Consider the following 57,671-nt stretch of genomic DNA (forward strand, 5'->3'; position numbering starts at 1 on the left):
GCACAGGCTTCTCGATGTGGGCCCGCACGGCCACGCGGCGGGTAGCGGGGTCCAGCACGCCGCTGACATGCACGATGCGGCCATCCATGGGGGTCAGAGCATGGGCGTCGTCTTCGATGCGCACGGCCTGCCCCACACGCAGGACGTTGGCCTCTGCCTGAGGCACGTCAGCCAGCACGTCGATCCGGGCGGGATCACTGATCACGAAGGCCGGCTCGGGCGCATCGGGTCGCAGCTCCTGTCCGGGGTTGAGCTGACGGGACGTCACCATGCCGGCGAGCGGCGCCCGAAGCGCAAAACGCCCGTCGGCCCCCACCGGGCCGAGGCTGTGCACCCGAGCGGAGGCACGCTCCAGCTCGGCCTGTGCGACCCGGGCCTCGGCGCGGGCGGTTTCCAGCTCCCGCGTGGCAATGACCCCGGCTTCGCTGAGCCCCTGGGCACGGCGCCAGGCAGCGTCCCGGCTGTCGCGATCGGCCTCCGCCTTGCGGACGTCGGCCACCGCTGCCGCCGCATCCGGCGCGACCAGCCATGCCAGCACCTCGCCTGCCTTCACGGCCTGCCCGGGGCGCGCCACCACTTCCACCACCCGACCGGGCAAAGGACTGAAGACCCGCACCGTGTGATCTTCGTCGGGCACCAGGCGAGCAGGCAGAGGTTCCACCAGCGGTGGAACCGACGCGGTCACGGCTTGGATGGAGAGATAGGCCAGCTGCTGTGATCCGGGCGGGTAGCGAAGCTGGTCCGCAGCCACGCGGATGGTGGTAGGTGCCGCCACTGCTTCCACATCGGCCGGGGCGAAGCGCGAGCTCACGACAGCCAGGGCCACCACGGCGGCCGCCGCACCGGCGTACATCAGAAAAGTCCTGTTCATGGGATCACGGCTTCCAGGAATCGGGTTCGGCACCGGGCAGCGGGGCCGTCAACGTGAGGGTCAGCAGCGAGCGCGCAATGGCGTGGTCGGCCTGCGCTGCGGCGTACTCGAGCTCCACGGCATGCAGGGTGCGTCGCGCATCCAGCAGGTCCTGCAGGCCCAGGGCGCCATGGGCCCGGGCGTACTCGCTGGCTTTCAAGGCATCACGGGCCTGAGGCAGCAACTGGCCCTCGATGCGGGACAGGCGGGAGCGGGCGGTATCCCACGACTCCAGCAGCGCCCGGGTTTCCGCGAACGCGGCCGCAGTCACCCGCTCGAGTTCGGCCCGGGCGTCATCCAGTTGCACCTGGGCCCGGGTCAGCGCACCGGCCTGCCTGTCCGCCACGCCGAGCGGAACCGAGAACCCCACACCCCACAACCGCTGACCGACCGGCGGATCGTGCTCGAACTGCACCCCCACCGTCACATCGGCCTTGCGCTGGGCCTGTGCCAGCGACAGGGCGGCTTCGGCCTGCGAAACGCGCTCTGCGGCAGCCCGCACATCGGGACGCTGCGCCACGGCATCCTGCGCCGCCTCGGCCTTCACGGGAGGCTGCGTCTGCACCTCGGGCCACGGGTCACCGGCCACCAACGCGGCCGTGCTGTCATCGCGCTCCAGCGCCAGCAACTGGCGCAACTTCCATCGGGCCTGGCGCCACTGCAGGTCGCTGTGGGCCAGCTCGTTGGCTGCCCGTTCGGCCTCCACCGACAAGCGGGTGGCTTCCAGTCTGGAGAGGTCGCCACGTGCCAGCCGCTGCAGCGCGATGTCGCGCCCTTCCGCCGCCAGCACAGCATTGTCCCGCGCCACCCCTGCCTGCACCTGGGCGAGCTTGAGCTGCCAGTACGCCTCGGCCACGGCCGCAGCCTGCTGCCGTCCCGTGGCCCGCAGCTCCAGCTCGGCCGCCGCCACGCCGGCGTCGGCCACACGGGTGCGCCAGACGCGCTTGTCGCCCCGCTCCAGCGTCTGCTCCAGCCGCACGGTGGTGTCGAACGGCCGCGACCAGGGGCCGCCATGCCCCATCTGGCTCGGGTTGATGGACTGGGTGTTGACGCTGAGCTGCGGCGGCGGCGTGACTTCTGCCGACACACGGTCAGCACGGGCGCCTTGCACCGCTCGGCGTGCCATGGCCACCTCTCGCCCGCCGTCCAGGGCACGTGCCAGGGCGGCCGTCAGGCTCCAGGACGCGTCACCCCCATCGGCCCCACGGGCCGGCAGCTCGGCGGCAGCGGCCCATCCACCCACGCACATCAGAAAGAGAACAAACAGCCTGCGACATCTCATGATTCGGGCCGGCGTGCCGTCGGTGGCACACTGGCTGGCGCGCAGTGTCCTGTCGCATCCTTTCACCAACCTTTCTTCGTGCCCTGCATGCGGCTGCTGCTCGTTGAAGACGATGCGCCCCTGGCGTCGGGCCTGGCCGCCACCCTGCGGCTGGGAGGCTACGCCGTGGACACCGTGACCACCCTGGCCGACGCCCGTGCGGCCGTCGCCGCGCATCGCTTCGATGCGGCCATCCTGGACCTCAACCTGCCGGATGGCGACGGACTCGCGCTGCTGCGCGCCTGGCGCAACCAGCGCGTGCGGCTGCCCGTGCTCATCCTGTCGGCCCGGGATGCCATCGAAGACCGGGTGGGCGGCCTGGATCTGGGTGCCGACGACTATCTGACCAAGCCCTTCGATCTGCCCGAACTGGAAGCCCGGCTGCGTGTGCTCATCCGTCGCAACCAGGGAGGATGGGACCGGAGCCTCGTCGAGGTCGGACCGCTGTCCGTGGACACCGCGGCCAGGCGGGCCACACTGAATGGCATCGACATGGGCCTGACGGCGCGCGAGTTCGCCCTGCTGCGCATGCTGGCCATGCGCGCGGGTCAGATCCAGCCCAAGGAGGCCCTCATGGCGCGGCTCAGTGACTTCGAGCAAGACATGAGCCCCAATGCGCTGGACATCCTGGTGCACCGGCTGCGCAAGAAGCTGGCCGACAGCGGCCTGGCCATCCGCACGCTGCGCGGGCTGGGCTACCTGCTGGAAGAGGAAGCCCGGTCATGAAGGGCCAGACCTTGCAGCGCCGGCTGGCCACCCGGCTGGGTCTGGTGCTGCTGCTCTTCGCACTGGGTGCCGCCGTGACGGTGTTCCAACTTGCCAGTGGCTTCAGTGACGATGCATACGACGAGTGGCTGCTCGATACCGCGCGCTCCATCGGGCTGCTGGTGCGCCCGCGCGACGGTCTGGTGTTGGGCGACCTCGCGCCCACGGCTCTCGATGCCGTGGTCTTCGACGCACACGACCGTGTGCTCTTTCGCGTCGACAGTCCGTCCCAGGGGCTGGTCGCGGGGCACACTCACCTGCCTGCCGCGCAGGCCCATCCCGGCCAGGATGTGATCTACCGGGACGTCGTCATCGACGGCCAGCCGATGCGGCTGGTGCAGCTCACGCGCCACGATCTGCTGCCCGACCATCCCGTGACGATCAGCGTGGCCGAAACCCTGCACAAACGCGACCGCCTTACCTCGCGGCTGCTGGGCACCGTGATGGCGCTGATCGGCCTGCTGGCCTTGATCGCCCTGTGGATTGCCGGCGACGTGATTCGGACGGGCCTGCGGCCGCTCGTGGCCCTGGCCAATGCCCTGCGCGCCCGTCAGCGGGGCGACCTCGACCCCATTCCTGATGCAGGGCTGACCGACGAGCTACGCGTCTTCACCACGGCCCTGAACGACCTGCTCACCCAACTGGACGAGGCCGTGAAGCTGCAGCGTCGCTTCGTGACCGATGCAGCCCACCAACTGCGGACCCCGCTGGCCACCCTGAAGGTGGAACTGGCCCATGCAGAGCGCGAGACGGACCCGGTCCGACGCCAGGCGGCCCTGCAGGATCTCGGCCACGCCATTGACCGCCTGGCACGACTGGTTCACCAGCTGCTCGGACTGGCGCGCGCCGAGCCGGGTGCGCTCACGCACAACGCCTTTCAGCCCGTTCCCCTCGCCCCCCTGCTGCGCGAAGTCACCACACGGTTCATCCCCAAGGCCCTCCGGGCTGACATCGACCTCGGCTTTGAAGAGCGCGCCACAGCCACCGTTCGCGGCGACACCCTGCTGCTCGAAGAGGCCGTGTCCAACCTCATCGACAACGCCCTCTGCTATGCGGGCCCGGGTGCTCAGGTCACCGTGCGGCTGCGGCACGAGCGCAAAGAGGAAGTCTGCATCGAGGTCGAAGACAACGGGCCCGGCGTTCCGGCGTCCGAGCTGCCGCATCTGGCTTCGCGCTTCCACCGCTGCCCCGGCAGCCCGGCTGGCGGCTCGGGTCTGGGCCTGTCCATCGTCGACGAAACAGCACGCCTGCACGGCGGGCAACTGTGCATCATCCCCACCGAGCCACACGGCCTGCGCGCGTGCATGACCCTGCCCGTGCACTGAACAGGCGATGTCAAAGAGGCTTCATCTGTGCGCCCTACACTGCGCGCCATGAAAGCGATCACCGCGCTGAGCTTGGCCATGGCGTGCCCTGCTCTGGCCCACGCCGCACGCCCTCTGGTGACGGACGATGCCCGCCTCACCACGCCTGGCAGCTGCCAGCTGGAGGCCTGGACGCGCCAGACGCCGCACAGCACCGAGTGGTGGGCCATGCCCGCGTGCAACCCGTGGGGATCGGTTGAAATCACGGCCGGCGGGGGCATCGCGCGCCCGGACGGACTGCCCCGTACCCACGACACCATCCTGCAACTCAAGACGCTGTGGCGAGAGGTCGAACCCAACGGCTGGGGGGTCGGGCTGGCCATCGGCACGGTCCAGCACCCGTCGATCCACCCGGGCCCGAACCAGCTTGGCAACGATTACGCCTACATCCCCATCTCCGTGTCCTTCGATGACGACCAGCTGGTCATGCATGCCAATGTGGGACACCTGCGGGATCGGGCCAGCAAGCAGCGCAGCACCACCTGGGGACTGGGCGGGGAGGCCCGGCTTCACGATCGCGTTCACGGCGTCGCCGAGGTGTTCGGCGACCACCGCACCCGACCTTACATTCAGGCTGGCGTGCGATGGAGCCTGCTGCCGGACCGCATCCAGATCGACGCCACAACAGGCCGGCAGCTCAACGGCCCGCACGACAGCCGCTGGTTCTCTCTGGGCATCCGCGTGACACCCCGCGAACTGTTCTGATTGCCGCAGCAGGCCATCTGCCGCTCAGAACGAGTCGAACAGCCTGCCTGAACCAATGTCTTGCCCCTCGCCCGCCTGCAGCCCGTCGATGGCTGGCAGCAGGGCCCGGTGGGCCGCGGTGATCGGCTCGACCCGGGAACTGTAGTCTGTCTGCCCCAACAGCTTGTTCAGGCCGCGTACCGGAGACGCCACTGCGGTGTTGACCCGCTCCATCACTCCGGCGTCGTACTGCGGATCCAGTGTCATGGTGAAGTGGTTTCTCAGCCCCAGCGACATCGGGAAGATCACCCCCATCCTGAACAAGCCCGCGACACGGTCCACGCAGTCTTCCAGCGAAGCGTCCTTGCCAAAGGCGCTGGCGCTCAACGTCAACATGTTTCCCTCGATGGGAAACTCGATGCCGAATGCCTGCTGCGCAAAAGACAAGGGATTTATCCGCTCGACGAGGGATTTCTGCCGGAACCACCGCACCCGGATTTTCATCTCGCCGCGATAGGCTCCCGCCCCGGAACGAACCATGTCGTCATAGGGCTTGAGAAACCGCATCGCCATCTTTTCATAGTCCTTGTTTCCGACGCATCCTTCTTCGCAGGGCAGCAGCACCAGCCTGGGAAACGTCCAGAGGACGGCCTTGCCCAAGGTCAGCTGACGCTGAAGATCGGCCGCTTTCTCATTGGTCAGTGCGTTGTTGACGATGTCCGCGTCGATGATCTCCGGCATGTTGAGGTTCGGCCGGAAATGGGCGATGCGCCACGGCGTGCCCACATGGTATCGGTGCACCCCCGGGTGAGTGGTGCTGACCAGGGGCTGCGCCGCAATGGGGGCGCCGGGAGGCACCGCGTGCTCGAAGGCACTCTGGGTCGCCTTCGTGGGGAGATCCTGAGGCTGCCTGGCCGTCGTCGCACAACCCGCCAGGATGAATGAACCCAGCAAATACCCACCAACTCGCAGCATGGCCATTTCCTTCGTACAGCAAAGAGGAATCACTTCGACGGTCGCTTTCGCCATCTCCGTAAAGCCATTCTCTGGCGGTCGCCGTAACAAAATGAAACAGCGAGGAAAATCAATTCACGTGGTCAGATATTTCACGAGGGGTAAGCGCCCTGCCTCCTGGACTGTGGGGTGTCGCTCACAACAGCGCGCCGACCCGCCGCTGCACGAATGTCTCGGGGGATAAGGAATGAAGACCGACGTCCAAAACAAAAATCCCCCTACGAGGATTCATCTCATAGGGGGACCGTGTGTTCTGGCGGAGAGGGCGGGACGATCTTCGCATGGCTTCAAAAGTCGCTTTAAATCAATGACTTAGCTTTAAATCCCGCCAAAAATGGTACGCAAAACAGTACATCTTTTGGTACACATCCTAGCGTACTTGGCCCGCTTGCTGGGGGAGTACGCCTCATGTCAACGCTCCGGGCTACTATTGCGTTGCATGGGACACAATGCAACGAGAGAAGCTATCAACAACTGTGAGGGAAAAAATGAGCTTTGAATTCAAGGACAAAAAGCAGGTTGAAAAAGATATTGCAAATAGAGATCAGCAACGAACGGACAAGGCTTGGTTTTTGTTTCACGCAATCAAATTTTGTATTCCGTTATACGGAGTTACAACAATAATACTTGACGATTACAGAAAATCAAAAATATATTGCCAATCATTCAAGCAACCGGCAATTTTCCTTCTCTTTGCACTTCTGTCTTTTATATGGCCTGCGGTATTTGCAGCATCACAAATATTTTTGCCATTAATTATCATTCCAATTTTTATGGCCTATTCATATGCAAAATTTCGTACAAAATTCTGGACCGCGGTTGGCAATAATTTTCATTAAAAGCAATTTAAAATAAAAAGGCCAGTCTACTGACTGGCCTTTTTATTTGCAATTACCACACTCTTGACAAATCGAGATTTTTCAATATAAGTATGATAACAGTTCCCCAACTGTGCAGTTAAATCATACGAAATAAATTCAAAATGTCAAGACTGCCTAACGGGAAAAATGTTAAGGCAGTTTTTTTATGCGTCCATAGTCACGATTCGGAAAATTGCCAATGCGAATGGCTAATATGAAGGCAGGTTAGAAATATTGGGAGTAACGCCCCATAACTGTAAATCCCCCTTAGCAGGTAGCGAACCAATGATCGCATTGGTTAAGTAGGCAAGAATGGGAGTTTCAGACAGAGCCACACAGAGAGTCTTAATAGGTGCAACCTGGTTTGAAGTCGTGTTAATACGATGAATGCACTATCTAGGGATGATTAACCATTCCCAGTCCCATATGTGGTGAAAACACTACTGAGAGGAACGAGACACCAAGCAGAATTTAAAAATCTGCTTAGGGTGAGTCTTTGTCCCTCTTAGTAGTGAAGCGGAGCGGAACGCATAAGAGGGACAAAGACTTTAATGTACCAGAATCTACGAAGTAGATTCTCTGTACACAGTACAGATATATTAATAGTACATGTGCAAAGTTGACTAAACCCAGTACAGTAAATAATAATCTCGTAGAGATTTACGAAGTAAATAAAAATGGCGCGGCCAAAAATTTCACACTTTTTTGAAATTTTTCTTATTTTCTCGCTCTTGGTAAACTTCTAGGCCTTGCGACAATTCATAAATTGTTTTTTCGGCACGATCTAGCTCTGCGATTAAATTTTTATTTCTGGTTTTTTCTTGGGTCAACTGATTGGCAACTTCTGCCACTCTTCTATCAGCCCATTCCTTAGCCTGAGCCTTCACTTTTTCAGACTTCTTTTTTTCGGCTTCGGCATCCACTTTCAATTTTTCAGCAGTGGCTAATGCATTTGCACTGGGTTTGTGCCAAGCACCAGAAATGCCAGCCAACCAACTTCCAATTTTTGAACCAAAAGCAGAAGCCTGCTTTTGTGCATTAGAAATAATTTCTTGTGCTTTCAATTCGGCTTTCTTCAAACCGACTTTGTAGGCATTTTCTCTCACAGACCTATGCTGGGCCTTGGCATCTGCAAAAAATGCAGCCTGGGCCTTTTCTGCATGCCACTGGGCACGAGTCAAGCGACGACGAGCAGGCCCAATTCTGGTAAGACCATGAGCCATAGCAACTTTTTTGCTGAACTCATCTTGAAAGGCCCTCATTGCGCCAATGTAGGCCAAATTCTGTTCACCTTTCTTTTTGCCATCAATTTTGGCCTGTTTACTGGCCTTGTACCCCTCGTGAATGTCATCCAGTCTTTCACCGATATGGGGCACCACTGTGAAATGTAAATGGGGGTGTGATTCGTCATTATGAACAACCACGGACTTCAAACGATCCCCGTACTTCTCTTTCAACCATTCCAATGTGTCTTCTGCAAACTGGGGAAATTCATCCTCCATTGCTCTGGGTAAAGATGCCACACCAATAATGACACAGTTGGCATCTTTTCTCAATTTTCGACCCTGGGCATCCTTGGCCTGATCTGCCCACTCATCAATTAAAGGTAAAACATCCAGAGGTGGCATCCCATATAAAAGTGTTGGTTCACCTGGATTATTTATATGAGGGCAAGCACCATCCTCCCTCCATTGCTCAGACAAAATCTCTTTTGCACAACGTGATTTTGTAGTGGTAGTAACCTTTACTCCACTTTTTTTGGTAATAGTTTTTGATTGACTGCTACCCTCACGACCATAGACATCTATGTGAATAAATTGGTAACTCCCTTCCTTCATTCTGACCTCTTATTGTTTTTCTTTTCATAATTAATTTTAGCATTTTGTTTTTAAAGGTCAACTTATCCTCCCGGTATAGGGACCGACTATGCTTATTACACTACGTTTCATAAGCGCGGCCCTGTCTGGGGACTCTGCGAGGCCAAATACCAAACAGCCGTTGACTTCACCACCTTTGCTCATATGGTGTTTTGCTTGCTTTTTTAGCATTCCCGGCTGGGAGCACCTACTTCATTTTTGGCACGCAAAAATAAAGCAGGCAAAAAAATAGCACTCCGAAGAGTGCTTTAATCAGAATTTTGGTTTTGGTTCCTTCTTGTATTTATCAGGAACATTGCCGACATCTGCAATTATTCCACCCTCTGGTATGTGCTCAAATTCTGGCATGGAAAAACCAGAAGCGATGAACCATCGTTCAAGTTCTTTCGTCCATATCAAAAAGTAGAGAACCCCATCAACAAAACAATGGATGAATTTTTTGCTATGCTTTGTGAAAATGTACACGCATTGAACACGATCAAGGTCAATAAATTCACCTTCATTATTGACGGTGGGCAAGTCAATTGCATTCATAAAACTCACAATCAATAATTTAATTCTGAACCAAAGCCAATTTAACCATTTCATCTGCCGTTCTCCTTTTGAGAACAACATACGAAATCAATTTAATTTGTCAAACACCAATCAGTGAAGTAACCTTCTTCCTTGCTTCATCCGTCCTATTGTATAGGTCATCTACATTGAACTTATTGGAGTAAGTGGCAACATTGACGGCTTCAATTTCGTGCCCAAAATACTGGCAACGAACTTCATAGTCCACGCCATTTTTCATAAAGAAATCATTGAGGAACTTCCTCAGTGAATGAAAAACCAGCTTCGAACGGTGGATTTTTTCAGCCTTGATCTGGTAACTGAATTTTTTACCCACGGCATTACCTGCCCCTTTTCCCTCTCGGTCTTGATACCTGAAAACGAAGTCCGTCGCTTTCTTGCCATCCAGAAATTCACCGAAGCCCTGATTGAAGATCAGGGGAGGAATTGGAACTTCTCTTTTGCCCGCAGATGTCTTGGCATCCCTAATTTGTAGGTAGTAGGTTCCTGCTTCTGAATTTTTGACATGCCCCACTTGCAGGGCAGTCAATTCACCTACACGACAACCAGAGAAAATCTCCAACATCAAGCACCAGTAGTAATCTGGATCGCTGGTTTTTTCATTCTTGAATCGTTCAGACTGAAAGAATGTTTTGATCTCGTCAGGTTCAAAAATAGCATAACCATCGGTTAGTTTTTGCTTTTTTGTCTGCAAGTTCTTGGCGACTACTGGATTTTTCCCAACCAAGTACCCTTGATCCAGGGCAAAGTTTATCAACGATTTAAGGACAATCATTTTATTGTCAATTGTCCTTGGGTTGTTTTTCTTCGCCAAATCTTCACGATAACGATTAATATCACTTTGAAGAATTTCAGCGATCGGGCATTTACTTTTACAAAATGCTGTAAATTCTTTGACAACATTTTTGTAAGTCACAACCGTAGCAGGCTTGACCTTTTTCAGTAAGAAAAACTTATCAAGTAGCTCACCCAGTGGCAGGGATTGCGAAGCAACGAGGGGACCGCTACGACGGTCTTCCAAGTCATGAACCCCCTTGGGGGTGGCGACAGCCGGGGTGCTTGCAGTCTGTTTATCAATCAGCCACTGAGGAAGTTTGCCAATGCTCTCCAATGCATTGAGCATGGCCGCATGGTCTTCGGCACCATCGGCCTTGAACACTCCCCGGCTCAGATCAATTTCGTACTTTTTGAACTTGTTGCGATCCTGCGACATTGGCAGCCCCTGATTCATTCTTGCTAGAAGACACGCCTCCAAGTAGGCGGCACGTTGCCGAATGATAGGAGGCTCACCTGCACCGAGTGCGAACACGAGGTACTTTTTGCCATCACACAGATGTCTGAGGGCGACAGGAACGAAGAACCTTGCATAGTTCCGTTGCTGCCTGGAAAACAAAAAAGGCTTCAAAGTGGTACACCTTTCGGTACACGACTTTTGAAGCCTCTTTAAAAAAGTCCTTGCAAATCAAGGACTTACGTCATCTGGCGGAGAGGGCGGGATTCGAACCCGCGGTAGGCTATTAACCTACACACGCTTTCCAGGCGTGCGACTTAAACCGCTCATCCACCTCTCCGAAGCCCGCTACTGTAGCACGCTTTGTCAGTTCAAGGCGGCCTTCTTGCCGTCCTTGTAACCGTACAACGTCATGGCCGGGGTCTTCAGTTCGCCATTGGATTCGAACTGCACCTTGGCGGTCACGCCCTGGTAGTTGGTGTCCGACACCTTGGGACCGTAGACCTTGGGATCGGTCGAGCCTGCGCGCTTCATGGCGTCCACCAGGACCATCGTCGCGTCATAGGTGTAGGGCGAATAGACCTGGAACTGGCCCGGGAACTTGGCGTCGTAACGCGCGCGCCATTCCTTGCCGCCAGCCAGCTTGTCCAGCGAAGCGCCGCCCACGGCACAGACCACGTTGTTCAGCGTCTTGGCGCCGCTGGCCAGCTCGATCAGCTTGTCGGTGCAGATGCCGTCGCCGCCGAACAGATAGGTCTTGGTCAGGCCCAGTTGCTGCATCTGGCGCAGCATCGGACCGGCTTGCGGGTCCATGCCACCGAAGAAGATGCCGTCCGGCTTCTTGTTCTTGATGGCGGTCAGGATGGCCATGAAGTCCACCGCCTTGTCGTTGGTGTACTGCTGGCTCACGACCTCCATGCCCAGTTCCTTGGCGGTCTTGGCAAACACCTCGGCCACGCCCTTGCCGTAAGCGGTGCGGTCGTCGATGATGGCGACCTTCTTGAGCTTGAGTGTGTCCTTGGCGTACTTGGCCAGGCCGGCGCCCAGCGCGTTGTCGTTGGCCAGCAGACGGTACACGTTCTTGTAGCCCAGGGTCGTCAGCTCGGGGTTGGTGGCCGAGGGCGAGATCATCGGCAGGCCGCATTGGTTGTACACCTTCGACGCCGGAATGGTCGTGCCCGAGTTCAGGTGGCCGACCACGCCGTTGACCTTGGCATCACACAGCTTTTGCGCAGCTGCCGTGCCCTGCTTCGGGTCGGCCGCATCGTCTTCCGCGACCAGCTCGAAGGTGACTTTCTTGCCGCCGATGGTGACGTTCTGCTTGTTCAGCTCGTCGACCGCCATGCGCGCGCCGTTTTCATTGTCGCGGCCATAGTGCGCCTGCGGACCGGACACCGGGCCCACGTGGCCGATCTTGACGACCGTCTGGGCCTGAACGGCGCCACCGGCAGCCAGGGCAGCAAACGATGCAGCAGCCAGAGCCACACGGCTCAGGCTGGTAAACGGGGCATTGCGAAGGGTCATGTCCACCTCGTCAGGTTGGTTGGGTTCAAACGGGAACGGTTGATGATGCCCCATGGTCAGCGATGGCGCAGCTTCGCCATCTCCTGTGCCACGGAACGGGCGACGACATCTCGCATCGTTCGCCCGAGCTCCTCACGCAAGTCGCGCACCAGGGCCTCGCTGTGGCGCGCCAGAATCGGCCCGATGGCCTCACGCAGACGGAAATCGAGCATGCCGTCCATCTGTTTCTGCACATCGTTGAGAACCCGCTGCGCGATCTGTGCCTCGCTCAGCGCTGGGGGGACAGGGGGCGAAGGCTCCACGATCGCCGGCGCGGCCTCCGGCGTCGGCGCGGACAGGCCGCCTCCCACAACCAGGTTAGAAATCGGCGTCCACGGGGGGCGCGCGTTCGGAAAACCGGATGTGACGACAGGCGGGGGTACGGTTTGCCCGACGCGGTCCGGCACCGCAGGGATCTCGATCACCTCGGTCAGGGTCGGCACATGAGCCGGTGGGCGTGGCGGCTGGCTCATTCCTTGACCTCGTGCGGCTGAACCTGCCAACCCAGCGTCGCATACTGCTTCCAGCGCTGCCGCCCTTGCTGGCGGTCCTCGGCCTCGCTCGACACGATGTCGAACACGCGAGGAAAGCGCGCCATGCCAGCGGGCACCGGGTGCCCCAGGTTCACCAACACATGACGCTCGCCCGGAGCCGACTCGGCGTCGGTCGTCAGCCAGATCGCGGTGTCATGCTGGCGCACAGGCACGTCGGCAGGCGCGATGGCCAGGACATGAGGCAGGAACTCCTGCTCATCGAACGTCCACAGCTGGCGATCCAGCGTGCGCAAGGTCGCGTCATCCCCGGTGACCACCACGCGCGCACCGGCCCGATACGCTTTGCGCAGCAGCCGGCAGGCGTAGGCCAGTTTGTCGCCAACCCCGTGGTGGAACTCGACCTTGCCGGCTGCAGGGGCATCGTGGGTCATGGCCAGCCCGTCAGGCCTTGGCAGAACGGGCCGCACGCGGGGCCTTCGTGGCCGGGGTACGGGAGGTCTTGCGGGCGACCTTGCCCGCTGCCTTCACCGGACGCGGCGCGATGGCGTCCTTGCCGGCGGCAGCCTGGTCCAGTATGAAGCGCGTCAGCAGGCCGACGGGCCGACCGGTACCGCCCTTGGCCCCGCCCGATTTCCAGGCCGAGCCGGCGATGTCCAGGTGTGCCCAGCGGTAAGCCTTGGTGAACTTCGCCAGGAAGCACGCGGCCGTGATCGCCCCGCCTTCGCGGCCACCCACGTTGGCAATGTCCGCAAAGTTGCTCTTGAGCCCTTCCGCGTACTCATCGTCCAGCGGCATGCGCCATGCGGTGTCCTGCGCCTGCCGCCCGGCCTGCAACAGGGCCTGGGCCAGCTCATCGTCCGCCGAGAACAAACCGCTGTGCTGGTGGCCGAGCGCGATCACGCAGGCACCCGTCAGCGTGGCGATGTCGATCACGGCAGCCGGCTTGAAGCGCTCGGCATAGGTCAGCGCATCGCACAGGATCAGCCGGCCTTCGGCATCGGTGTTCAGCACCTCGATGGTCTGCCCCGACATGCTCGTGACCACGTCGCCGGGTTTGGTGGCCGTGCCGCTGGGCATGTTCTCGCACGCAGGGATCAGACCGATCAGGTTGACACGCGGCTGCAGTTCAGCCACGGCCCGGAAGGTGCCCAGCACGCTGGCAGCGCCCCCCATGTCGAACTTCATCTCGTCCATGCCGGCGCTCGGCTTGATGGAAATGCCACCCGTGTCGAAGGTGATGCCCTTGCCGACCAGCACCAGCGGGGCCTGCCCGGCCGCGCCACCCTGGTACTGCATGATGATGAACTTCGGAGGCTGGGCAGACCCGTTGGTCACGGACAGGAACGAACCCATGCCCAGTTTTTCCAGCGCGGGGCGCTCGAGCACCTCGACCTTCAGATGCCTGTGTTCACGGCCCAGGCGCTTCGCTTCGCTGGCGAGGAAGGCCGGCGTGCAATGGTTGCCGGGTCGGTTGCCCAGCTCACGCGCGAGCGTGACGCCCTCGGCAATTGCCTGCCCTTCGGCCAGCCCCTGCTTCACGGCACTCGCCTCGTCCTGCTGGCAGGCCAGCGTGACCTTCTTCAGCTGCCCCGGCTTGGGCGCGCTCGGCTTGGTGTGGGTGTAGACATAGGTGGCATCCGCCACTGCCAGCACCAGCGAGCGGGCATGCGCGGCCTCCAGGCCCACACCGCCCGCCACGGCCACGGCCGCATGGTTCGCGCCCAGGTCCTTGATCTGGGCCACGCCCTTGGCCACCGCGGCCTTGAAGGCCTTGGGCGAACCATCGGCCGCCGCCAGCAGCAGCAGGCGAGAAGCCTTCACCCCCACCGGCCGATGCACATACAGGCTCTTGCCCGTCTTGAGCACGAAGTCGCCCGCTGCCACGGCATCCTTGACGATCTGGTCGAGCACCGGGTCGCCCGTGCTGCCCTGATCGGCCGTCAAAACCACCAGCAACGCATCGGCATTGAGCTGGGACAGGGCAGGCCCGTGGGCCACGGTAGAGCGGTAGTCCATGCAGTGCAAGTCCATAATGGACGGGTAGACAGATCCAAGCAATGTTATTCGATTCCTCCGTGCGCCGCGAACTGTGGCGCAGTTTCATGGCCACGCTCGTGGTGCTGCTCACCGTGGTGTTGACCATGGTGCTCATCCGCATCCTCGGCCAGGCCACACGAGGGGCCTTCGCGCCCGCCGATGTCAGCCTGATCATGAGCTACACGGTGGTCACGCAGCTGCCGGTGCTGCTGGCGCTCGCGCTGTTCGTGTCGGTGGTGACCGTCCTCAGCCGCATGTGGCGCGACAGCGAGATGGTCGTTTGGCAGGCCAGCGGGGCACGCCAGTTCAGCTTCCTGCGCCCCCTGCTGCGCATGGCCTGGCCCATCGTCGCCCTGGTGGCGGCCAGCACCTTGGTGGCGCGCCCCTGGGCCTACGACCAGACCGAGGTGCTCAAGCACCGCTTCGAGAAGCGCTCCGACATGGCCCGGGTGACCCCGGGACAGTTCCAGCCGTCTGCCGATGGCAAGCGCGTCTTCTTCATCGACAGCCACAGCGACGGGCAGACCACTGGACGCAACGTGTTCATGGTGCTGACGGACAAGGGCATGGAATCGGTCGTGACGGCGCGTGAGGGCCAGATCATCACGGACAAAGGCATGCGCTATCTGATGCTGCATCAGGGCGAGCGCATCCAGACACGCCTGGACACCGGCGAGGTCACCACCGCGCAGTTCGAACAGGCTCGCGTGCTGGTCGGCGAATCACCGGACGCCGGCCTGGCCGACCCGGAACTGCGGGCCATGGCCACGCCCACCCTGATTGCGGAACGCAGCCGCGATGCCCGCGGTGAGCTGGTCTGGCGTCTGGGGTTGGTGTGGGCCGCCTTCAACATGGTGCTGGCCGGCCTGGCCCTGGCGGCGGGCAACAGCCGCCGCAACAGCAGCTGGAACCTCGTGTACGCCCTGCTGCTCTTCGTCGTGTACTTCAACCTGCTGACCCTGACGCAGTCATGGGTGGTGCAAGGCCGCATGAAATGGGCACCCGCGCTGCTCGGCGTTCACGGGGGCCTGACGCTGGCTCTGCTCGGCCTGATCGCGTGGCGAGATGGCGTGTTCCGCTCCTTGGGGCAGCGGGCATCGGAGGCGCGCCCATGAGGACCGTTCGCCGACTCATCTTCGGGACCGTGGTGCGGCATGTCGCCCTTGTGGCAATCGCATTCTCTGCCCTCTTCTTCTTCATCGATTTCGTTGACGAGGTGCGCAACCTCGGGCGCCTGGGCTACCAGCTTCACCACGTGCTGTGGACCTGCGTGCTGATGCAGGGATCGCATCTGTACGACCTGTTTCCCATCTCTCTGCTGATCGGAGCCATTCTGGCGCTGTCGCGTCTGGCCCAGACCTCCGAATTCACGATCCTGCGGACGGGCGGGCTCGGTCCGGGCCGCGCCCTCGGCCTGCTGGGCCTGCTCGGTGTAGGCGCAGCAGGCCTGATGATCTTCATCGGCAACTGGTATGTGCCCTGGTCCGAAGAGCAGCTGCAGGTGCACAAGGCCCAGTTCAGCACGCGTCAAGGCCTCAAGCTGGGTCAGTCCGGCGCCTGGCTGCGGGAGCGGCGCCCGCTGACCGATGGAGGCCATCACCTCGTTACCGTCAGCGTCGGCAAGGCCATGCGGCAAGACCAGTTCGGCGATGTGCGCATCTTCGAGTTCGATCAGGCAGGGCGGCTGTTGCGGCGGGTATCCGCGCGCGAGGCCGTGGTCACACCGGGCGAGGACGGCAACGGGTCTGTCTGGCACCTGCGGGAGGTGAACGACACGGTGTGGTTGACCCATGACCGCCTGGGTGAAGGCGATGTGCAGCAGGCCCGCCCGGTCGTCCGGGACGAGGCCGTGGACGAACTGGCGTGGCAGAGCAGCCTGACGCCTCTGGTCGTGTCGGCTTCGGTGCTGCCGCCGGACACCATGTCGACCATGGCGTTGTGGCGTTACACCCGCCACCTGGCCAGCAACGCCCAGGCCGCCCAGCGCTACGAGATCGAGTTCTGGAAGAAGACGTTCTACCCCATCGTCTGCCTGGTGATGGTCGCCCTGGCCCTGCCCTTTGCCTACCTGCACGCACGCAGCGGCGGCATGAGCCTCAAGATCTTCGGTGGCATCATGCTGGGGATCAGCTTCGTGCTGGCCAACCACATCAGCAGCCACCTCGGACTGTTGCACCAGTGGCAGCCATGGCTTGCCGCAGCGGCTCCCAGCGCGCTGTACCTGCTGCTTTCCATGAGCGCCTTCGTCTGGCTCGTGCGCTACCGTTGACCCCTCATCATGCCCTCCTCCTCCCTCGGCGTCCTCCTTTTCGCACATGGCGCTCGCGATCCCAACTGGGCCCGCCCCTTCGAGGCTGCCGCTGAAGCGCTGCGTGCACGGGCGCGCGAACAGGGCAACGACGCCCTCGCTGTGCGCGTCCGCCTGGCGTTCCTCGAGTTCATGACCCCCGACCTGCTTCAGGCCGGACGCGAACTGGCCGAGGCGGGGTGCGACCAGGTGACCGTGGTGCCTCTGTTTCTGGGCGCAGGCGGCCACGTGCGCAAGGACCTGCCCCGGCTGATGGACGAACTGAGCACCAGCCACCCCGGCGTGACGTGGCGACTGAGCCCTGCCGTGGGAGAGACCACCCTGCTGATCCAGGCGCTCGCCGACTCGGCCTGGCAGCTTGCCCAGCCCGATGCGCCCGACGCCTGACGTGAGCCGCCACCGCGCCACGCCCGAAGGCTCACCATGAACCTGCACCAGTTCCGCTTCGTCTGGGAAGCCGCCCGACGCAATCTGAACCTGACCGAGACAGCCAAGGCCCTGCACACCTCGCAACCCGGCATCTCTAAGGCCATCCTCGAACTGGAAGAGGAGCTGGGTGTCGACATTTTCGTTCGCCACGGCAAGCGGCTGCGCCGGGTCACCGAGCCCGGACAACAGGTGCTGCGCTCCATCGACATCATCCTGCGCGAGGTGGCCAACCTCAAACGCATCGGAGAGGAGTACGCGCTGCAGGATGCCGGCACGCTGTCGATTGCCACGACCCACACCCAGGCGCGCTATGTTCTGCCCGAGCCCGTGGCTGCGCTGCGGCGCAAATTCCCGAAAGTGGCCGTGAGCCTGCATCAGGGCACCCCCGAGCAGGTGGCGCAGATGGTGCTGGACGAAGTGGCCGACGTCGGGCTGGCCACCGAATCCCTGAGCGACTTTCCCGAACTGGTGAGCCTGCCTTGCTACGAGTGGCAGCACGTCGTCGTGATGCAGTCCAGCCATCCGCTGGCCCAGGTACCTCGACTCACGCTCGAACAGCTGGCGGCCGAGCCGCTCATCTCTTATCACCCATCGTTCACGGGGCGCAAACGAATCGACCAGGCATTTGCGCAGCGCGGCCTGAGTCCGAACGTGGTGATGGAGGCCATCGACTCGGACGTGATCAAGACCTACGCGCGCCTCGGTCTGGGCATCGGTCTGGTCGCCGAGATGGCCGTCAAGGACGACCCCCTGATGCAGACCCCGGGCAGCGAGCTGGTAGCGCGCCCGGTGGGGCACCTCTTCGGACCCAACCTCGCCCGGCTGGCCTTCAAGCGCGGCGCCTACATGCGCCAGTTCGTGCTCAGCTTTGCCGAGCTGGTCTCGGACCGCTTGAGCCGCCAGCTCATCATGCAGGCCATGCAAACTCCGAGCGGCACTGGGCGCGAGGGCAGCGACGCGGGCCTGTGAGCCGCGCCCCGGTCAACCGCGCTTGATCTGCTCGGACGGCCCGTCCACATGGAAGGGCAAGGGGTCGAGCGTGCGCCCTGACGACTCGGTGCCTGGGCCCTGCGCCAGGCCAGCAGACGGCTCAGGCGCCGTCAGGTCGTCCAGATGCAGGTCAAGGCTGATGGTGGGACGCGCCTCGGGCTGCGCCTTCACGGGGCGCGTGGCCATCAGCGGCTCGATCTCTTCCGCACCGATCTCGTTGTCGGTCAGGACCTCTGGCCCGGACACGCCGACCTCGGGCAGCAGCAGATCCACGGCCTGGCGGTCGCGCGCATCGCGCTCGGAAAGATCACGTGCCACGGCGTACAGGAACAGCAACTCGCGGTATGCAGGCAGGTCGAAGGTTTCGGCGTCGCGGTCCGGACGCGTCAGCGATTTTTCGAGCAACTCCATGGCGCGCGCAGGCGTGGGCCACAGGCTCTGGATGCGCTCCACCACGCCGGGGTAGTCACTCAGCGTGTGACCCTGCTGCAGATCGGACTCCCAGGCCGGCGCGTAGCCGTTGAAGCGCGCGTTGAAGTCGGTCTGCACGCGCTCGTAATCGGCACGCTGCCCCAGGCGCTGGTAGATCTCGAGCAACTTGAGGTAGGGCAAGGGGCTCGCACCCGTGGTGCTCTGCACGTGGCCTTCCAGCAGGTCGATGGCCGCATCGTCCTGCCCGAGCACCACGAAGAACTCGGCTTGCTGTTCAAGGTCGATCAGTTCCTCGACGGAGACCTCGCGCAAGGCCTCACGCTGGACGGGCGAGGCCAGCGTCATCACCGGTGATGCGGGCGGCGGGGTCATGGCCGGCGGCGGCGGGGGCTCCAGGCTCAGGCCGTCGGCCGTGGAAGGCACTCCGGCCGACTGGAAGACCGGCGCGGGCTGGAAGGACGACGCCACCGACTCGGGCCCCATGGACGACGCCGGAGACAGCGATGCCTGATAGGTGTCCACCTCCGACGCCACGTCGGGCGGGGGGCGGCGCACGAAATCCACCGACGTGCGGTCAAGGTCGTCGTCCACACCGGTCTCGCGCGGCTCCTGTGCCATCGCAGATGCCATCCAGTCGGACGAGGCTTCCTTGCGATAACTGCGCCACAGGCGCAAGCCCAGCCAGGCCACCAGCGGCAGCAGCACCGCCACCAGACCGGCCAGAACCATGATCAGCCAGGAGGGTACGTCGCCCAGGGGCCCGCGGGCCTCTCGCGCCTGCTCCAGCGCGGCACGGGCCTTGTCGCCCTCGGCCTGCAGGGCCACGAGGCGCTGCTCCAGTTCGGTCAGGCGCTGGCGGTCACGCGCCAGTTGCTCGGGTGTGGCGTTCAGAGCCTGCCAGAGCGCGGCGGCCGCAGCCCGTCGCTCGCGCGCGGCCGGCGAGTCATCCACCGACGACGTGACGAGCGTCTGGCTGAGTTGCAACTGCGGGATCGCCAGCGCGTCCTGCTCGACAGGGTCCAGCAGGAGGCGGCTGGCGGGCTGCGCGGGCTGGACCTTGGCGCCCAGCGAGGTGCTCAGGCCGGGCGTCCGAGGTGCAGCGGCGGCAACCGGGGAAGACGGGTCGGATGCGGCAGGCTGTCGCGGGGCCGAGGCCCGGGCTGGTGCCGGAGTCCGGGCAGCCGAACGCCGAGGAGACGCAGCGCGTTCTCCCCCCGCGTCCGCAGGGGCGCCACCGGCCACAGGGGCAGCGTCGGGCAAGGTCGGGGCCGGCACGGCAGCGGCTTCGACCGCCAGCGACGGCGGATCGACGAACAGCACGAACTTGCGGGTCACGCGGGCCTGGCAACCCGCGGCAAGGTACACCGTGACCACCGGCTCATTCACCGAGACGCGGGTCTGGAGTCGCAGCGTGGCCTCGGAGCCTCCGACGGCGCGGTCGACCGCCAGGGCCACGGCGCTGGCTGCGAGCTTGTCGTCGCCAACGTACACATCACCGACGAGGCATTCGGGGGTGAGGTCTTCACCGGCTTCGAGGCGGACCGGCACCTGCATCTGCAGGCGTTCGCCAAGGATGGCACGGCTGACGGGGCGACCGAAGCCCAAGCCGTGAGATGCAACCGGCACGAGACCCAGTGCCACTCCAGCGAGAACCGCGGCCGACACCTTGTTGAAATGCATCATGAGGGTGTGGGATGAGGCCAGGATTTCACTCTAGCATGAAGACAATTGCTTCCCTGGCCGGACAATCGCGAGGGATTCCCATCAGTTTGTTGCATCTCGTCCCGGAACATCACGGCATGACCACTGAACTGCAGACTTCGCGCCACGGTGCCACCCTCGTGCTCACGCTGCACGGCCCCGCCAACCGCAATGCCCTGTCGCCTCAGGTGTACGCGGCCGGCATCGAGACCCTGAGCATGGCGGAGGACAACCCCGAGGTGTCGGCCGTGGTGATCACCGGTTCAGGGGGGCACTTCTGCAGCGGGGGCGATTTGATGCGTCTGGCCCACAACCGGGAACACGATCTGCCCGCGCAGGCGGCTGCGATCGAGGCCTTCCATCAGTGGGTCGAGGCCTTGCAGACCTTTCCCAAACCGGTGCTGGCAGCCGTGGAAGGCCGCGCCGCAGGTGGTGGGGTGTCGCTGGCGCTCGCCTGCGATCTGCTGGTGGCCGCCGAGGACGCGCGGTTCACCATGGCCTACAGCCAGATCGGACTGTCGCCGGACGGCGGTGCCAGCTGGCAGTTGGCACGGCGGGTGGGACAAGGCCGCGCGCTGGCCTGGCTCTGGAGCGGTGGCACCCACACCGCACAGGAGTGGGCATCGGCCGGGCTCGTGCACCGGCTGGCTCCATCCGGAACGGCCCTGTCGGCTGCGCTGGGCTGGGCAGAGCAGCTCGGCAAGATGCCACCGGGCGTGCTGACCAGCATCAAGCACCTGGTTCAGTCGGCAGAAGGCCGGCCATTGCACGCCCACTTGCAGGCCGAGCAGGCTCACTTTCTACAGAATCTGGTGGCCCCGGCCGCGGGTACGGCGATCAAGGACTTTCTCCAGCGCAGGAAATCATGAGGCCGTGACGTGGGGCCTCAGGCCTTTGCGACCGTACGGCAGCGTTTCGCGGCACGCTCGAACAGCGGCGCCACCAGACGCAACTGCGTGTCTTCCAATCCGTCGCCGCTCATGCGCAGCGTGAGCATGCCGCGATTGAGCGTGAGCACGAGCAACAAGGCATCGCTCCACCAGTTGGCTGCTGCCTCGTCCAGCGCAGACAGCATGCCGTCGTCCAGCCAGGTACCGGCCACCTCTTCGGCATTGCAGAACAGGGCGAAGCGCCGCGCGAGCACCGGCGAGGCCGCCAGCGAGACACGCTGGTGCATGGCCAGCCACCGCATTTCCTCTGGCAGGGTGTGGTCCACCTGGGTCTGCATGGCATTGGTGTAGCGGCTGAAGACGTCGGTTTCCAGCGTCTGCGCCAGCGCCTTGCTCAGCAACATCATCTGCACGTCAGGCGGGAGACCGGTGTCGCAGCGAAACCGCAGCTCGTGTCCGCTGATGTAAGGGCGCTGCGAAGCACCCCATTCCACGCGCCATCCTGCGGCGGCCTCGGCCACGAAGCCCCCTCCCCGCCCGTCCTTGACACGTTTGAACTGATGCCCTTCTGACCGGGCCCATGCGGCCAACGTGTCAGCCTCACGGCCGGCTGCTCGTGGGGCGCCGATGAGTCGCTTGATGGCGGCAAACATGGCTGATGTCGGTCCCGGGTGGGACGCACGGCAGACGGCCCGAGACCCGGGCCCCTCGCACCGCGCGACGCGTTGGAGTGGCCTGTCCGGAGGGACTCGAACCCCCGACCTGCTGCTTAGAAGGCAGCTGCTCTATCCAGTTGAGCTACGGACAGCGATGCCGGCGAGTTTACGCGATGCCCCCCACAGGGGTGACCAGCGACCTCCGCGACGTGGCCGCTGCCCCACGAAGTACCGGGCCAGGCGGAGGTTCCCGCCTCCCGATCGGGCATCGGTCATCTTGCCGATGTAACCCGAACGGGCGATGAACCGTTTCGTAACATCTGGGGAGAACCCGGGGCGTCGGCTGTGGCATCCGCGGCAACGACACACCCCGCGCGGGGGATGGAGGGCATAAAACACGCGCGCCCCCCGGTAATCAGGGATTCTGCCCCTCGCGGCGATCCAATTACAGTTAGATACAAGTTTCCGTGGATAGATGCATGCCGCGTGGGTGGCAGCGGGGGCTCGCCACCGACCTCCACGCCCCATCGCCCGCCTGAAAGGTGTCAACACATGTCCCGCTTCGCCCTGGTTCTGCCCTTGATTTCGGCTCTGGCTGCCGCAGCACCCGCCCACGCGCAGCTGGTGGTCACCTCGGGTTTCGACAGCGGCGCCATCACGGTCGGCCCGCAGGCCGGAGCCGCGCAGGCATCGTTCCTGAGTGCCACAGGGGGTCAGGTCATGCTCGACTTTGAAAGCGCGTTGCCGAAGGGCGTGTCCATCAAGGGCGGCTCGATCACCAGCGATGCGACGTGCGAGCCGGTCTTCTGTGGCACCAACACCACCACGGGCGGCAGCATGTTCCTGTTGTCACCCGGGTTCAAGACCACGCTGACGTTCTCGTTCGACGAGGGCATCCACTACTTCGGCGCCTATTTCTCCGGCCTGCAACTGGCCAAGAGCGCCATCACCTTCAGCGACGGCACGCAGCAGAGCATCACGCTGCCGTACGCCAGCGTGAGCCAGGGTGGACTGGCATTCGTCGGGTTCCAGTACAACTCGGCGCTCATCAAGTCGGTGAGCATCTACACCGGGAGCGACATCGTGGCGGTGGACGACGTGGTTTACGGCCGCGGCCCGGTCGCGGCCGTCCCCGAGGCCGGCACGCTCGGGATGATGGCGCTGGGCCTGCTGGCGGTGGCGGGCGCGGCGCGGCGCCGCTTGGGCTGAACGCCGCCAGCTTTCAGCGGGCCAGTGTGCCCGAACGCACCCGGAACACCTGCACGGAGCGCTCCAGCGTACCCGCGCGCCGCTGCAGGGCCTGGCAGGCTGCCGCGGTTTCCTGAGCCAGCGCCGCGTTCTGTTGCGCCGAGGATTCGAATCCCGCAACGGCACCATTGAGGTCCTGGATCCCACCCGACTGCTCGACGGCAGCCTGGCGAACGTGATCGACCAGCGTGCTGACCTGCGCCACCGCGTCCACCATCTCCTGGATCACGTCCTGGGTGACGCGCACACGGGCCGCGCCGTCGGCCACCTGGTTCACCGACGTGTCGATGAGCGAGCGGATTTCGCGCGCGGCCTCGCTGGCACGATGCGCCAGTGCCCGTACCTCGGATGCGACCACCCCGAAGCCCCTGCCCTGCTCGCCTGCCCGAGCCGCCTCCACCGCGGCGTTGAGCGAGAGGATGTTGGTCTGGAAGGCAATGCCTTCAATGACCTGATTGATCTCGGCGACCCGCCGGGACGAGGCTTCGATGCTGCCCATGGTCTGCACGATGTCGCCCACTGCCTGGCCACCTCGCTGCGCCACCGCGGTGGCCCGCGCGCCGAGCTCGGCGGCCTTGTGGACCGCGTCCGCTGTGCCGCTCACCACGCTCGTCATTTCCTCCATCGTGGAGGCCGTCTTCTGCACTTCGGCAGACTGCTGCTCGGTGCGCCCGGAGAGGTCGTCGCTGCCTTGGGCGATTTCCTGGGCACCAGCCTTCATCGCATCCACTTCGGTGCGGACGTCTTCGACGATGGCCTGCATGTTGAGGTTGATGAGCCACAAACGGCGCAGGAGCTGCCCAAGGGGGTGCCGGCGCATGAACCGCACGTTGCCATTCAGATTGCAGCCCGCGATGTGGGCAGCCAGCTCACTGGCCTTCTCGAGTGGCCGAGAGACGTAGCCCTCAAACCACCAGACGACCAGCCCGACCAGCGCGAGGGCGGCTGCCGTCTGCACGGGCCACGGCCATGCGCTGTGCCAGACCCAGGCCTGCGCGGCCATCAAGGCGAGCAGCACCAGGGCCATGCGTTGAGTGAGCGTGAGACGGTGCACGCGCTGGGGCCAGTCCCGCCAACCCACCAGGCGCATCGCGCCGGCATGGATGCGAACGGTCTGACGCCCGCTGGCGCGCTCACGGGTGACCTTGCCATACAGGGCTTCTGCCCGTTCGATCTGGTCGCGACTGGGCTTGATGCGAACCGACATGTAGCCCTTGGGCTTGCCGTCTTCCATGACCGGCGTGACATTGGCCAGCACCCAGTAGTGGTCGCCGTTCTTGCGCCGGTTCTTCACCAGGCCGGTCCAGGGGCGCCCGCGGCCGATCGTGCTCCACATGTCCCGGAAGGCCTCCGGCGGCATGTCGGGATGGCGCACGACGCTGTGCGGTTGCCCCATCAACTCGTCGTACCCGAAACCGCTCACTTCGACGAAGGCGCCGTTGCAATGAGTGATCCGCCCCTGCGGGTCGGTGGTGGAAACGAGCTTGTACTCAGCGGGATAGTCGTATTCGCGCCCGGTGACGGGTGCTTGTTCTGCTGTCATGGTCTGCATCTCGGGATACACCAAGGGCTGGCACCGGTCGCGACCATGATGGACGCCGGGAACCCTCTAGGAGTATCGGACGGGCACGCCAAGAGCACAGTGCCAGGATGCCCGCCTCGGATGCAGAAAAGATGGCGTTTGATGTATGTCAACCGTCAGTACACGGAAGGCCCGGGGGCCTCAACGCAGCCGGGTTCGCCCCAGCCTCCGGGCGTTCGCGGTGGCCTTGCGGTGCACCGGAGCCAGCCCCTTGTCCAGCACCCCCAGCGAGGCACGTTGCCAGGCTGCCGTGGCTTCCCACCATTGCGCGGCAGGATGCTTGCCGGCGCTGCCCGCCAGACCGGATTGAAGCAGCGATCCGAAGAAGCGTTGATGGGCCTGGACGCCATGGGTCCACATGGCCAGCCATGACTGGAAGAACGCCACTTGCTTCTCGGCCACCATGCCGGTGAACTCCTTGTGGTCGCGGGATGACAGCACCGGACCCGCGAGCATCATGCGGGCCACGCGGTGTCCCATCACCTGGGGCACCGCCATCGCCAGTTCCTGGCTGCGGGTGGCGAGCCGGGTGGCGGCGACATGGGAACGACGAGCGGACATGATCGGATCCTGAGGAGTGGTCTTCCCCTCATCAAGCAAGTGGCGGGCCTGCCGTGCGTGGGCACGTCGTTTGCCGCTCATGGTTCCTCACCTTCAACAAAGGAGCTTTCCATGAACCGCGATCAGATCAAGGGTACGGCCAAGGACGTGGCTGGCAAGGTGCAACGCGAGGTCGGCAAGGCCATCGGCAGCCCGGAGCATCAGGGCAAGGGGCTGGCACGCCAGGCCGAGGGCAAGGTGCAGAAGGCCTATGGCGACGCCAAGGAGGAGCTGAACAAGCCTCGCCGCCCGTGACAGGGCCCAAAACGAAACGGGCCGGCATCATGACGATGCCAGCCCGCTGAATGGATGGTCGGGGCGGTGGGATTCGAACTCACGACCCTCTGCTCCCAAAGCAGATGCGCTACCAGGCTGCGCTACGCCCCGACTGAGCCGCCATTGTAGTCGCCAATTGCGACGCCCCGGCCGCAGCGTGGTGGATCGGCCTCAGGCGTTGAGCTGCGCCCACGATTTTTCCAGCCGTTTGACACTCACCGGCTGCGGTGTGCGCAGCTCCTGCGCGAACAGGCTGATGCGCAGTTCTTCCAGCAACCAGCGGAATTCGTCCAGGCGCGCGTCGTGCGTGCCCTTCAGCTCGGCCAGGCGCCGTGTGTAACGCTGGTCCAGCGGTCTCAATTCGGTCAGCCGCTGCGCGTCCCGGGCAGCGTCCCCCTTCAGTTTGTCCAGCCGCAGCACCACCCCTTTCAGGTAACGCGGGAAATGCTGCAGTTGCGTGTACGGGGTCTGCGCCACAAAGCGCTTGGGCATCAGGCGCTGAAGCTGAGCCGTGATGTCGTCGGCCACGTCCTTGGGCGGGCGGGCGTCTTTCAGCTTGCGCAGGGCGGCGGCGTACTCGGTCAGCACGGTGCCGGCCAAACGGGCCACTTCCTGCGCGATCAGATTGAGGCGTGTGCGGCCTTCTTCCACGCGCGCCTTGAAGCTGGCCGCATCGGTGGGCAACGGGTCGGCCAGGTAGGCGCGGTCGAGCGCCACATCGATGATCTGCTCGCGCAGCTCGTCCGCCGTGCCCAGGCTCATGTAGGCCATCGCCATCTTCTGCAGATCCGGGATGTTTTTTTCCAGGTACTTGAGCGACTCACGGATCTGCAGAGCCACCAGCCGGCGCAGGCCCGCGCGGTGCTTCGCAGCGGCGACATCGGGCTCGTCGAAGATGTCGATTTCGACGTGGTTGCCCTTGTCGATCAGCGCCGGGAAGCCCACCAGCGTGTGGCCGCCGCGCTGGATCTCCATCAGCTCGGGCAGTTCACCGAAGGTCCAGTCCGTCAGCGGCGTGCTGGCCGCGGGTGACTTGCTTTGCCCGGCGGCCGTGCCGCCCTTCGGCGTGGTGGTGGGTGCGACCGAAGCCGAAGCCGAAGCCGAAGCCGAAGCCGCAGTCTGGCCGGATCCGCCGCGCGCGACACGGGTCGCCTGAGGGGCACTCCGGGCATCCAGTGGCGACGCCGCGCCGTCAGCAGCCAACGCCCCCTCACCGCCCTGCACCACTTCCTTGGCCTTGAGCGCAGCCAGCGCCTGAAACGCGCCGCGCGCCAGCGAGCCCAGCTCGGCCTTGAGCGCCGGCAGGTTGCGGCCCATGCCCAGTTGGCGACCGTGCTCGTCGACCACGCGGTAATTCATGAACAGGTGGGGCGGCAGCATGTCGAGCTTGAAGTCGGCGCGCTTGATGTCGAGCTGCGTCTTGTCGCGCACGGCCTTGAGCAGCTGCTCCATCAGGCTGCCCTGCCCGAACTCGGCAGCCTGCACGAACGATTCGGCGTAATCCGGCAGCGGCACCAGCCGCGCGCGCGGCTTCTGATGCAGGCTCTTGACCAGCGCCAGCACCTTGTCCTTGAGCATGCCGGGCACCAGCCATTCGCCGCGCTCATCGCCGACCTGGTTGAGCGCGAAGATGGGCACGGTCACGGTCACGCCGTCGCGCGCATCGCCGGGCTCGTGCAGGTAGGTGGCCGTGCAGTCGACACCACCCAGGCGGATCACCTTGGGAAAGGCCGCACTGGTGATGCCGGCGGCCTCGTGGCGCATCAGCTCTTCGCGACTCAGGTAGAGCAGCTTGGGGTTCTCGCGGCTGGCATGGCGGTACCAGCGCTCGAAGCTGTGCCCGCTCATCACGTCGGGCGGGATCTGCGCGTCGTAGAAGGCGTGGATCAGCTCGTCGTCCACGAGGACGTCCTGGCGGCGGGACTTGTGCTCCAGCTGCTCGACCTGCGCGATCAGCTTGCGGTTGTGCGCCAGGAAGGGCAGACGGGTCTCCCATTCCTGGCCGACCAGGGCCTCGCGGATGAAGATCTCGCGCGCCTCGCGGGCATTGACCAGGCCATAGTTGACGCGCTTGTTGTTGTAGACGACCAGGCCATACAGCGTGGCCCGCTCCAGCGCGACGACCTCTGCGGCCTTCTTCTCCCAATGGGGCTCCAGCAGCTGCTTCTTGAGCAGGTGCTGGCCCATGAAAACGAGCCACTGCGCGTCGATGTTCGCAATGCCACGGCCATACAGCTTGGTGGTTTCGACCAGTTCGGCAGCCAGAATCCAGCGCCCCGGCTTCTTGCTCAGGTTGGCGCCCGGGTGTTTCCAGAACTTGATGCCGCGCGCACCCAGGTACCACTCATCCTCGTCGCTCTTGACGCCGACGTTGCCCAGCAGGCCGGACAGCAACGACAGGTGCACCTGCTCGTAGGTGGCCGGCGTGCCGTTGAGACGCCAGTTGTGCTCGGCCACCACGGTGTGCAGCTGGCTGTACACGTCGCGCCATTCGCGCACGCGGCGGGGGTTGATGAAGTTCTCGCGCAGCAACGCCTCGTACTTGCGGTGGCTGAGCTTGTGCTTCTCGGGCTCGCCCGGGGCCTGGTGCCCATGACCACCCCGGCTTTCGTCCAGCCACTTCCAGAGCTTGAGCGTGCCCATGAACTCCGACTTCTCGTCGTCGAACTGCTTGTGCTTCTGGTCGGCCTGCTGTTGCTGGTCGATGGGCCGGTCGCGCACGTCCTGCACGCTCAAGGAAGCGGCGATCACCAGCACCTCGGCCAGGGCCTGGCGGTCCTTGGCTTCGAGGATCATGCGGCCCACACGCGGGTCGAGCGGCAGCTTCGCCAGCGTCTGGCCCAGCGGCGTGATCTCGTTGTTGTCGTCGACGGCGCCCAGCTCGTTGAGCAGCTGGTAGCCGTCGGCAATGGCCTTGCGCAGCGGGGGCTCGATGAAGGGGAAGTCCTCCACATGGCCCAGGTGCAGCGACTTCATCCGCAGGATCACGCCGGCCAATGAGCTGCGCAGGATCTCCGGGTCGGTGAAGCGCGGACGCGCGTTGAAGTCCTTCTCGTCGTACAGGCGGATGCAGATGCCGTTGGCCACCCGGCCGCAACGGCCAGCGCGCTGGTTGGCCGCCGCCTGGCTGATGGGCTCGATCTGCAGCTGCTCGACCTTGTTGCGGAAGCTGTAGCGCTTGACGCGCGCCTGCCCGCTGTCGATCACGTAGCGGATGCCGGGCACTGTCAGCGAGGTCTCGGCCACGTTGGTGGCCAGCACGATGCGGCGGCCGTTGCCGGTCTGGAAGACACGGTCCTGCTCCTGCTGGCTCAGGCGGGCGAACAGCGGCAGCACCTCGGCCACCGTGCGGTGCTCGGCCAGGTGCTTGCGCAGGTGGTCGGCCGCCTCGCGGATCTCCCGCTCGCCGGGCAGGAACACCAGGATGTCGCCACTGCCCTCGCGCCAGAGCTCGTCCACGCCATCGGCTATGGCCTCGTTGAGGCCGTACTCGCGGCTTTCCTCGAACGGGCGATAGCGCTGCTCGACCGGGAACAGCCGGCCCGAGACCATGATCACGGGCGCAGGCCCCTTGGCCGATTCGAAGTGCTTCGCAAAGCGCTCGGCATCGATCGTGGCCGAGGTGACGATGATCTTGAGATCGGGCCGGCGTGGCAGCAGCTGGCGCAGGTAGCCCAGCAGGAAGTCGATGTTGAGGCTGCGCTCGTGGGCCTCGTCGATGATGAGGGTGTCGTAAGCGCGCAGGTCCGGGTCGCCCTGGGTCTCGGCAAGCAGGATGCCGTCGGTCATCAGCTTGACGGACGAACCGGGCTGCAGCCGGTCCTGGAAGCGCACCTTGTAGCCCACCACCTCGCCCAACGGCGTGTTGAGTTCTTCGGCAATGCGCTTGGCCACGCTGGACGCGGCAATCCGCCGCGGCTGGGTGTGGCCGATCAGCTTGGGGCGTTCATGCCGCCTGGCATTCAGCTCGCGCACCTGCCCCCAGCCGCCCCGGCCCATGGCCAGCGCGATCTTGGGCAGCTGCGTGGTCTTGCCCGAACCCGTTTCGCCGCAGACGATGATGACCTGGTGGTCGCGCAGGGCGGCCTCGATCTCGGCGCGTTTGCCGCTGACGGGCAGCGATTCGGGGAAGGTGATGGACGGCAAGGCGGACACGGGGCAGCAGGGCAGGACGGGCAGCAAAGGGGCATTATCCCAAGCTCGATCCGGTCGGGTACCGCGAGGGCAACGCCACCCTTCGGGCAAGGCGGCACACCCGGGCGAAGGAGTCAGGCTGTTGTTTTTGTGACATTGACCACGGCTTCGTGGTTCACGTCCTGAAAAACCCCGCGACACCACCGATGTAACCTCATCATTCCTGCGGAAGCCCTCCTCCCCCACTTCGTGCGCCCTGCGATCCGCTCCGATCTCGCCGACCTTGTGCTGGGTACCGACCCGCGCATGCGGAAGTCGCTCGGCCTCATGTTGCTCGTCAACAGCCTCTACCCGCTGAATGCGGTGCTGGCCTGGTGGGCCATGCGTGCGGACTTCATGCAGGACGAGGTGGGGCTCTTTCTCATCTCCTACATTCTGGTCGGCCCGGCGCTGTTCTACGCCGCCATCCGTTCAGGTTGGACGCAGCGCTTCCAAGACCCGATGCTGGTCTTCCCCATGAGCCTGTTCTGCGTGGTGAGCATCATCATCAGCTTTGCCGGCCTGAATGCGGAACTGCACGGCGTGGTGCTGGCCATCCTGCCTCTGGTGCTCATGGCCGGCCAGTTCAGCCTGGCGCCGTCGCAGATCCGGGCGCTGGGTCTGCTGTCCGTGCTCGGCATCGGGTTGGTCACGCTGTGGCACTGGCAAACGACGCCCGCCAGCGAGCACCAGTTCGTCCGCGACGTGGTGCAGGTGGTCTACATCGCCGGGGTGTTGCTGGTGAGCTCGAAGGTCGCACAGATCGTGACCCGGTTGCGACACCAACTGGTGCGCAGCCAGACCGAACTGGGTGATGCGCTGGCGCGCGTCCAGCTTCTGGCGACCCGTGACGAGCTGACCGGGCTGCCCAACCGCCGGCGCATGGACGAGATCTTGACGGAAGAGACCCGGCGCCATGCACGCCAGGGCGTGCCGTTCAGCATAGCGCTGATCGACCTGGATCATTTCAAGCGGATCAACGACACGCACGGCCACCATGTGGGCGACGACGTGCTGCGCCACTTCGCTGAACGGGCCCGGTCCGCCTTGCGCGAGGTGGACGTGCTGGCCCGCTGGGGTGGCGAAGAGTTCCTGCTGCTGTGTCCCGGCAGCCAGATGGAGCAGGCCGCCGTGGGCCTGGCACGCCTTCAGGCTCGGCTGGCTGCAGAGCCCCTGTTGCCCCACCTGCCAGGGTTGAGCGTGACCTTCTCGGCCGGGCTGACCGTGCACTGGCAGGATGAAAGGATCGAGGCCAGCATCGAGCGGGCAGACCGTGCGCTGTATCAGGCCAAGGCCCAGGGCCGCAATCGCTGGGTCCAAAGCCCGTAACATTGGGGGTTTGCGCATCCGGCCCAGCCGCCCTCCCCTGCCCGCCCCACCGCGACCGCCATGGATCTGGTCTTTCCCCACACTTTCGTGCCCTGGTTTCGATCCGTGGCGCCTCACATTCACGCGCACCGCGGCAAGACCTTTGTGGTCGGCCTGTCAGGCGAACTGATCGCGGCCGGCAAGCTCGAGAGCTTTGTGCAGGACCTGGCCCTGATGCAGGCCATGGGCATCAAGATCGTGCTGGCGCACGGCTTCCGCCCGCAGCTGGAAGAACAGCTGCGGCTCAAGGGCCAGGAATCGAAGTTCAGCCACGGCATGCGCATCACCGACGCCGTAGCGCTGGACTGCGCCCAGGAAGCAGCCGGCCAGCTACGCTATGAAATCGAAGCGGCGTTTTCACTGGGGCTGCCGAACACACCGATGGCAGGCGCGTCGGTCAGCGTCATCTCCGGCAACTTCGTGACAGCCCGCCCGGTCGGTATCGTCGACGGGGTGGACTTCATCCACACCGGGCTGGTGCGCAAGATCGACGCCGTGGCCGTGCGCCGCGCCATCGACACCGGCGCGCTGGTCATGCTCTCGCCGTTCGGCTTTTCCCACACCGGCGAGGCCTTCAACCTGAGCATGGAGGATGTGGCCACCAGTGCGGCCATCGCGCTGAAGGCCGACAAGCTGATCTTCGTGACCGAAGTCCGGGGCATCCTGCAGAGCATCGTGCAAGAGCCAGCGAGGGCCGCTGAACTGGAGGCCCGGCAACACGATCCGGATGTCGAAATCGATCAGGAACTGGCGCTGGCCGATGCCAAGCGCCTGCTGGCCGCCCTGCCCAACCCGCTGCAGCCCACCGACACGGCCTTCTACCTGCAGCACGCTGTCAAAGCCAGCGAAGGCGGGGTGGAGCGCGTGCACATCATCCCGTACAAGGTCGATGGCGCCCTGCTGATGGAGGTGTTCACGCACGATGGCGTGGGCACCATGATCGTCGACGAAAAGCTGGAAAGCCTGCGCGAGGCCACGCCGGACGACGTCGGCGGCATCCTGCAGCTGATCGAGCCGTTCGAGCAGGACGGCACGCTGGTCAAGCGCAGCCGCACCGAAATCGAACGCGACATCCACCAGTACACCGTGATCGAGCACGACGGCGTGATCTTCGGTTGCGCGGCGCTCTACCCCTTCCCCGAAGCCAGCACCGCCGAGATGGCTGCGCTCACGATCTCGCCCAATGTGCAGGGCCAGGGCGACGGCGAACGCATCCTGAAGCGCATCGAACAACGCGCTCGGGCAATGGGCCTGTCCACCCTGTTTGTTTTGACCACGCGTACCATGCACTGGTTCATCAAGCGCGGCTTCGCGCCGGTCGATCCGGACTGGCTGCCCGAAGCGCGCAAGCGCAGCTACAAGTGGGACCGGCGCTCTCAGGTGCTGGTCAAGAACCTCAAATAACCAACGACACCTTTCCCTGGATCGACACCATGGCACGCACCATCCAATGCAAGCACCTCAACAAGGAAGCCGAGGGCCTGGACTTCGCCCCCTATCCCGGTGAGCTGGGCAAGCGCATCTACAACGAAATCTCGAAGGAAGCCTGGCAGATGTGGCTCAAGCACCAGACCATGCTGGTGAACGAAAACCGCCTGAACCTGGCCGACGCCCGCGCGCGCCAGTACCTGGCCCGCCAGATGGAGCAGTTCTTCTTCGGCGCCGGCGCCGAACAGGTGCAGGGTTACGTGCCGCCGGCTCAGTGAGCGGCCGCGGGGCGGCTGATCCGCACGGGAAAGATCCGTGCGGGGTGGTCGACCCCCATCCACGTGGTGGCGGCCTTGACCGCCACCAGGGCGAAGACACTGCCCATCCACTCGAGCCCTTCTTCGAGGCTCAAGGCCACCAGCAGACCGCGCGGCCACGCGTCACCGGCCGCTTCGGCGTGCAGCAAGCGCTCCACCATCGCCTCGCCGCCCTGGGCCAGCACCAGTGTCGCCCCTGAGAGCAGCAGCATCTGCCCGTCGGGATAACGCCAGCCATCCTCACGGAGGACATAGCGCCAACCGGCCCGGATGCTGGTCGCGAAGGACACGATGACCGCAGCCATCAGCCCCCCGGTGATCAGGCGGCGACCGACGTCGATGTCGGGATTCACGTAGTAGCGCCAGGACATCAGCTGCTTGCCGCTGGGCACCCACTCCGGCGGCAGGCCAGCCTCTCGCACGGCCAGCGTCACGAACACCAGGGCGAAAGCAAGGGCCACCCCGCGCGGTGCGCGGCTGCGCCACAGCAGGTAGAGCGAGGCCAGCGCCCAGGTCAGCACGGATGCACGTTCAACGACGCCGTCCTCGGCCATCCACGTTGCCACGGTGTCGGGATTCACCGTAAAGGGCAAGGCCACCAACATGGCCGACACCCCGCCCCAGCACCACAACACAACACGCAACAACGACACAGACAATCCCGACGGCAAAAGGCCGCGATGATTGTGGTGTGACGCCGTGATGTCAAGCCCCTGATCCGGACAGCGCATGCTGCCCGGCGGGTGGCGCCGCCGGTCAGGCGGGCATCAGGAAGTCGCGGCTGATGCCGTAGCCCAGGTCGCTGACGCGGTCCAGAAACTGCGTGAGGTAGGCATGCAGGCCGGTGGCGAGGATCTCGTCGATGCGGCCGAACTGCAGGTCGGCGCGCAGGCGACCCGCCCGGCGCAGCGTCTCATGGCTGTGGTCATTGGCCACGGCGCGCAGGTTGCTGACCACCTCGTCCATGCAGTAGACGAGCGAGCGCGGCATCTCGGCGCGCAGGATCAGCAGCTCGGCCACCTTCTCCGGGCGGATCACGTTGCGGTAGACCTTGCGGTAGACCTCGAAGGCCGAGACCGAGCGCAGCACCGCAGACCAGTGGTAGAAGTCGACTTCCTTGCCTTCGTTGCCGGCGCCCGAGCCGAAGAACTCGGTGTTGCGGGCGTGGAACTTCACGTCCAGCATGCGCGCCGTGTTGTCGGCTCGCTCCAGGAAGGTGCCGATGCGCTGGAAGTGAAAGGCCTCGTCCTGCAGCATGGTGCCCAGCGTCACCCCGCGCGACAGGTGCGAGCGGAACTTCACCCACTCGAACACCTCGCCCGGGTCCCGCTCCAGCATGCCTTCCTTGAGCACGCGGTTGAACTCCAGCCAGGTCTGGTTGGTGGTCTCCCACACCTCGGTGGTGAGGGCCCCGCGCACGGCACGGGCATTTTCGCGGGCCGCACGCAGGCAGTTGAGGATGCTCGACGGGTTGCCCGGATCGCTGACCATGAAGGTCATCACGTTGCGGGCCGACAGTTCGCCGTGCTTCTTGAGGTAGTCGCTGGTCAGCTCGCTGATGCTGAGCAGGCCCTTCCAGCCGTTCTGCGCCGCCTCCTGCGACTGGGGCAGCAGCGAGGTCTGGTAGTTCACGTCCAGCAGGCGCGCGGTGTTCTCGGCGCGCTCCATGTAGCGGGCCATCCAGAAAAGGTGATCGGCGGTGCGCGACAGCATGGGCTTGGTCTCCGTGTGCGGGGCCGCCTGGCGCAGGGCCCCGGATTCAGTCTCGATCAGATGGGAGGGCAGATGGTCTTCGATGCGTTCGTTCAGCATGGTGTCCTCCTGGTCTGCGGATGTCGATGGGTTGGGGAGTCAGCTCTCCAGCACCCAGGTGTCCTTGGTGCCCCCGCCTTGCGAGCTGTTGACCACCAGAGAGCCTTCCTTGAGCGCCACGCGGGTCAGGCCGCCGGGCACCATGCGCACTTCCTTGCCTGACAGCACGAAGGGCCGCAGGTCGATGTGGCGCGGTGCGATGCCGCTTTCGACGAAGGTCGGGCAGGTCGACAGCGACAGCGTGGGCTGGGCGATGTAGTTGCTGGGGTTGGCCAGCAGCACCTGGCGGAATTCCTCGACCTCGGCCTTCGTGGCCGCCGGTCCCACCAGCATGCCGTAGCCCCCGGCGCCGTGCACCTCCTTGACCACCAGCTCGGCCAGGTGATCCAGCGTGTACTGCAGGTCCGCCTTCTCGCGGCAGATGTAGGTGGGCACGTTCTGCAGGATGGGCTTCTCGCCCAGGTAGAACTCGATCATCCGCGGCACGTAGGGGTAAATCGACTTGTCGTCGGCAATGCCGGTGCCGAAGGCATTGGCCAGCGTGACGTTGCCGGCGCGGTAGGCGCGCAGCAGGCCGGCCACGCCGAGGGTCGAGTCCTTGCGGAAGACCTCCGGGTCCATGAAGTCGTCGTCCACCCGGCGGTAGATCACGTCGACACGCTGCGGGCCGCGCGTGGTGCGCATGTAGACGAAGTCGTCCTTGACGAAGAGGTCCTGCCCCTCGACCAGCTCGATGCCCATCTGCTGCGCCAGGAAGGCGTGCTCGAAGTAGGCCGAGTTGTACATGCCGGGCGTCAGCACCACGGCCGTGGGTTCGTTGACCCCGGCTGGCGCCATGGTGCGCAGGGTGTCCAGCAGCAGATCGGGGTAATGGGCGACCGGGGCGACGCGGTGCTCGGCGAACAGCTCGGGGAAGAGCCGCATCGACATCTTGCGGTTCTCGAGCATGTAGCTCACACCGGAAGGCACACGCAGGTTGTCTTCCAGCACGTAATACGTGCCGCTCCCATCGGGGTTGCAGGCCCGCACGATGTCGATGCCCGCGATGATGGAGTAGATGCCGCCCGGGACGTTCAGGCCCATCATCTCCTTGCGGAACTGGGCGTTGTTGAGCACCGGTTCGGCCGGAATGACGCCGGCCTTGAGGATGGCCTGGTCGTGGTAGATGTCTTCGAGGAAGCGGTTGAGCGCCGTGACCCGCTGCCGAAGACCCTTTTCCATCTCGCGCCATTCGTCGGCGGGGATGATGCGCGGGATGAGATCGAAGGGGATGAGGCGCTCGGTGCCCGCCCCGGTCTCGTCCTTGTCGCCGTAGACCGCGAAGGTGATGCCCACGCGCCGGAAGATCATCTCGGCTTCTTCGCGGCGGGAGTTCATCAACTCCCGAGGCTGCCGGCCGAGCCAGCGGTCATAGACCCGGTAGTGGTCGCGCACTTCGGCGCTGCTCACATGCATCTCATCGAAGAATCGCATCGTTGGTTCCCGTTGCGGGGTGTGCTGGAAGCTGCGGTCTTGTAACCCGTTGCACAGAGTGTGCCAGCCGCCAGCAGGGGCATGTTGAGCGGGCACAGCTTTCGGGCATGGCGTCCGCGTGGCGCCACACCAAGGTGCCTGGGCGTACCGATGTGGTGCGTCAGGCGGCAGCGGCGGCCGGCTCTTGCAGCAGACGGGTGGTCACGCGCACCAACAAGGTGTGCTGCCCCCCTCCGCGGATGACCCCGCGCAGGGGTGTGACGTCCCCGAAATCGCGGCCGTGGGCCACCCGGACGTGGTGGACGCCGGGGATGCAGTTGTTGGTGGGGTCGAGATCGAGCCAGTCACCGGCACGCTCGGGCCCCAGGCCCGGCACCCACACACTGACCCACGCATGGGAGGCGTCCGCACCAACCAGGGGCGCCTGACCCGGCGGGGGGCGCGTCAGCAGGTAGCCGCTGACGTAGCGGGCCGACAGGCCGCAGGCGCGCAGGCAGCCCAGCATGAGGTGAGCAAAGTCCTGACAGACGCCCTTGCGTCGATCGAACACGTCCAGGATCGGGGTGGAGATGTCGGTGGACGCCGGCGCGTAATCGAAATCGGCATGGATGCGGCGCATCAGGTCGATCGCGGCAGCCGCCAGCGGGCGGCCCTCCTGCAGCGACAGGCTGGCGTACTCTCGCAGCTCGGCGTGCAAGGGCACGAAGGGCGAGGTGTAGAGGTACTCGGCCGCCGGCTCGAACGGCGCATGCGCCCGATAGGCCAGGCGTTCACGCACCGCGTCGCACGTGGGACCGCACTCGGGGTCCAGCCCCTCGTATCGGTCACAGACGCGGACTTCGCTGCGGGCCACGACCTTGAGTTCGGTGTGCGGGGCATGCAGCGCAAAGTACGCCCGGCTGTTGTCGTGGCTGTCGCGGCGCATGCTGTGCTGCGACGGCGTGGGAGAGACCGCCATCTCGAACACCTCAAGATGCTGGCCGGCATCCGACAGGGGCCGCAGACAGGCCACATGCTGCGCCTGCTCCACCGGGCTGGCGTACTCGTACAGCGTCTCGTGCTCGACGGACAGGCGGGCCCAGGCCACGTCAGACAGCGTCTTCATGCGCTCACCATCGAATCGGTGGGCTCCGCATGCGCGAAGTAGCGCAGCCCCACCTCGTCGGACAGGCGCCAGCTGGTGTCGACAAGGCGGTTGAGCAGGGTCAGCACGCGGGCGTGGCCGTGATCCGGGTCGCACAGCTCGCCCAGGCTGGCCCCGACGCCCTCGTGGGGCAGCAGCGCCAGCAGATCGCCCCCGCGCTCGCTGCGGACGGGCAGCTTGCCCAGCTCGGTGCGGAGGCGGCGCAGCACGCAGGCCAGCGCGCGGGGGTTGCTTTCGTCCAGCACCAGCAGCGCCAGCAGGGCCGGCTGCTCGAGGCGACGCTGGTAGCGGGCGCGGAAGGTGATGGTGCTGTCGAACAGGGTGAGGATCTGGTCGAAGCCCTGGGGGTGGCGCAGCGCGTCGGCCTGCCAGAACGCGCGCAGGAAGGCGCTGTAGCCATTCAGGCGCTCGATCAGGCGACCGACCGTCAGCAGGCGCCAGCCCGGATCACGGGTCATGCGGTCGGTCTGCGCGCCGGTCACTGCCGCGAGCTGCATGCCCAGGTGATCCAGAGCCGGCTGAGCCGAGGCAAAGCCGAAAGGCCCCAGTGGCCGGGCGCCGGCGATGGCCGGTGTGTCGGACGACGGGACGCCCGGGGTCGCGGCCTGCCGCAGCAGGCGCTGGAAGTCGTCCCCCATGGTGCGCAGCAGCCGGGCGTGGTCGGACGAGAACCGTTCGCGCAGCACCTGGGCGCAGCGCTGCAGCGCCCCCAGGTTGAAGGCGAGGCTGTAGGCGCCCTGCGTGGCCTGGGCATCGGCCAGGGCCTCCATGGCGGCGCGCTCGAACACCCGCGGAGACTGCCGCAGGCTCGGCGTCCCGGGGGGCACCATGCCGTTGGCAACGGCGAGGGCCGACAGGGCCTCCAGCACGGCGTCCTCGGGCTCGTCGTCGGCGGACTGCAGGTTCAGCAGGCCCTGGGCCAGACGCAGCTGCAGTTCGGTGCGCTCGGTGTAGCGCCCCATCCAGAACAGGTTCTCGCCGGTGCGGCTGGCCACCGGGCGCTGGCGTTGCTCCAGCTCGTCGAGCTTGACACGCGCTGGCAGCATGGAGAAGGTGTCCACCGGGCCGTGCGTCATCACCCAGGTGTCCAGGCTGGAGCCACCGAGCTGCATCGAGACCGGCCCCGCGTCGCGGGTCGCAATGCGGGTCATGCCGCCGGGCAGCACCTGCCAACCGCCTTGTCCGTCGGCCAGGGCGTACACGCGCACCGAGGCACCGCGCATCGCGATGCGTTCGCCCTGCCAGACCGGGGCCTGGGCATAGGGCAGGAAGCGCTGCAGGGTGTAGGCGGCTGGGTCGTGGTCGATGCGGTCGCGCCAGGTATGCAGGGCCGCTTCGGTCAGCGTCGGACCGGTGACCGCATCGAAACTCTGGCGCAGGCGGGGCGAACCGAAACCCGGCGTGCCGGCGTACGGAAAGCTCGGGCGGATGACGTGGTCGCCCAGTTCGTCGCGCACGTGCTGCCAGGCCGCGGCCTCGCCACACCACCAGGTGTCCAGCGAGGGCAACGCGAGGGGCTCGCCCAGCAGCTGCCTTGACAGCGCAGGCAAAAAGCCGTGCACGGCAGGCGACTCCAGAAAGCCCGTCCCCAGTGCATTGGCCAGCACCACCTTGCCCGCCCGCACGGCCTGCATCAGGCCCGGCACGCCCAGCGTGGAGTCGGGTCGCAGTTCCAGGGGGTCGCAGAAGTCGTCGTCCAGCCGCCGCAGCAGGCCATGGATGGGCTCGAGCCCCTGCACCGTCTTGAGGTAGACGGTGTCGTCGCGCACGATGAGGTCGCCACCTTCAACCAGCGGCAGGCCCAGGTAGCGAGCCAGGTAGGCCTGCTCGAAGTAGGTCTCGTTGTAGGGGCCGGGTGTCAGCAACGCCAGCCGCGGGGTGGCCCCGCCCGCGCACCCGGCGGCCAGTTCGGTCACGGTGTCGATCAGACGGCGGTAGCCGGTGGCCAGGTGCTGCACGTTCAGCCCGCGGTAGGCCTCCGGGAACAGCCGCGAGACGATCAACCGGTTCTGCATGACATAGCCAAGGCCAGACGGCGCCTGGGTGCGCTGCGACACGACCGACCAGTCTCCATCGGGCCCCCGCACCAGGTCGAACGCGGCGACATGCAGGTACACGCCCCCCGCGGGCTGCACGCCCTGGAGGCCGCGCAGGTAACCCGGGTGGCCGTAGACGAGCGCGGCGGGCAACAGCGCGTCCTTCAGCACGCGCTGCTCGCCGTACACATCAGCCAGGATGGCATTGAGCAGGCTGGCGCGCTGCGCCACACCCCGCTCCAGAGCGAGCCACTCGTCGGCATCGATGAGCAGCGGCAGCACCTCGAGCGACCAGGGGCGGCTGGGCCCACCCTGGGCGTTGTAGACGTTGTAGGTGACGCCGTCCTCCTGGATCTGGCGGGCCAGCAGGGCCTGCCGCCGCGCCAGGTCATCCAGCGGCGCGCCAAGCTGGGCGGCAAACGCCGCCCACGCCGGCCGCAGCTGCCCGTCCGCGTCGCGCAGTTCGTCGTGGTGCCCGGCCTCTGCCGCAGCCGCCCGGCGCAGCAGGTCGGCCGGCACCTGGCTGGCGAGATCGGCGTCGTCGAAGAGGGGCAGAGAGGAAGACATCAGGGGCGCTCGGAACAACATCGGCCCGGCCATGAGGTGACCGGGTGTCGCATTGTCGGCGATGCAAGCAAGAGGCTTACCACGCGTTCACCCGGGGCGCCCTGGCCGAATGGTGGAACCCGTCACGAACAGGGCAGCACGAAGGGGCCGGAAACGCGCGCGTACACTCGTCGCCGACCTCGCTCCTCAGATCGCCATGCCCTCCATGAACCGATTCCGCCTGCTGTCGTCCCCCTCGTCGCTTCCGCGCCCTGCCCTGCTCGCAAGCAGCGTGCTGATCCTGGCCCTGCTGGGGGCCTGCGGCCAGCGGGAACAGGCTGCTGAGGGCGCCGCGGCGTCGGCCCCGGCGGCGGCCAGCGCGGCATCGGCCGCCCGGGCGGCGCTGACGGTGAACGTCACAAGGCTGGAGGCCGCCTCCTGGCCCCGTACCGTGAGCGCGGATGGCAGCGTCGCGGCCTGGCAGGAAGCCATCGTCGGCGCCGAGACCGCGGGCCTGCGCCTGCAGCAGGTGCTGGTGAACGTCGGTGACACCGTGCGCCGGGGGCAGGTTCTGGCCGTGTTCCGTGAAGACTCGGTTCAGGCCGAGGTGGCCGCCACGCGTGCCGCCGTGGCGGAAGCGCAGGCGGCACTGGCCGAAGCCCGCGCGAATGCCGAGCGAGCCCGCCAACTGCAGCCCCAGGGCTTCATGAGCGCGCAGCAGGTGCAGCAGGCCATCACCGTGGAACAGACCGCACGGGCGCGCGTGGACGCACAGAAAGCCCGGCTCGCGGTGGATGAGCTGCGGCTGTCTCATGCACGCGTGGTCGCCCCCGACGACGGCGTGATCTCGGCACGCAGCGCCACCGTCGGCAGCGTGGTGCAGCCCGGGCAGGAGTTGTTCCGCCTGATTCGCCAGGGTCGACTGGAATGGCGCGGCGAGGTGCCGCAGGCGGACCTGCCGCAGATCAAGACGGGCCAGACCGTGCAACTGTCGCTGGCCGGTGGCACCCCGCTGACCGGCAAGGTGCGCGCGCTGGCCCCGACGGTGAACCCGTCTACCCGGCTGGGCCTGGTGTATGTGGACCTGCCGGCTGGCAGCCCGGCCCAGGCCGGCATGTTCGCCAGCGGCCGGATCGAACTCGGCCGGGTGGCCGCCCAGACCGTGCCGCAAAGCGCCGTGCTCCTGCGCGAAGGCTTCCACCTGGCCTATGTGGTGGGCGCCGATCAACGCCTGCGCGCCGTGAAGGTGCAGGTGGGCCGCCGCGAAGGAGACCGCATCGAGGTGCGCAGCGGGCTGTCGCCCGACGACCGGGTGGTGGTGGCCGGCGGGGCCTTCCTCAGTGATGGCGATGTGGTCCGGGTGGTGGACACCCCCGCCGCGCCGACACCCGCATCGGCCGCCTCCGCCGCTTCGGCCGCGCGCTGAAGGACACGGCCATGAGCATCAACGTCTCGTCCTGGTCGATCCGCAACCCGATCCCGGCCATCCTGCTGTTCATCATGCTCACGCTGGTGGGCCTGCTGGGATTCAGCCGGATGAAGATCCAGAACTTCCCGGACATCGAGCTGCCCTCGGTCGTCGTCACGGCGCAGTTGCCGGGGGCCTCCCCGGCACAGCTGGAAACCCAGGTGGCGCGCAAGATCGAGAACAGCGTGGCCACCCTGCAGGGTGTCAAACACATCTACACCACGGTGCAGGACGGCCAGGCCACCACCACGGTCGAGTTCCGGCTGGAGAAGCCGATCCAGGAAGCCGTGGACGACGTGCGCGATGCGGTGGCGCGCGTGCGGGCCGACCTGCCCGCCGAGCTGCGCGACCCGGCGATTTCGAAGATCAACCTGTCCGGGCTGCCCATCCTGACCTACACGGTCGCCTCGCCGCGGATGGATGACGAGGCCCTGTCCTGGTTCGTGGACCACACCGTCACGCGGCGGCTGCTGTCGGTCAAGGGCGTGGGGGCGGTGTCGCGCGTGGGCGGCGTCACGCGCGAAGTGCGCGTCGAGCTGGACCCGGGCCGTTTGCTGGCCCTCAACACCACCGTGGCCGACGTCTCGCGACAGCTGCGCGCCATCCAGCAGGAGGCATCGGGCGGCCGCGCCGACATCGGCGGTGCCGAGCAATCGGTGCGCACCATCGCCACCGTGCAATCGGCTGACGAACTGGCCGCCATGTCGATCAGCCTGTCGGACGGCCGCCGCGTGCGGCTGGACAGCGTCGCCAGCGTGCGTGACACGGTCGCCGATCCCCGCAGCGCAGCCTTTCTCAACGGCCAGCCTGTGGTGGGCTTCGAGGTGGTGCGTGCCCGCGGCGCCGGCGAGGTCGAGGTGGAGACCGGCGTGCGCGAGGCCCTGGCCCGGCTTCAGCAGGAGCATCCCGATGTCAGCGTGACGGAGGCCTTCAACTTCGTCGACCCGGTCAAGGAGAACTACACCGGGTCGATGCACCTGCTGTACGAAGGGGCGGCCCTCGCGGTGATCGTGGTGTTCCTCTTCCTGCGCGACTGGCGCGCCACGCTGGTGGCGGCCGCCGCGCTGCCCCTGTCGGTGCTGCCCACCTTCGGCGTGATGTACTTCTTCGGCTTCACCATCAACGTGGTGACGCTGCTGTCGCTGTCCATCGTGGTGGGTGTGCTGGTCGACGACGCCATCGTCGAGATCGAAAACATCATGCGCCACCTGCGCATGGGCAAGACCCCGTATGAGGCCGCCATGGAGGCCGCCGACGAAATCGGCCTGGCCGTCATCGCGACCACCTTCACGCTGATCGCCGTGTTTCTGCCCACCGCCTTCATGAGCGGCGTGGCGGGCAAGTTCTTCGTGCAGTTCGGCTGGACGGCCGCGATCGCGGTGTTCTTCTCGCTGGTGGTGGCCCGCATGCTGACACCGATGATGGCGGCCTACATCCTCAAGCCGCCCAGAGGCGAGCACCATGAGCCTTTCTGGATGGCGCGCTACCTGGGGTGGGCGCGCTGGTGCCTGAAGCACAGGCTGCTGACGGTCTTCCTCACCGGCGTGTTCTTCGTCGGATCGATGGTGTCGGGTGGCAGCCTGCCGACCGGCTTCCTGCCCCCTGACGACCTGTCGCAGACCCAGGTGACGCTGACCCTGCCGCCCGGCAGCACGCTGGAGCAGGCCAAGACACTGGCCGAGCGGGCACGCCAGATCGTGGCCGCCAATCCCAACGTCAAACTGGTCTACACCGCCATCGGCGCTGGCAAGGCGGGGGGCGACCCCTTCACCTCGGTCGGGGCCACCGAGGTCAGCAAGGCCACGCTGACGGTGAACCTCACGCACCGCGACGAACGCCCCGGCCTGACCAAGCAGGACATTGAAGGCCAGATGCGCAACGCCCTGCAGGCGCTGCCCGGCGCACGGGTGCGTGTGGGTCTGGGCGGCGCCAACGACAAGTACGTGCTGGTCCTGGCGGGCGAGGACGGCAACGTGCTGAGCGCCCATGCCGCCAAGGTCGAGCGCGAGCTGCGCACCCTGCCCGGCATCGGCAACGTCACCTCCACCGCCAGCCTCGTACGGCCCGAACTGATCGTGCGCCCCGACTTCGCCCGCGCCGCCGACCTGGGCGTGACCGCCAGCGCCATCGCCGACACACTGCGCGTGGCCACCACCGGCGACTACGACCAGAGTCTGTCGAAGTTGAACCTCGCACAGCGCCAGATCCCGGTTGTGGTGCGCCTGCCGACAACGGCCCGACAGGACATCGAGTTGCTCAAGCGCCTGCCCGTTCCCGGGGCCCAGGGTGCCGTGCCGCTGTCCAGCGTGGCCGACGTCTCGCTGGACAGCGGCCCGGCCCAGATCGACCGCTACGACCGGCAACGCAACATCAACTTCGAGATCGAGCTGAACCAGCAGCCCCTGGGCGCGGTCGAGGCCGCGGCGCTGGCGCTGCCCAGCCTGCGCAACCTGCCCCCCGGGGTGACGCAGACCACCGTGGGCGACGCCGAGGCCATGGGCGAGCTGTTCGCCAGCTTCGGCCTGGCCATGCTGACCGGCGTGCTGTGCATCTACGTCGTGCTGGTGCTGCTGTTCAAGGACTTCATTCAGCCAGTGACCATCCTTGCAGCCCTGGTGCTGTCGGTGCCCGGCGCCATCCTGGCGCTGTTCATCACCCGCACCGCCCTGTCCATGCCGTCCATGATCGGGTTGATCATGCTGATGGGCATTGCCACCAAGAACTCCATCCTGCTGGTCGACTACGTGATCCTCGCGCAACGAGAGCGCGGCCTGGGGCGGCTCGAGGCCATCCTCGATGCCTGCCGCAAGCGGGCGCAGCCCATCATCATGACGACCATGGCGATGGGCGCCGGCATGATGCCGATCGCACTGGGCATCGGCGTCGACCCCAGCTTCCGTGCCCCCATGGCCATCGTGGTGATCGGCGGCCTGATCACCTCGACCTTCCTGAGCCTGCTGGTGATCCCGGTCGTCTTCAGCCTGGTCGATGGCGGCGTGAGCTGGCTGCAAGCCCGCCTGCGCCGCTCTGCCCACGCCCGTTGAAACGCACACGCACCATGCCGCGCTTTGCTGCCAACCTCACGATGCTCTACAACGAGCTCGCCTTCCTGGACCGCTTCGATGCCGCCGCCCGCGATGGCTTCCAGGGAGTCGAGTACCTGTTTCCGTATGCCCACCCCGCCGACGAGCTGGCCCGACGGCTTCAGGCAAGCGGCTTGCAGCAGGTGCTGTTCAATGCCCCGCCGGGCGACTGGGATGCCGGCGAGCGCGGTCTGGCCTGCCTGCCCGGGCGCGAAGCCGAGTTCAAGGCCGGCATCGAGCAGGCCCTGCGCTATGCCGAGGCCTTGAACTGCCACCGTGTTCACGTGATGGCCGGGCGCGTGCCCGACGGGCTGGGCCGAGAAGAGGCGGAAGCCACCTACGTGCGCAACCTGCGTGTGGCGGCCGAGCTGGCCCGGCCTGCCGGCGTCGATCTGCTGATCGAGCCCATCAATGGCCGGGACATGCCGGGCTACTTCCTCACACGCCAGGATCAGGCCCATGCGCTGATCGCGTCGATCGGCCAGCCGAACGTCAAGGTGCAGATGGACCTGTACCACTGCCAGATCGTGGAGGGCGACCTGGCGATGAAGCTGCGCCAGTACCTGCCCACGGGCCATGTCGGCCACCTGCAGATTGCCGGCGTGCCCGAACGGCATGAGCCCGATGTGGGGGAGCTGAACTACCCCTACCTGTTCGAGCTGATCGATGCGCTGGGCTTTGACGGCTGGCTGGGCTGCGAATACAGGCCCGCCCGCGGCCCGGTGGCCCGGGGCACGACGGACGGATTGGGCTGGCTCAGGCCCTGGCTGGCCTGAGCCCGACCCTCCTCAGGGCTGGCGGGCCACGCGCAGGTCCAGCGTGAGCGGGTGCTCGATGCCCGGCTGCAGCGGTTTGAGGTTCATCGGCCCCGGGGTGTGGCCCATGCGGAAGAAGCGCGCCAGACGACGGCTTTCCGCCTCGTACGAGTTCACCGGGAAGGTGTCGTAGTTGCGGCCACCCGGGTGGGCGACGTGGTACTGGCATCCCCCCACCGAGCGCTTGAGCCAGGTGTCCACCACGTCGAACACCAGTGGCGCGTCGACGCCGATGGTGGGGTGCAGACACGAAGGCGGCTGCCACGCACGGTAGCGCACACCGGCCACGAATTCGCCCACGCGGCCCGTGGGGTGCAGCGGCAGGATGTGGCCATTGACCGTGACCACATGGCGGTTGCCGTTCAGGCCGGTGGCCTTGACCTCCAGCCGCTCGAGCGACGAATCCACGTAGCGCACCGTACCGCCGATGGCGCCCTCTTCGCCCATCACGTGCCACGGCTCGAGCGCCCCGCGCAGCGTCAGCTTGACGCCTGACGCGGCAAAGTCGCCGATGAACGGGAAGCGGAACTCGAAATGCGGCGCGAACCAGTCGGATTCGAAGTGGTAGCCCGCCATGTCGAGCTCGGCCAGCACATCGGCGAAGTCCTGCTGTACGAAACTCGGCAGCAGGAAACGGTCATGCAGGCCCGTGCCCCATCGCGTCAGGCGCTGTGCGCCATGGCCCTGATACGGCTCCTTCCAGAACCAGGCCACCAGTGCGCGCAACAGCAGCTGCTGCACGAGGCTCATCTTCGAATGCGGCGGCATCTCGAAGGCGCGCAACTCCAGCAGCCCCAGGCGCCCCGTGGGCCCATCCGGCGAATACAGCTTGTCGATGCAGAACTCGCTGCGGTGCGTGTTGCCCGTGGCGTCGATCAGCAGGTTGCGCAGCGTGCGGTCGATGAGCCACGGCGGGCACTGGCCCCAGATGGCCATCTGCCGCTCGATTTCCTTCAAACCCAGCTCGGTCTCGTAGACCTGGTCCTGACGCGCCTCGTCGATGCGCGGCGCCTGGCTGGTGGGGCCGATGAAGAGACCCGAGAACAGGTAGGACAGCGAGGGGTGGTTGTGCCAGAAGGTCAGCAGCGAAGGCAGCAGGTCCGGGCGCCGCAGGAAGGGGCTGTCGGCCGGCGTGGCCCCGCCCAGCACGAAGTGGTTGCCACCGCCCGTGCCGGTGTGGCGGCCATCGACCATGAACTTCTCGGTCGACAGGCGGGTCTGGTGCGCAGCCTCGTACAGGAACTCGGTGTGGTCCACCAGTTGCGCCCAGCTGGACGCCGGGTGGATGTTCACCTCGATCACACCGGGGTCGGGCGTGACCTGCAGCAGCTTCAGGCGGGCGTCACGCGGCGGCGGGTAGCCTTCCAGCACGATCTTCACGCCCAGTTCGGCCGCGGTGGCTTCAACGGCGGCCAGCAGATCGAGGTAGTCGTCCAGGCTGCTCAGCGGCGGCATGAACACATACAGCACCCCACCGCCCTGGCCTTCGGTTTCCACCCGGGGGCCGTTGGCGCGGTCCGGGTTGCGCACCTCCACGCACAGCGCCGTGCGCGTGATCCAGTGCGCCGACTCGAAGCGGCTGGGCTGTTTGTTCGGATCGACCAGGCCGGGCGTGGCCGGCCCGGCCGAGGCCACCACCGGGTTGGCGGCCAGGTGACCCCATTCGCCGTTGTGTCCCGGGCGTCCCTCCACGCCCTCACCCATCAGGCCGGCCACGCCCTGCCCTTGCACCGACACCGCCCCGCCCTGGGCAAAACCGCCGCCCACCTGGTGCGCGCCGTACTGCGAACGCAGCGCGGCCGCATCGGCCAGCGGCGCCTTGGGCGCAAACGGGTCGTGTTCGTGCACAAAGGGGTACTCGCCCTTCGTCACCCAGGGCAGCGAATCCAGCGGCAGCCGGTAGCCCATCGGCGAGTCGCCGGGGATCAGGTACATGCGCTCATCACGGAAGAACCAGGGCCCGGTCACCCACTTCGGGCCGGACAGGCCGACCGGCCAGTCGCGCTTGAGCGGCAGCGCATAGCCCACCCGGTGATCCAGCCCCTGGTCGAACACGCGACGCAGGCGCACGCGCTCGAGTTCGTCGTCCAGGCGCGCATCCAGCGGGTCGACGTTCACGGGCAGGCGGCGCTCACGCCACAGGTAGTACCACGTGTCCTCGTAGCCAGTCTGGATGTGGTCCGTGCCCACGCCCAGCTTGGTGCTCAGCAGGTCGATGAAGCGCTTGGCATCGTCGGTGGTGTACAGCGGCGAGTGGCGTTCATCGGCAAACAGGCTGGGGTCGTGCCAGCACGGCTGGCCGTCGGCCCGCCAGAAGATGGACAGCGCCCAGCGCGGCAGCTGCTCGCCGGGGTACCACTTGCCCTGGCCGAAGTGCAGGAAGCCGCCCTCGCCGTAGCGCGCGCGCAGCTTGTGCACCAATTCGGTGGCCAGGCCGCGCTTGGTCGGACCGAGGGCGTCGGTGTTCCATTCGGCGCCGTCGCGGTCGTCCACCGACACGAAGGTCGGCTCGCCGCCCATGGTCAGGCGCACGTCGCCCTCGCTCAGGTGCTGATCCACCGTCTCACCCAGTGCGTCGATCGCGGCCCACTGGTCGTCGGTGTAGGGCTTGGTCACGCGCGGCGATTCGTAAATGCGCGTGATCGCCATGTGGTGCTCGAACTCGACCTCGCACTCGTCCACGGCGCCGGTGATGGGCGCGGCGCCCGAGGGCTCGGGCGTGCAGGCCACCGGGATGTGGCCCTCGCCGGCCAGCAGGCCCGAGGTCGGATCCAGGCCGATCCAGCCTGCCCCGGGCAGGAAGACCTCGCACCACGCGTGCAGGTCGGTGAAGTCGACCTCCGTGCCGGAGGGGCCGTCCAGCGCCGCCACGTCGGCCTTCAGCTGGATCAGGTAGCCGGACACGAAGCGCGCGGCCAGCCCCATGTGCCGCAGCGTCTGCACCAGCAGCCAGCCCGTGTCGCGGCATGAGCCAGACTTCAGCGTCAGGGTCTGCTCGGGCGTCTGCACGCCCGGCTCCATGCGGATCGTGTAGGCGATCTCCTGCTGCAGCCGCTGGTTCAGGTGGACCAGGAAGTCGATCGTGCGCACCTCGGTGCGGTCGATGCTGTCGACGAAGGCCTTGAACGCCGGTGTCAGCTCGGCCTTGGCCAGATAGGGTTGCAAGTCGTGCAGCGAGGCCGCCTCGTACGCGAACGGGAAGGTCTCTGCGTAGGGTTCCAGGAAGAAGTCGAACGGGTTGTAGACCGCCATTTCGGCGACCAGATCGACCGTGACCTTGAACACCTCGGTCTTCTCCGGAAAGACGAGGCGGGCCAGGTGATTCGAAAACGGATCCTGTTGCCAGTTGATGAAGTGGACTTCGGGCTCAACCTTCAGCGAGTACGACAGGATGCGCGTGCGGCAGTGCGGTGCGGGACGCAGGCGCACGACCTGGGGAGACAGGTTGACCGGACGGTCATAGCGGTAATGGGTGACGTGATTCAGGGCAACGTGAATGGACACACGACTCTCCGTAAGGAACCGCAACAGTGTGCAGGTACCTTGTGACACCAGCAAGTTGCGGGCCACCAACTTGGTGCACGCGGCTTGACCAGGGTCAGGAGGAAGGAGAACGGCCCTGATCCACGGACTCACCGGTCGGGGCGCTGTCCCGATTCGGCGATCGCCTGGGTGCCTTCCACGATCATGCGCACCATGATGACCATCTGCTCGGCCAGTTCGCGCTGGCGTGCGGGCGGCTGGTCCATGGCGGTGGCACCCATGGCGAACACCAGCCGGGTGATCGCCTTGGCCGTGAGCGCAGGCTCGTACAGGCCGGTGCGGCCGGCACGCGCCAGACGGATCAGGTCCAGGCGCAGCTCTTCCTCGAAGAAATTGAGCTGGCGATCGACCGCCTGTTTGAAGGCATCCGAGCCCACCGTGCCCTCGCGCAGCAGGATGTGCAGCGACTTGTCGTCCGATTGCAGCTGCTCCATAAAGGCCTCCACCGAGCTGCGCACCACGCTGCGCTCCTGCCGCGCCCGCTTGCGGGCCTCGCCGATGATGCGCCGCAAGGATTCCCCCGCGCGGTCGATCAGCGTGACGGCGAGTTCGTCGATGTCGCGGAACTGCCGGTAGAAGCTGTTGGGCGCAATGCCGGCCTCGCGGGCGACTTCGCGCAGGCTCAGGCTCGAGACGCTGCGGTGAGGCCCGAGGAGCTTCAGGGCGGCGGTGATGATGTCCTCGCGGGAGATCACGGCCTTGCGCCCGGGCCCGACGTGGGGCGAAGGTGCGACAGCGCGTGCATCCGGATCGGATTCAGAAACGATACCCATCACCGGCGAGGAAAGTGTTGTCATGAAGCTGGGGTAGAACTGATCGCCATCATACGGGCTAGAATTAATGCACAGCTGTATAGACAAACGTTCTCCCGTGCGTATACTGCCGCGACGTTCCTGATTTGTGCCCTGTCCGAAAGGCCTGTCGACACCGTGTCTGCTTCTGTCACCGGCGCGCGCGCGCCCTCCACGCTGGGCCGGCTCATCGAGCCCTTCATCGCCCCCGACGTCTTCGACTTCTGGGTGGGCCACCTCAACCCCGCGTGGTCGTGGTCGCGCCCGCTCGCCAAGGTCGTCGAGCGCCATGTCGAGGCAGCCGACACCGTGACGCTGGTGCTCAAGCCCAACCGCCATGTGGGGCGTTTCGCGCCAGGCCAGCACGTCAACGTGAGTGCCGAGGTCAATGGCCGCCGCACCACCCGCAGCTACAGCCTGACCGGCATTCCGCAGCGCAACGGACGCATCAGCCTCACCGTCAAGCGTGTGGACGGCGGCAAGCTCAGCACCCACCTGTGCCGCGATGTGCAAGTGGGCGACGTGCTCGAGATCGGACCTGCCTTCGGCGAGATGACGCTGCCCGCCAAGCCCGAGGGCCGCTGGGTGTTCCTGGCTGCCGGCAGCGGCATCACCCCCTTGATGAGCCTGACCCGGGCCCTGGCCGCGCAGAACATGCCGGTCGACACCACGCTGATCTACTGGGCCAAGACCCGTGCCGAGCTGTGCTTCCTGCTGGAACTGCAGGCCCTGGCGCGCAAGCACCCGCAATTCCATCTGCATGTGGTGCTGACCCACGAGGCCCAGCTGCTGGCAGGCGAACACAGGGGCTTCATCAGCACCGAACAACTGGCCGAGCTGGCCGGCGACCTGTCCGATGCGCAGGTGTATGCCTGTGGCCCGAGCGGCTTTGTCGACACCGCCCGCAGCCTGACCGAAGGCCGCGTGCGTCGCTTCCTGGCCGAAGGCTTCACCCCGGCGACGCTGGATGCGGCCGACGCGACCACGGTGCGCGTGCAGCTGACACGCACCGGCCGCACGCTGGAGGTGTCGACCGGCCAGTCGCTGCTGGAAGCCCTGGAAGCCCAGGGCCTGAACCCACGCTCCGGCTGCCGCATGGGCGTGTGCCACACCTGCGTGTGCACCAAGCGCGCCGGCACGATCGAAGACATCAACACCAAGGAACAGAGCACCGAGGAAGAAGGCCAGGTCCGCATCTGCGTGAGCCGCGCCCGCACCGACCTCACGCTGGACCTTTGAGGAGACTTTCCCGATGAGCACGACATCCCTGAGCCGCACGCTGAGCGCCGACGAGCTGGCCCGCTTCGGCGCCGAGATCGATGCCCTGCGCGCCCGCACCGTGGCCGACCTGGGCGAGCGCGACGCGCGCTACATCCGCCGCATCTACAAGGCGGTGCGCTACACCGAGGCCCTGGGCCGCATCCTGCTGATGGCCGCGTTCTTCCTGCCGGAAGGCTGGCTGTTCCCCGCTGCGGCAGCCGGTGTGGTGCTGCTGGCCATGTCCAAGATCCTGGACAACATGGAGCTGGGTCACAACGTGATCCACGGTCAGTACGACTGGATGGGCGACCCCCACCTGCAGGGCAAGTCCTTCGAGTGGGACATCGCCGGCACCAGCGACAACTGGCGCAAGACCCACAACTTCCGTCACCACACCTACACCAACGTCCATGGCATGGACGAAGACCTGGGCTATGGCGTGCTGCGCCTGTTCCCCGAGCAGAAGTGGCATCCGGCCCGCCTGGGTCAGCCGATCTACGCGGTCATCTTCGCGCTGCTGTTCGAGTGGGGTGTGGCCATCCAGGACCTGCGCCTGGGCCGCTGGTTCTCGGGCCGCGTGTCGAACAAGCAGATGTACCGGATCGCCAAGCCGGCCCTGCTGAAGATGCGCCGTCAGATGATCAAGGACTACATCGTGTTCCCGCTGCTGGCCGGGCCGGGCTTCCTGACCGTGCTGGCCGGCAACGCCGTGGCCAACGTGATCCGCAGCATCTGGACGTACACCGTCATCTTCTGCGGCCACTTCACGACCAACGTCGAGACCTTCCCCAAGAGCGTACTGAAGAACGAGACCCGCGCCCACTGGTACGTGCGTCAGATCCGCGGTTCGAGCAACCTGACCGGTGGCAAGCTGATCGACCTGTGGACGGGCAACCTGAGCCACCAGATCGAGCACCACCTGTTCCCCGACGTGCCGGCCAACCGGTACGCCGAAATGGCGGTCGAGGTGAAGGAAATCTGCGCCCGCTACGGCCAGTTCTACAACACCGGCTCGATGGTCAAGCAGTTCAGCCAGGTGATCTGGCGCATCCTGCGTCACTCCTTCCCCAGCTCGCCGGCCCGCGTGCGCCCGGCCACGCAGGGCGCGAACTGAGACGGCGCGACGGAAGGAATCCGCCATAGAAAAACCCGCCGGCAGGCGGGTTTTCTTTTGGAAGCGCGACCCGACGGGTGATCAGGCGCGGCTGGCTCCGATCAGGGCCGGGTAGGCCGAATGAATCACGTAGACGGGGATGCGCGCGAGGTAGTCGCCGAAACGGCCCTTGCGCTCGAAGCGCGCGCGGAAGGGCGAGCGCAGGAAGAAGTCACCCAGCTTGGGCACGATGCCCCCGCCGATGTAGACGCCCCCCTGGGCGCCCAGCGTGAGCGCCAGGTCGGCCGCCACGGTGCCCATCATGGCGCAGAAGGTGTTCAGCGCGGCCACGCACTCCACATCGGTGCCGTCCAGCGCATGCTGGGTCACGTCGGCCGGGCTCAGGTTGGCGTGTGCCACACCGGCCAACAGGCAGTGGGCCTGGTACAGCGCTTGAATGCCCTGACCTGACAGCGCCCCACGCTCGGCCGACACATGGTCCGGCAGCAAGGTGCGCAGCGCGCCGATCACGCGAGCCTCATCCTCATCAAAGGCCGGCAGGGTCACGTGCCCGCCCTCGCCTTCCAGCGGCACCCACAGATCCTGCCCGGGCACCGGCACGAGCCCCGACACGCCCAGTCCCGTGCCGGCACCCAGCAGCGCCTTGGCCTTGCCCGGCATGGGCTCGGTACCGCCGACCTGCACCAGGTCGGCCGCCGGCAGGCCCGGCAGGGAGAGCGCCAGCACCGTGAAGTCGTTCAGGAACACCAGTGACGACAGCCCCAGCGCATCGCGCAGCTCGCTGATCGAGAACGCCCAGTGGGCGTTGGTCAGCGCAATCCGGTCGCCCAGGATGGGGTTGGCGATGCCGACCACGCCGGCGCGCGGACGCTGCCCGCCCGTTCGGGGCAGCACCTGCTGCAGGTAATGCTCGATGGCCTCGCGCGGACCGGGGAAGTCTTTGCAAGGCAGGTTGACGATGTGCTCGATGGGGGCATCGGGCGCTTGTTGCAAAGCCAGGCGGGCATTGGTGCCGCCCACATCGCCGAGCAGGCGGGGGTAACTGGCAGACATGGTGTCGGTCTCGGAATCAGGAAGGAAATGGCAGGAGGCACGCGCCGCCCGCTTCAGTCGACATGGAAGATGTGCACGGGCACGCGGTCCTGCTGGAGGACGATGCGGATGGGCAGCTCGGCCACCTCCCCGGCTTCGGATGCACGCTGCAGCAAGGCACGCTTGGCCGCCCCGGTGCAGTGGATCACCGCGCACCGCGTGTCCAGCAGCGCACGGCGCGTCAGCGTCAGGCGCGGCACCGGCACATTCGGCGGGGCCGGGGCCCCACGGGCATCGTCAACGGGGCCTGCGCGTCGTCCAGCGCGGCGGCCAGCTCCGGCGCCTGCGGGAACAGCGAGGCCGTGTGGCCGTCGCCGCCCATGCCGAACAACGTCACCTCGGCCGGCCACGGCAAGCCGGCCAGTTCGGCCTCGATGGCAGGCTGGCCGTCGGTGGGCGTGGGCGCTTCGCTGCTGACCGGCACAAAAGTGGCCGCTGCGGCAGGCCCCTGCAGCAGGTGCGTTCGCACCAGGCGCGCGTTGCTGTCGGCATGGTCCAGCGGCACCCAGCGGTCATCGGCCAGGGTCACGACCACACGCGACCAGTCCAGTGGCAGGCGGGACAGCGCCTCGAAGAACGGCACCGGGGTGCTGCCGCCGGACAGCACCAGCAGCACGCGCTCGCGTTCGGCCAGGGCGGCCTGCAGCCGGTCGGCCGTGAAGCGCGCCAGGTTGGCCGCCAGGGTGGCCGCGTCGGCGGCCGTGTGGTGATTGAGTTGCATGGCGATTCGAATGGGTCGACCGGGTCGGACAGAAGGTGCTGACAGCGGGCAATCAGGGTGCCCGCAGCAGGGAGCCAGGAGCAAGGCGGCCCGCTGGCGTTCGCGCGGGCGCTGCCATGTCAGATCTCCTCGTGCCAGGCCAGCCCGTCGCGCCCCAGCAAGGCGCTCGAGGCGGCCGGCCCCCAGGTGCCTGCCGTGTAGGGCTTGGGCCGCTCGGTGCTGGCCTTCCAGGCGTCCATGATGGGCTCGACCCAGCGCCACGCGGCCTCCTGCTCGTCCCGGCGCACGAACAGCGTCAGGTTGCCACGCATCACATCCATCAGCAAGCGCTCGTAGGCCTCCAGGCGACGCGAGCGGAAGGTCTCGGCAAAGTCCAGATTCAGGTGAACCGGCTGCAGGTGCATGACGTCACCCGGCTGCTTGGCGAGCAGGTGCAGCTCGACCTTTTCCTCGGGCTGCATGCGGATCACCATGCGGTTGGGGTTCAGGCTGTCGGCCGTCTGCCCGAAGATGGAATGCGGCACGCTGCGGAAGTTGACGACGATCTCGGCCACGCGCTGCGGCATGCGCTTGCCGGTGCGCAGGAAAAAGGGCACGCCGGCCCAGCGCCAGGTGTCGATCTCGGCGCGCAGCGCCACGAAGGTCTCGGTGGTGCTGCCCGGCGGAATGCGTTCCTCTTCCAGGTAGCCCGGCACCGGCTTGCCAGCCGCCGCCCCGGCACGGTACTGCCCGCGCACCGTCTTCAGGCCCACATCGGCGCCGGCGATCGGGCGCAGCGCCCGCAGGATCTTGAGCTTCTCGTCGCGCACAGCGTCGGCAGAGATCGATGCAGGCGGCTCCATGGCCACGATGCACAGCAGTTGCAGCAGGTGGTTCTGCACCATGTCGCGCATGGCACCGACCTGGTCATAGAAGTCGCCGCGGGACTCGACCCCCAGCTCTTCGGCCACCGTGATCTGCACATCGCGCACCGACTCGCGCCGCCACAGCGGCTCGAACAGCGCGTTGCCGAAGCGCAGGGCCAGGAGGTTCTGCACCGGCTCCTTGCCCAGGTAGTGGTCGATCCGGTAGATCTGCTGCTCGCCGAAGAAGCCCCCCACAGCGTCGTTGATGGCCTGCGATGACGCCAGGTCATGCCCCAGCGGCTTTTCCAGCACGACGCGGCTGTGCTCGGTGTTCAGCCCGCGCCGCGCGAGCTGCTCGCAGATCGTGGCAAACAGCCGGGGCGCCGTGGACAGGTAGAACACCCGCTCGCGCTGGGGTGCGCCGAGCAGCATCGCGGCCAGCTCATCGTAGGACGCCGAATCGGTGGCGTCGACACACGTGTAGTCGAGCAAGCCGGCAAAGCGGTCCCAGGCGCCGGCGTCGAAGCCCTTGCCAAGACAGGCCGCCACGCGCTGCTGCGCCAGGGCCTGGAAGCCGGCACGGTCGAGCGGCTCTCGGGCCACACCGATCACGCGCAGGCGGGCCGGCAGCAGTTCGTCCTGCTGCAGGCGCATCAAGGCCGGCAACAGCTTGCGCATCGCCAGGTCGCCCGTGCCTCCGAAGATGACCAGGTCCAGTTCGGGGGCGGCGTGCAGTCGTGTACCCATGCTTCCTCAGATCGGCGTCAAAACTTGTAGTAATACTACTTCATGAGCCATGAACACGCCACCCTGCAAATTGCGGGTTAACCCTCAGAGCCAGCCACATCAATGCGTTAACAGTACGGGCAAACACCACAGACGCTATCCAAGCGTGTGAAATTTCGCTACATTGTGAGCTCTGCCAGCCAACGCGTCCTTTCACCATGGCCAAGTCCCCCACCCCTCTGCATCCGCAACTTCATGCCGTGACGGAGCGCATCCGCCTACGCAGCGCCGCCACGCGGGCCGCCTACCTGGCGCGGATCGACGCGGCCGGCCAGGCCGGGCCCGTGGAGCGCTCGGCCCTGGGGTGCACCAACCTGGCCCACGCCTACGCCGCGGCACCCGCTGCCGACAAGATCTGGCTTCGCCAGCAGCGCACCGCCAACCTGGCCATCGTGTCGGCCTACAACGACATGCTCTCGGCCCACCAGCCCCTTGCCGAGTTCCCGGAGTGGATCAAGGAAGCCGCCCGCGAAGTGGGCGCCACCGCGCAGTTCGCCGGCGGCGTGCCCGCCATGTGCGACGGCGTCACGCAAGGCAAGGCCGGCATGGAACTGTCGCTCTTTTCGCGTGACGTGATTGCCATGTCCACGGCGGTCGCGTTGTCTCATAACATGTTCGATGCCACGCTGTGCCTGGGCGTGTGCGACAAGATCGTGCCCGGCCTGCTGATCGGCGCACTGAGCTTCGGCCACCTGCCCACGGTGTTCGTGCCCGCCGGCCCGATGACCACCGGCCTGAGCAACGACGACAAGGCCAAGGTGCGACAGCGCTACGCTGCCGGTGAAGTCGGCCAGGACGAGCTGCTGGCCGCCGAGGAGAAGGCCTACCACGGCCCGGGCACCTGCACCTTCTACGGCACGGCCAACAGCAACCAGATGCTGATGGAGATCATGGGCCTGCACCTGCCGGGCTCGGCCTTCATCCATCCGCACACCCCCTTGCGCGAAGCACTCACCCGCGAGGCGGCTCGCCGCGTGGCGCAGCTCACCCGCCTGGGCAACCAGTACACCCCCGTCGGCCACGTGATCGACGAGCGTGCCGTGGTGAACGGCCTGGTCGGCCTGATGGCCACGGGCGGCTCCACCAACCACACGCTGCACCTGGTGGCGATGGCCCGCGCGGCCGGCATCGTGATCGATTGGGACGACTTCGATGCGATCTCGGCCATCACGCCGCTGCTGGCCCGCGTCTACCCCAACGGCAAGGCCGACGTGAACCACTTCCACGCCGCGGGCGGCATGGCCTTCCTGATCCGCGAACTGCTGGACGCCGGCCTGCTGCACGAAGACGTGAAGACCGTGGCAGGCGGCGCCGAAGGCCTGCGGGCCTACACCCGCCAGCCGCAGCTCGAGGGCGATCGCGTGGTGTGGGTGGATGTGCCTGCCCTCAGCGGTGACCCGACCGTGGTCAGCACCGTGGCCGCCCCCTTCTCCTCGGACGGCGGCCTGCGCGTGCTCAAGGGCAACCTCGGGCGTTCGGTCATCAAGGTGTCGGCCGTCAAGCCCGAGAACCGTGTGGTCGAGGCGCCGGCCATCCTGTTCAATGACCAGAGCGAACTGATTGCGGCCTACAAGCGCGGCGAACTCAACCGCGACTTCGTCGCCATCGTGCGCTTCCAGGGCCCGAGCGCCAACGGCATGCCCGAACTGCACTCGCTCACGCCCACGCTGGCCAACCTGCAGGACCAGGGTCACAAGGTGGCCCTGGTGACCGACGGGCGCATGTCCGGTGCGTCGGGCAAGGTGCCCGCCGCCATCCACGTCACGCCGGAAGTGAAAGCCGGCGGCCCGCTCGGCAAGGTGCGCAACGGCGACCTCATCCTGCTGGATGCCGAAGCCGGCACGCTGGACGCTGTGGTGCCGGCCGCAGAATGGGCCACCCGCACGGTCGACACCGCCGACCTGTCGGCCAACTGGCACGGCACCGGCCGCGAACTGTTCGGCGGCTTCCGCCGCGCCGTGACGGGCGCCGAGCAGGGCGCCATGAGCTTTGGCGAGTTCTGACCGCGCCCGCTCGCTCATTCACTGATCCTCGCCTCGAAAGACACGACG

The 57,671-nt window shown here is 65.7% G+C and carries 45 protein-coding genes and 3 tRNA genes; 19 read left to right on the forward strand and 29 right to left on the reverse strand.

Annotated elements, in window-relative coordinates; all coding sequences use genetic code 11:
- The coding region (locus QZ709_RS17230) for an efflux RND transporter periplasmic adaptor subunit (protein ID WP_294638667.1) at window positions 1-871 on the reverse strand (871 nt) is incomplete at its 3' end.
- 4 nt (window positions 872-875) lie between these two features.
- Window positions 876-2,192, reverse strand: coding sequence for a TolC family protein (locus QZ709_RS17235; RefSeq protein WP_294638668.1), 1,317 nt, complete (start codon window positions 2,190-2,192; stop codon window positions 876-878).
- 87 nt (window positions 2,193-2,279) lie between these two features.
- On the opposite strand from QZ709_RS17235, the gene QZ709_RS17240 reads away from it, so the two are divergent.
- The 3 genes from QZ709_RS17240 to QZ709_RS17250 are packed head-to-tail and all read left to right on the forward strand — an operon-like array spanning window position 2,280 to window position 5,065.
- A complete protein-coding gene (locus QZ709_RS17240; protein ID WP_294638669.1) occupies window positions 2,280-2,957 on the forward strand; it encodes a response regulator in 678 nt (225 codons plus the stop codon).
- Window positions 2,954-4,321, forward strand: a complete 1,368-nt coding sequence (locus tag QZ709_RS17245; RefSeq protein ID WP_294638670.1) for a sensor histidine kinase — start codon at window positions 2,954-2,956, stop codon at window positions 4,319-4,321. The genes QZ709_RS17240 and QZ709_RS17245 overlap by 4 nt, the downstream gene beginning before the upstream one ends.
- 48 nt (window positions 4,322-4,369) lie before the next feature.
- Window positions 4,370-5,065 carry a hypothetical protein gene (locus QZ709_RS17250; RefSeq protein ID WP_294638671.1) on the forward strand — a complete coding sequence of 232 codons (696 nt, stop codon included), beginning with the start codon at window positions 4,370-4,372 and terminating at the stop codon, window positions 5,063-5,065.
- Window positions 5,066-5,089: 24 nt separating this feature from the next.
- Here QZ709_RS17250 and QZ709_RS17255 read toward each other — a convergent pair whose 3' ends face one another.
- The 9 genes from QZ709_RS17255 to QZ709_RS17295 form a co-directional block, all read right to left on the reverse strand.
- Entirely contained in the window at window positions 5,090-6,073 is a 984-nt protein-coding gene (locus QZ709_RS17255; protein WP_294638673.1) for a hypothetical protein, read from the reverse strand.
- A 1,540-nt stretch (window positions 6,074-7,613) separates the two neighbouring features.
- Window positions 7,614-8,756, reverse strand: a complete 1,143-nt coding sequence (locus QZ709_RS17260) for a plasmid recombination protein (RefSeq protein ID WP_294638674.1) — start codon at window positions 8,754-8,756, stop codon at window positions 7,614-7,616.
- Between the two features lie 291 nt (window positions 8,757-9,047).
- A complete protein-coding gene (locus QZ709_RS17265; RefSeq protein WP_294638675.1) occupies window positions 9,048-9,383 on the reverse strand; it encodes a hypothetical protein in 336 nt (111 codons plus the stop codon).
- A 46-nt stretch (window positions 9,384-9,429) separates the two neighbouring features.
- Complete coding sequence (locus QZ709_RS17270) at window positions 9,430-10,677, reverse strand: phage integrase N-terminal SAM-like domain-containing protein (protein WP_294638676.1); 1,248 nt, start codon at window positions 10,675-10,677, stop codon at window positions 9,430-9,432.
- A 171-nt stretch (window positions 10,678-10,848) separates the two neighbouring features.
- Window positions 10,849-10,939 (reverse strand) — tRNA-Ser (locus QZ709_RS17275).
- Window positions 10,940-10,965: 26 nt separating this feature from the next.
- Window positions 10,966-12,123 (reverse strand): branched-chain amino acid ABC transporter substrate-binding protein, encoded by a 1,158-nt coding sequence (locus QZ709_RS17280; RefSeq protein ID WP_294638677.1) that lies wholly within the window; start codon window positions 12,121-12,123, stop codon window positions 10,966-10,968.
- Window positions 12,124-12,179: 56 nt separating this feature from the next.
- Window positions 12,180-12,635 (reverse strand): hypothetical protein, encoded by a 456-nt coding sequence (locus QZ709_RS17285; protein ID WP_294638679.1) that lies wholly within the window; start codon window positions 12,633-12,635, stop codon window positions 12,180-12,182.
- A complete protein-coding gene (locus tag QZ709_RS17290; RefSeq protein ID WP_294638680.1) occupies window positions 12,632-13,087 on the reverse strand; it encodes a DNA polymerase III subunit chi in 456 nt (151 codons plus the stop codon). The genes QZ709_RS17285 and QZ709_RS17290 overlap by 4 nt, the downstream gene beginning before the upstream one ends.
- A 10-nt stretch (window positions 13,088-13,097) precedes the next feature.
- Window positions 13,098-14,672, reverse strand: coding sequence for a leucyl aminopeptidase (locus QZ709_RS17295; RefSeq protein WP_294638681.1), 1,575 nt, complete (start codon window positions 14,670-14,672; stop codon window positions 13,098-13,100).
- 41 nt (window positions 14,673-14,713) lie between these two features.
- Here QZ709_RS17295 and lptF point away from each other — a divergent pair, with 41 nt between their 5' ends.
- From lptF to QZ709_RS17315, 4 genes are read left to right on the forward strand one after another with little or no spacing between them, the layout of a single operon-like run.
- Complete coding sequence (gene lptF / locus QZ709_RS17300) at window positions 14,714-15,808, forward strand: LPS export ABC transporter permease LptF (protein ID WP_294638682.1); 1,095 nt, start codon at window positions 14,714-14,716, stop codon at window positions 15,806-15,808.
- On the forward strand, window positions 15,805-16,962 hold the full coding sequence (gene lptG, locus QZ709_RS17305; RefSeq protein WP_294638683.1) for an LPS export ABC transporter permease LptG: 1,158 nt from the start codon (window positions 15,805-15,807) through the stop codon (window positions 16,960-16,962). Before lptF ends, lptG begins: the two co-directional genes overlap by 4 nt.
- Before the next feature lie 9 nt (window positions 16,963-16,971).
- Window positions 16,972-17,388, forward strand: a complete 417-nt coding sequence (locus QZ709_RS17310) for a CbiX/SirB N-terminal domain-containing protein (RefSeq protein WP_294638684.1) — start codon at window positions 16,972-16,974, stop codon at window positions 17,386-17,388.
- Window positions 17,389-17,424: 36 nt separating this feature from the next.
- Window positions 17,425-18,399, forward strand: coding sequence for a CysB family HTH-type transcriptional regulator (locus QZ709_RS17315; protein WP_294638685.1), 975 nt, complete (start codon window positions 17,425-17,427; stop codon window positions 18,397-18,399).
- A 12-nt stretch (window positions 18,400-18,411) separates the two neighbouring features.
- Here the strand turns inward: QZ709_RS17315 and QZ709_RS17320 are convergent, their stop codons facing one another.
- Window positions 18,412-20,535, reverse strand: a complete 2,124-nt coding sequence (locus QZ709_RS17320; RefSeq protein ID WP_294638686.1) for a hypothetical protein — start codon at window positions 20,533-20,535, stop codon at window positions 18,412-18,414.
- Between the two features lie 116 nt (window positions 20,536-20,651).
- Here QZ709_RS17320 and QZ709_RS17325 point away from each other — a divergent pair, with 116 nt between their 5' ends.
- Window positions 20,652-21,422 (forward strand): oxepin-CoA hydrolase, alternative type, encoded by a 771-nt coding sequence (locus tag QZ709_RS17325; RefSeq protein WP_294638687.1) that lies wholly within the window; start codon window positions 20,652-20,654, stop codon window positions 21,420-21,422.
- 17 nt (window positions 21,423-21,439) lie between these two features.
- Here the strand turns inward: QZ709_RS17325 and QZ709_RS17330 are convergent, their stop codons facing one another.
- Both QZ709_RS17330 and QZ709_RS17335 read right to left on the reverse strand, forming a co-directional pair.
- Window positions 21,440-22,096, reverse strand: coding sequence for a hypothetical protein (locus tag QZ709_RS17330; RefSeq protein ID WP_294638688.1), 657 nt, complete (start codon window positions 22,094-22,096; stop codon window positions 21,440-21,442).
- A gap of 78 nt (window positions 22,097-22,174) precedes the next feature.
- Window positions 22,175-22,251, reverse strand: a tRNA-Arg gene (locus QZ709_RS17335).
- 400 nt (window positions 22,252-22,651) lie between these two features.
- Between QZ709_RS17335 and QZ709_RS17340 the strand changes: the two genes are divergently transcribed.
- The gene (locus QZ709_RS17340; protein ID WP_294638689.1) at window positions 22,652-23,308 is read left to right on the forward strand and encodes a PEP-CTERM sorting domain-containing protein; all 657 of its coding nucleotides are present in this window, start codon (window positions 22,652-22,654) and stop codon (window positions 23,306-23,308) included.
- A 13-nt stretch (window positions 23,309-23,321) separates the two neighbouring features.
- On the opposite strand, the gene QZ709_RS17345 is transcribed toward QZ709_RS17340, so the two are convergent.
- Together QZ709_RS17345 and QZ709_RS17350 are read right to left on the reverse strand one after the other, a co-directional pair.
- Complete coding sequence (locus QZ709_RS17345) at window positions 23,322-24,890, reverse strand: PAS domain-containing methyl-accepting chemotaxis protein (RefSeq protein ID WP_294638690.1); 1,569 nt, start codon at window positions 24,888-24,890, stop codon at window positions 23,322-23,324.
- Window positions 24,891-25,070: 180 nt separating this feature from the next.
- The gene (locus tag QZ709_RS17350) at window positions 25,071-25,490 is read right to left on the reverse strand and encodes a polyhydroxyalkanoate granule-associated phasin (RefSeq protein WP_294638692.1); all 420 of its coding nucleotides are present in this window, start codon (window positions 25,488-25,490) and stop codon (window positions 25,071-25,073) included.
- A gap of 111 nt (window positions 25,491-25,601) precedes the next feature.
- Between QZ709_RS17350 and QZ709_RS17355 the strand changes: the two genes are divergently transcribed.
- Window positions 25,602-25,784 carry a CsbD family protein gene (locus QZ709_RS17355; protein ID WP_294638694.1) on the forward strand — a complete coding sequence of 61 codons (183 nt, stop codon included), beginning with the start codon at window positions 25,602-25,604 and terminating at the stop codon, window positions 25,782-25,784.
- A 55-nt stretch (window positions 25,785-25,839) separates the two neighbouring features.
- Here QZ709_RS17355 and QZ709_RS17360 read toward each other — a convergent pair.
- Both QZ709_RS17360 and hrpA read right to left on the reverse strand, forming a co-directional pair.
- Window positions 25,840-25,916: transfer RNA gene (locus tag QZ709_RS17360), tRNA-Pro, on the reverse strand.
- Between the two features lie 60 nt (window positions 25,917-25,976).
- Window positions 25,977-29,960: an ATP-dependent RNA helicase HrpA gene (hrpA, locus tag QZ709_RS17365; protein WP_294638695.1), complete on the reverse strand. Its 3,984-nt coding sequence runs from the start codon at window positions 29,958-29,960 to the stop codon at window positions 25,977-25,979.
- Window positions 29,961-30,245: 285 nt separating this feature from the next.
- Between hrpA and QZ709_RS17370 the strand changes: the two genes are divergently transcribed.
- Genes QZ709_RS17370 through QZ709_RS17380 form a run of 3 tightly spaced genes read left to right on the forward strand, consistent with a single transcriptional unit; the run spans window position 30,246 to window position 33,052 of the window.
- On the forward strand, window positions 30,246-31,307 hold the full coding sequence (locus tag QZ709_RS17370) for a diguanylate cyclase (RefSeq protein ID WP_294638696.1): 1,062 nt from the start codon (window positions 30,246-30,248) through the stop codon (window positions 31,305-31,307).
- A gap of 60 nt (window positions 31,308-31,367) precedes the next feature.
- A complete protein-coding gene (gene argA / locus QZ709_RS17375; RefSeq protein ID WP_294638698.1) occupies window positions 31,368-32,750 on the forward strand; it encodes an amino-acid N-acetyltransferase in 1,383 nt (460 codons plus the stop codon).
- Window positions 32,751-32,779: 29 nt separating this feature from the next.
- Entirely contained in the window at window positions 32,780-33,052 is a 273-nt protein-coding gene (locus tag QZ709_RS17380) for an oxidative damage protection protein (protein ID WP_294638700.1), read from the forward strand.
- On the opposite strand, the gene QZ709_RS17385 is transcribed toward QZ709_RS17380, so the two are convergent.
- The 5 genes from QZ709_RS17385 to QZ709_RS17405 all read right to left on the reverse strand — a co-directional run bounded on the left by QZ709_RS17385 (window position 33,046) and on the right by QZ709_RS17405 (window position 40,123).
- Window positions 33,046-33,696, reverse strand: a complete 651-nt coding sequence (locus QZ709_RS17385; protein WP_294638701.1) for a hypothetical protein — start codon at window positions 33,694-33,696, stop codon at window positions 33,046-33,048. The genes QZ709_RS17380 and QZ709_RS17385 overlap by 7 nt on opposite strands.
- 151 nt (window positions 33,697-33,847) lie before the next feature.
- Window positions 33,848-34,804 (reverse strand): alpha-E domain-containing protein, encoded by a 957-nt coding sequence (locus QZ709_RS17390; protein WP_294638770.1) that lies wholly within the window; start codon window positions 34,802-34,804, stop codon window positions 33,848-33,850.
- A gap of 138 nt (window positions 34,805-34,942) precedes the next feature.
- Window positions 34,943-36,376 (reverse strand): circularly permuted type 2 ATP-grasp protein, encoded by a 1,434-nt coding sequence (locus QZ709_RS17395; protein ID WP_294638703.1) that lies wholly within the window; start codon window positions 36,374-36,376, stop codon window positions 34,943-34,945.
- A 160-nt stretch (window positions 36,377-36,536) separates the two neighbouring features.
- The gene (locus QZ709_RS17400) at window positions 36,537-37,481 is read right to left on the reverse strand and encodes a transglutaminase family protein (protein ID WP_294638705.1); all 945 of its coding nucleotides are present in this window, start codon (window positions 37,479-37,481) and stop codon (window positions 36,537-36,539) included.
- A complete protein-coding gene (locus tag QZ709_RS17405; protein WP_294638707.1) occupies window positions 37,478-40,123 on the reverse strand; it encodes a circularly permuted type 2 ATP-grasp protein in 2,646 nt (881 codons plus the stop codon). The genes QZ709_RS17400 and QZ709_RS17405 overlap by 4 nt, the downstream gene beginning before the upstream one ends.
- Before the next feature lie 196 nt (window positions 40,124-40,319).
- Between QZ709_RS17405 and QZ709_RS17410 the strand changes: the two genes are divergently transcribed.
- From QZ709_RS17410 to otnI, 3 genes are read left to right on the forward strand one after another with little or no spacing between them, the layout of a single operon-like run.
- Complete coding sequence (locus QZ709_RS17410) at window positions 40,320-41,528, forward strand: efflux RND transporter periplasmic adaptor subunit (RefSeq protein ID WP_294638709.1); 1,209 nt, start codon at window positions 40,320-40,322, stop codon at window positions 41,526-41,528.
- A gap of 11 nt (window positions 41,529-41,539) precedes the next feature.
- The gene (locus QZ709_RS17415; protein WP_294638711.1) at window positions 41,540-44,614 is read left to right on the forward strand and encodes an efflux RND transporter permease subunit; all 3,075 of its coding nucleotides are present in this window, start codon (window positions 41,540-41,542) and stop codon (window positions 44,612-44,614) included.
- A 14-nt stretch (window positions 44,615-44,628) separates the two neighbouring features.
- A complete protein-coding gene (otnI, locus tag QZ709_RS17420) occupies window positions 44,629-45,429 on the forward strand; it encodes a 2-oxo-tetronate isomerase (RefSeq protein ID WP_294638713.1) in 801 nt (266 codons plus the stop codon).
- Window positions 45,430-45,441: 12 nt separating this feature from the next.
- Here the strand turns inward: otnI and QZ709_RS17425 are convergent, their stop codons facing one another.
- Together QZ709_RS17425 and fabR are read right to left on the reverse strand one after the other, a co-directional pair.
- On the reverse strand, window positions 45,442-48,972 hold the full coding sequence (locus QZ709_RS17425; protein ID WP_294638715.1) for a DUF2126 domain-containing protein: 3,531 nt from the start codon (window positions 48,970-48,972) through the stop codon (window positions 45,442-45,444).
- 128 nt (window positions 48,973-49,100) lie between these two features.
- A complete protein-coding gene (gene fabR / locus QZ709_RS17430; RefSeq protein WP_294638717.1) occupies window positions 49,101-49,808 on the reverse strand; it encodes an HTH-type transcriptional repressor FabR in 708 nt (235 codons plus the stop codon).
- A 132-nt stretch (window positions 49,809-49,940) separates the two neighbouring features.
- On the opposite strand from fabR, the gene QZ709_RS17435 reads away from it, so the two are divergent.
- Both QZ709_RS17435 and QZ709_RS17440 read left to right on the forward strand, forming a co-directional pair.
- Window positions 49,941-51,041: a ferredoxin reductase gene (locus QZ709_RS17435; RefSeq protein WP_294638719.1), complete on the forward strand. Its 1,101-nt coding sequence runs from the start codon at window positions 49,941-49,943 to the stop codon at window positions 51,039-51,041.
- 13 nt (window positions 51,042-51,054) lie between these two features.
- A complete protein-coding gene (locus tag QZ709_RS17440) occupies window positions 51,055-52,176 on the forward strand; it encodes an acyl-CoA desaturase (RefSeq protein ID WP_294638721.1) in 1,122 nt (373 codons plus the stop codon).
- 81 nt (window positions 52,177-52,257) lie between these two features.
- Here the strand turns inward: QZ709_RS17440 and QZ709_RS17445 are convergent, their stop codons facing one another.
- The 4 genes from QZ709_RS17445 to zwf form a co-directional block, all read right to left on the reverse strand.
- The gene (locus QZ709_RS17445) at window positions 52,258-53,229 is read right to left on the reverse strand and encodes a glucokinase (protein WP_294638723.1); all 972 of its coding nucleotides are present in this window, start codon (window positions 53,227-53,229) and stop codon (window positions 52,258-52,260) included.
- Window positions 53,230-53,282: 53 nt separating this feature from the next.
- The gene (locus QZ709_RS17450; protein WP_294638725.1) at window positions 53,283-53,468 is read right to left on the reverse strand and encodes a 6-phosphogluconolactonase; all 186 of its coding nucleotides are present in this window, start codon (window positions 53,466-53,468) and stop codon (window positions 53,283-53,285) included.
- Entirely contained in the window at window positions 53,456-53,989 is a 534-nt protein-coding gene (gene pgl, locus QZ709_RS17455; protein ID WP_294638727.1) for a 6-phosphogluconolactonase, read from the reverse strand. The genes QZ709_RS17450 and pgl overlap by 13 nt, the downstream gene beginning before the upstream one ends.
- Before the next feature lie 119 nt (window positions 53,990-54,108).
- Complete coding sequence (gene zwf, locus QZ709_RS17460; protein WP_294638729.1) at window positions 54,109-55,581, reverse strand: glucose-6-phosphate dehydrogenase; 1,473 nt, start codon at window positions 55,579-55,581, stop codon at window positions 54,109-54,111.
- Window positions 55,582-55,778: 197 nt separating this feature from the next.
- On the opposite strand from zwf, the gene edd reads away from it, so the two are divergent.
- Window positions 55,779-57,623, forward strand: a complete 1,845-nt coding sequence (gene edd / locus QZ709_RS17465) for a phosphogluconate dehydratase (RefSeq protein ID WP_294638731.1) — start codon at window positions 55,779-55,781, stop codon at window positions 57,621-57,623.
- The last annotated feature ends 48 nt before the right edge of the window (window positions 57,624-57,671 follow it).

This window comes from uncultured Aquabacterium sp. (genome assembly GCF_913773725.1).
Taxonomy (GTDB): Bacteria; Pseudomonadota; Gammaproteobacteria; order Burkholderiales; family Burkholderiaceae_C; genus Aquabacterium.

Coding starts and splice junctions, on each gene's coding strand:
- QZ709_RS17235 (WP_294638668.1), bottom strand. CDS start 2,192: ATGAGATGTCGCAGGCTGTTTGTTCTCTTTCTGATGTGCGTGGGTGGA.
- QZ709_RS17240 (WP_294638669.1), top strand. CDS start 2,280: ATGCGGCTGCTGCTCGTTGAAGACGATGCGCCCCTGGCGTCGGGCCTG.
- QZ709_RS17245 (WP_294638670.1), top strand. CDS start 2,954: ATGAAGGGCCAGACCTTGCAGCGCCGGCTGGCCACCCGGCTGGGTCTG.
- QZ709_RS17250 (WP_294638671.1), top strand. CDS start 4,370: ATGAAAGCGATCACCGCGCTGAGCTTGGCCATGGCGTGCCCTGCTCTG.
- QZ709_RS17255 (WP_294638673.1), bottom strand. CDS start 6,073: ATGGCGAAAGCGACCGTCGAAGTGATTCCTCTTTGCTGTACGAAGGAA.
- QZ709_RS17260 (WP_294638674.1), bottom strand. CDS start 8,756: ATGAAGGAAGGGAGTTACCAATTTATTCACATAGATGTCTATGGTCGT.
- QZ709_RS17265 (WP_294638675.1), bottom strand. CDS start 9,383: ATGAAATGGTTAAATTGGCTTTGGTTCAGAATTAAATTATTGATTGTG.
- QZ709_RS17280 (WP_294638677.1), bottom strand. CDS start 12,123: ATGACCCTTCGCAATGCCCCGTTTACCAGCCTGAGCCGTGTGGCTCTG.
- QZ709_RS17285 (WP_294638679.1), bottom strand. CDS start 12,635: ATGAGCCAGCCGCCACGCCCACCGGCTCATGTGCCGACCCTGACCGAG.
- QZ709_RS17290 (WP_294638680.1), bottom strand. CDS start 13,087: ATGACCCACGATGCCCCTGCAGCCGGCAAGGTCGAGTTCCACCACGGG.
- QZ709_RS17295 (WP_294638681.1), bottom strand. CDS start 14,672: ATGGACTACCGCTCTACCGTGGCCCACGGGCCTGCCCTGTCCCAGCTC.
- lptF (WP_294638682.1), top strand. CDS start 14,714: ATGTTATTCGATTCCTCCGTGCGCCGCGAACTGTGGCGCAGTTTCATG.
- lptG (WP_294638683.1), top strand. CDS start 15,805: ATGAGGACCGTTCGCCGACTCATCTTCGGGACCGTGGTGCGGCATGTC.
- QZ709_RS17310 (WP_294638684.1), top strand. CDS start 16,972: ATGCCCTCCTCCTCCCTCGGCGTCCTCCTTTTCGCACATGGCGCTCGC.
- QZ709_RS17315 (WP_294638685.1), top strand. CDS start 17,425: ATGAACCTGCACCAGTTCCGCTTCGTCTGGGAAGCCGCCCGACGCAAT.
- QZ709_RS17320 (WP_294638686.1), bottom strand. CDS start 20,535: ATGATGCATTTCAACAAGGTGTCGGCCGCGGTTCTCGCTGGAGTGGCA.
- QZ709_RS17325 (WP_294638687.1), top strand. CDS start 20,652: ATGACCACTGAACTGCAGACTTCGCGCCACGGTGCCACCCTCGTGCTC.
- QZ709_RS17330 (WP_294638688.1), bottom strand. CDS start 22,096: ATGTTTGCCGCCATCAAGCGACTCATCGGCGCCCCACGAGCAGCCGGC.
- QZ709_RS17340 (WP_294638689.1), top strand. CDS start 22,652: ATGTCCCGCTTCGCCCTGGTTCTGCCCTTGATTTCGGCTCTGGCTGCC.
- QZ709_RS17345 (WP_294638690.1), bottom strand. CDS start 24,890: ATGACAGCAGAACAAGCACCCGTCACCGGGCGCGAATACGACTATCCC.
- QZ709_RS17350 (WP_294638692.1), bottom strand. CDS start 25,490: ATGTCCGCTCGTCGTTCCCATGTCGCCGCCACCCGGCTCGCCACCCGC.
- QZ709_RS17355 (WP_294638694.1), top strand. CDS start 25,602: ATGAACCGCGATCAGATCAAGGGTACGGCCAAGGACGTGGCTGGCAAG.
- QZ709_RS17370 (WP_294638696.1), top strand. CDS start 30,246: ATGCGGAAGTCGCTCGGCCTCATGTTGCTCGTCAACAGCCTCTACCCG.
- argA (WP_294638698.1), top strand. CDS start 31,368: ATGGATCTGGTCTTTCCCCACACTTTCGTGCCCTGGTTTCGATCCGTG.
- QZ709_RS17380 (WP_294638700.1), top strand. CDS start 32,780: ATGGCACGCACCATCCAATGCAAGCACCTCAACAAGGAAGCCGAGGGC.
- QZ709_RS17385 (WP_294638701.1), bottom strand. CDS start 33,696: ATGTTGGTGGCCTTGCCCTTTACGGTGAATCCCGACACCGTGGCAACG.
- QZ709_RS17390 (WP_294638770.1), bottom strand. CDS start 34,804: ATGCTGTCGCGCACCGCCGATCACCTTTTCTGGATGGCCCGCTACATG.
- QZ709_RS17395 (WP_294638703.1), bottom strand. CDS start 36,376: ATGCGATTCTTCGATGAGATGCATGTGAGCAGCGCCGAAGTGCGCGAC.
- QZ709_RS17400 (WP_294638705.1), bottom strand. CDS start 37,481: ATGAAGACGCTGTCTGACGTGGCCTGGGCCCGCCTGTCCGTCGAGCAC.
- QZ709_RS17405 (WP_294638707.1), bottom strand. CDS start 40,123: ATGTCTTCCTCTCTGCCCCTCTTCGACGACGCCGATCTCGCCAGCCAG.
- QZ709_RS17410 (WP_294638709.1), top strand. CDS start 40,320: ATGCCCTCCATGAACCGATTCCGCCTGCTGTCGTCCCCCTCGTCGCTT.
- QZ709_RS17415 (WP_294638711.1), top strand. CDS start 41,540: ATGAGCATCAACGTCTCGTCCTGGTCGATCCGCAACCCGATCCCGGCC.
- otnI (WP_294638713.1), top strand. CDS start 44,629: ATGCCGCGCTTTGCTGCCAACCTCACGATGCTCTACAACGAGCTCGCC.
- fabR (WP_294638717.1), bottom strand. CDS start 49,808: ATGACAACACTTTCCTCGCCGGTGATGGGTATCGTTTCTGAATCCGAT.
- QZ709_RS17440 (WP_294638721.1), top strand. CDS start 51,055: ATGAGCACGACATCCCTGAGCCGCACGCTGAGCGCCGACGAGCTGGCC.
- QZ709_RS17445 (WP_294638723.1), bottom strand. CDS start 53,229: ATGTCTGCCAGTTACCCCCGCCTGCTCGGCGATGTGGGCGGCACCAAT.
- pgl (WP_294638727.1), bottom strand. CDS start 53,989: ATGCAACTCAATCACCACACGGCCGCCGACGCGGCCACCCTGGCGGCC.
- zwf (WP_294638729.1), bottom strand. CDS start 55,581: ATGGGTACACGACTGCACGCCGCCCCCGAACTGGACCTGGTCATCTTC.
- edd (WP_294638731.1), top strand. CDS start 55,779: ATGGCCAAGTCCCCCACCCCTCTGCATCCGCAACTTCATGCCGTGACG.